Raw genomic sequence first — 57,671 nt, 5'->3', positions numbered from 1 at the left:
TGAAAAAACAATTGAACGTAAAAATGAAATTGAAACGTTACCTTTTGATCAAAACCTTGCACAATTATCTAAGTTGAATTTAAAAGGTGAAACAAAAACGAAATACGATGCAATGAAAAAGGACAACGTAGAGAGTACAAATAAGTATCTAGCTCCTGTGGAAGAAAAAATCCATAATGCCGAGGCTTTACTAGATAAATTTAGTTTCAATGCGTCCCAAACTGAAATTGACGATGCAAATGAATTGTTAGATAGCTATGAACAAAGTTATCAACAACAATTGGAAGATGTAAACGAAATTATTGCGTTATATAAAGATAATGATGAATTATATGATAAATGTAAAGTCGATTATCGAGAAATGAAACGTGATGTATTAGCGAATCGCCATCAATTTGGTGAGGCAGCAAGTTTACTTGAAACTGAAATTGAAAAGTTTGAGCCAAAGTTAGAGCAATTTGAAGTTCTTAAAGTTGATGGTAATTATGTACAAGCGCACAACCATATAGCTGCCTTGAATGAACAGATGAAACAGCTGAGATCATATATGGAAGAAATACCGGAATTAATTAGAGAAACACAAAAAGAATTACCTGGTCAATTCCAAGATTTAAAATATGGTTGTCGTGATCTTAAAGTAGAAGGATATGACCTTGATCACGTAAAAGTAGATAGTACGTTACAAAGTTTGAAAACTGAACTTAGCTTCGTTGAACCGCTTATCAGTCGTTTAGAATTGGAAGAAGCGAATGATAAATTAGCTCACATTAATGATAAGTTAGATGACATGTATGATTTAATTGAACATGAAGTTAAAGCTAAAAATGATGTTGAGGAAACAAAAGATATCATTACTGATAACTTATTTAAAGCTAAAGACATGAACTATACGTTACAAACTGAAATTGAATATGTACGTGAAAGCTACTATATTAATGAATCTGATGCACAAAGTGTTCGTCAATTTGAAAATGAAATTCAAAGTTTGATTTCTGTGTACGATGATATTTTAAAAGAAATGTCTAAATCAGCTGTACGATATAGTGAAGTTCAAGACAACTTACAATATCTTGAGGATCATGTCACAGTAATTAATGAAAAACAAGAAAAGCTTCAAAACCATCTTATTCAATTACGTGAGGATGAAGCAGAAGCAGAAGATAATTTATTACGTGTACAATCAAAGAAAGAAGAAGTATATCGCCGATTACTTGCTTCTAATTTAACAAGTGTGCCAGAAAGATTTATCATTATGAAAAATGAAATCGATCATGAAGTTCGTGACGTGAATGAACAATTTAGTGAGCGTCCAATACATGTTAAACAATTAAAAGATAAAGTATCTAAAATAGTTATACAAATGAATACATTTGAAGATGAAGCAAACGATGTACTCGTTAACGCTGTTTATGCTGAGAAACTAATTCAATATGGAAACAGATATCGTAAAGATTATAGCAATGTAGATAAAAGCTTGAATGAAGCTGAAAGATTGTTTAAAAATAATCGCTATAAACGTGCGATAGAAATTTCAGAACAAGCACTTGAAAGTGTGGAACCTGGCGTTACCAAACATATTGAAGAAGAAGTTATTAAACAATAGAAGATTATATAAATACGTATTAGTCAAATTATGAGAAGTTAAGTAACTATACTAGTTGCTTAACTTCTTTTTTTGAGTGTGCCTGTTTAGCATAGCCAACAAGGCAGATTTTATATTCTGTGTGATTGTTTACACCCACAGAATAAAATAGTTGAAAATTTCAATATTATCACTGCGACTTTTTAATTGAAGTGTAATTTAACACTAGGATAAATTCTACATGTCTATGCTTTCCAAATTATAAATAAAATCATTTAAGGGCTATTTTTATTGTAATTAAATAAGTAGAAATATGATTAATTTACCTGATAACCTTTATTTTTTGTGTGATAATAGTATAATGCTTGAGTAAAAACAATTTTAAACGATTGATGATTAATGAAAGAGAAGTGTTTATTTTGATATATCTAGATAATGCGGCAACCACGAAAGCATTTGAAGAAGTGTTAGATACTTATTTAAAAGTAAATCAATCAATGTATTTTAATCCTAGTAGTCCGCATAAAGCTGGTTTACAAGCAGATCAATTACTACAGCAAGCGAAAGTTCAAATTAATAATATGGTTAATGCCAATAAGAATTATGATGTTGTGTTCACAAGCGGAGCTACAGAGTCAAATAATATTGCACTGAAAGGCGTCGCTTATCGCAAATTTGATACAGCAAATGTAATTATTACATCGGTATTGGAACATCCATCTGTATTAGAAGTTGTAAGATATTTGGAGGAACGCGAAGGATTTAAAGTGAAATATGTTGATGTGACGAAAGACGGAAGTATTGATTTACAACACTTTAATGAATTAATGTCTGACAAAGTCGGTTTAGTTACTTGTATGTACGTAAATAATGTAACTGGTCAAATTCAACCAATTGCTGAAATGGCTGAAATTTTAAAACAATATCCAAAAGTACACTTTCATGTGGATGCTGTGCAGGCATTTGGAAAAATCCCGGTAGATTTTAAAAATGTGGATAGCCTCAGTTTAAGTGGTCATAAATTTAATGGCTTAAAAGGGCAAGGTGTATTGTTAGTTAACCATATACAAAATATCGAGCCAATTATTCAAGGCGGTGGCCAGGAGTATGGTGTAAGAAGCGGTACAATCAATTTACCTAGCGATATTGCTTTAGTTAAAGCAATGAAAATAGCAAATGATAATCGTGAATCTTTGCACACTTATGTAGCGTCTTTAAATAAAGATATTAGGGAATTCGTCGAATCTTTTAGAGGTGTATATATAAATTCAGCTATAAATGGTTCGCCATTTATTTTAAACATTAGTTTTCCTGGTGTGAAAGGCGAAGTGCTTGTAAATGCATTTTCAAAATATGACATTATGGTATCAACAACTAGTGCTTGCTCATCGAAGCGTAATAAATTAAATGAAGTACTGACTGCAATGGGGTTATCAGATAAAGCAATTGAAGGTAGTATTCGATTATCATTTGGTGCCACTACAACTAAAGAAGATATTGAAAAATTTAAAGAAACATTCATCATAATTTATGAGGAAATTAAGGAGTTGCTTAAATAATGAAGTATGACCATTTGCTTGTTAGGTATGGAGAACTAACATTAAAAGGTTCAAATAGAAAGAAATTTGTAAATCAATTAAGAAATAACGTTCATCAATCTTTAAAAGGTCTTGAAGGCTTTGTTGTAAAAGGTAAGCGAGACCGTATGTATATTGAATTAGAAGAACATGCTGATATACACGAAATCACGTATCGATTATCAAAAATTTTCGGTATTAAATCAATTAGTCCGGTTTTAAAAATTGAAAAAACTTTAGAAGCTATGAGTGAAGCAGCAATCAAATTTGCACAAACGTTCGATAATGGTAGTACGTTTAAAATTGATGTAAAGCGTGCCGATAAAAATTACCCAATGGATACGTATGAGTTGCAACGTGAATTGGGTGGTGCAGTTTTGAAGCAGATTGAAAATATCTCAGTTAATGTAAAGCGTCCAGATCACGAAATTAGAGTAGAAGTTAGATTAGATGCTATATACATGTATGAAGAAGTTGTACCAGGTGCAGGTGGCTTACCTGTAGGTACAGGTGGTAAAACTTTACTTATGTTATCAGGTGGAATTGATTCGCCAGTGGCTGGTATGGAAGTAATGAGACGCGGTGTAACGATTGAGGCCATTCATTTTCATAGCCCGCCATTTACAAGTGAACAAGCGAAAGAAAAAGTTATCGAACTTACACGTATTTTAGCCGAACGTGTTGGTCCAATTAAATTACACATTGTTCCATTTACAGAATTACAAAAACAAGTGAATAAAGTTGTTCATCCTAGATACACGATGACATCAACAAGACGTATGATGATGAGAGTTGCTGACAAATTAGTACATCAAATTGGTGCACTGGCTATTGTTAATGGTGAAAATTTAGGGCAAGTTGCAAGTCAAACACTTCATAGTATGTATGCAATTAATAATGTCACTTCTACACCTGTACTACGTCCTTTATTAACATATGATAAAGAAGAAATTATTGTGAAGTCTAAGGAAATTGGTACATTTGAAACATCAATCCAACCATTTGAAGATTGTTGTACGATTTTCACTCCAAAAAATCCAGTAACTGAACCAAACTTTGATAAAGTTGTTCAATACGAAAGCATTTTTGATTTTGAAGAAATGATTGATCGTGCAGTTGAAAATATTGAAACACTAGAAATTACTAGTGATTATAAAACTACAAAAGAACAACAAACAGACGAATTAATAAACGACTTTTTATAATTAAAATTAGAGACTAACAATAAACATAAGGGGATGTTTAACTGTGGATTTAAATTTAACGATGATTCTAATCATTATTGTCTTTGGTTTTATAGCAGCATTTATTGATTCAGTTGTAGGTGGTGGAGGTTTGATTTCAACGCCGGCGTTATTGGCAATAGGTTTGCCACCATCCATTGCATTAGGTACTAATAAATTAGCGAGTTCATTTGGTTCATTAACTAGTGCAATTAAGTTTTTAAGGTCAGGTAATGTAGATTTTAAGGTTGTAGTAAAGTTATTTGGTTTTGTATTTTTAGCATCTGCTAGTGGTGCTTTTATTGCAACAATGATACCATCGCAAGTATTAAAACCAATGATTATTGTTGCACTTTCATCAGTGTTTATTTTCACATTGTTAAAAAAAGATTGGGGTAATACTCGCACATTTACACATTTCACGTTCAAGAAAGCATTATTATTTGCTGGGTTATTTATTTTAATAGGCTTTTACGATGGTTTTGTTGGTGGCGGCACAGGGTCGTTTATGTTGTTTGTATTATTACTTTTTGGTTTTGATTTTTTGAGTGCTGCTGGGAATGCCAAAGTATTGAACTTTGCATCAAATATTGGTGCGCTTCTATTATTTATGATATTAGGTCAAGTAGACTATATTATAGGTTTAATTATGGCTTTAAGTATGATAGTTGGATCCTATGCTGGTGCTCATTTTGCGATTAAACAAGGTGTTAGTTATGTAAAAGTTTTATTCATTATTGTTACTGCGATTTTAATTTTAAAAAATGCTTTTGATTATATTCAACAATTTGTATCAAATTAAATTTTCTTTTGATTAATGCTTGGAAATTGTAATCTGACTTTTAATTGCGTATGATAAGATTAGAACTTTTAATTCGTAGGAGGTCAAAATTATGACTGAAATTACATTCAAAGGTGGTCCAATCCACTTACTAGGGCAACAAATTAATGAAGGTGACATTGCACCTGACTTCACAGTACTAGATAATGATTTAAATCAAGTAACTTTAGCAGATTATGCTGGTAAAAAGAAATTGATTAGTGTAGTACCATCAATTGATACAGGTGTTTGTGATCAACAAACACGTAAATTCAATTCTGAAGCTTCTAAAGAAGACGGTGTTGTATTAACAATTTCAGCTGATTTACCATTCGCACAAAAAAGATGGTGTGCTTCAGCTGGTTTGGACAATGTCATTACATTAAGTGATCACCGTGATTTATCTTTTGGTGAAAACTTTGGTGTTGTTATGCAAGAACTTCGCTTATTAGCTCGTGCAGTGTTTGTATTAGATGCAGACAATAAGGTCGTTTATAAAGAAATTGTAAGTGAAGGTACTGATTTCCCAGACTTTGATTCTGCTTTAGTTGCATACAAAAATATTTAAGCGTTTAAGATAATAATTTTTAAATCTATACTTAGTGTCCATCGATGTCAACAGCATTACAATAGGATTTTTTCTATGCTTGTTACAGACTAATGGGCACTTTTTATTGGAGAGGGACGACGATATGGCAGAAGAACAAACAATTATGGAACGCTTATTTCATACATTAGATGAAAAAGCTAAAGCTTTAAATAATGAAAATGGACAAAGTTTTATTGAAAATCTAGGATTGGCAATGGAACAAGTTTATACGAACGATAGAGAATTATTAGAACAAGCAACATTACAGGATAGACGTAAAGCATTTCAATTTGCATATTTAAGTTTAATGCAAGAAGAAAAGATACAGGCAAATCATCAAATTACACCTGATTCTATTGGGCTAATTTTAGGGTTTTTAGTTGAACGATTCATGAATAATCAACAAGAGTTGCACATCGTTGATATTGCAAGTGGTGCGGGACACCTAAGTGCAACTGTAAATGAAGTGTTACCTGAAATAGCTGTGATGCATCATTTAATTGAAGTTGATCCGGTATTGTCTCGTGTAAGTGTTCATTTAGCTAACTTTTTAGAAATACCTTTTGATGTTTATCCACAAGATGCAATTATGCCTTTACCAATAGAAGAGGCTGATGTTGTGATTGGAGATTTTCCAGTAGGATATTATCCACTTGATGAGCGAAGTAAAGCATTTAAGTTAGGATTTGAAGAAGGCCACAGTTACTCACATTACTTATTAATTGAGCAGGCTATTAATACATTAAAAGATGCTGGATATGCCTTTTTAGTAGTGCCAAGTAATATATTTACAGGTGAACATGTAAAACAGCTTGAAAAATATATTGCAACAGAGACGGAAATGCAAGCATTTTTAAATTTGCCACCAACTTTATTTAAAAATGAAAAAGCACGAAAATCCATATTAATTTTACAAAAGAAAAAGTCGGGTGAAACAAAGCCAGTTGAAGTATTATTAGCGAATATACCTGATTTCAAAAATCCTTCACAATTCCAAGGATTTATGACTGAGTTAAATCAATGGATGGACACAAATCGTCCTAAAAAATAATCTGTAATAGTATAGTCATAAAACTGTATGAATGATAAAATGAAAAATGAAATAGTATAAAAAGCAAACGATGGAGGATCATTACTTATGTCAAAATTAATCTTGGCTATCAACGCTGGTAGTTCATCATTAAAATTTCAATTAATTAGAATGCCCGAAGAGGAATTAGTAACAAAAGGATTAGTAGAAAGAATCGGACTGAAGGATTCAATTTTTACAATCGAAGTAAACGGGGAAAAAGTTAAAACAGTACAAGATATCAAAGACCACGTAGAAGCGGTTGATATCATGTTAGACGCATTTAAAGCACACAATATTATTAATGATATTAATGATATCGATGGAACTGGACACCGTGTTGTTCATGGTGGTGAGAAATTCCCTGAATCAGTAGCTATTACTGATGAAGTCGAAAAAGAAATTGAAGAATTAAGTGAATTAGCACCACTTCACAACCCAGCAAATTTAATGGGTATCCGTGCATTCCGTAAATTATTACCAAATATCCCTCATGTGGCAATTTTTGATACAGCATTCCATCAAACTATGCCTGAAAAAGCATATTTATATAGCTTGCCATATCATTATTATAAAGATTATGGTATTCGTAAGTATGGTTTCCATGGTACAAGTCATAAATTTGTATCACAAAGAGCAGCTGAATTGTTAGAAAAACCTATTGAAGATTTACGTATCATTTCTTGTCATATCGGTAATGGCGCATCTATTGCAGCAATTGACGGTGGTAAATCTATTGATACATCAATGGGCTTCACACCACTTGCAGGTGTAACAATGGGTACACGTTCTGGTAATATTGACCCAGCCTTAATTCCGTTCATTATGGAAAAAACAGGTAAAACAGCTGAACAAGTATTAGAAATTTTAAATAAAGAATCTGGTTTATTAGGTTTATCAGGTACTTCTAGTGATTTACGTGACTTATCTGAAGAGGCTGAATCTGGTAAAGCACGTTCACAAATGGCTTTAGATGTATTTGCTTCTAAAATTCACAAATACATTGGTTCATATGCAGCAAGAATGCACGGTGTAGATGTTATCGTATTTACTGCAGGGATTGGCGAAAACTCTGTAGAAATTCGTGCGAAAGTTCTTGAAGGCTTAGAATTCATGGGCGTATACTGGGATCCTAAGAAAAACGAAAACTTACAACGTGGTAAAGAAGGATTTATCAACTATCCTCATTCACCTGTTAAAGTTGTCGTTATTCCAACAGATGAAGAAAGTATGATTGCTCGTGATGTTATGACATTCGGTGGTTTGAAATAATTTTAAAATAAAAAATAAGCGCTTATCTCCTATAAAATGATATAGGTGATAAGCGTTTTTTTGGATGTCCGGAAACTAAAGATAGTCATAATTAAAATATTTTTAAATGTACTTGTTAAAATTAATATTTTAAGCACGTAAAAGTGGAGAATATTTTTGAAATGTTTCAACTTCGATAAAAAAGAACCAAGTGCTATGAAACTTGCACCTGGTTCAAGTTGATTAAATAGTTATTGTGTGGTTATGTTACATTGAATACACTATATAATCAGTTATATTTAGTTTTGATATTTTTCACGTAGTTGTGTTGTTGCAACTTGTGGTTCAAAGTCTGCAGGTAATTCTTCAGTACGTACAACTAAAACATCACAAGGTGCATGTCGTACGATTGATTCAGATACAGAACCAACAATAAATCTTTCAACAGCATTTAAACCTGATGTACCACTCATAATTAAGTCTGCATTAATTTCATGTGCAAGCTTTTTAGGAATGATAGATTTAGGAGAACCAAACTCTAGACGTGTTTCTACATCTTTAACACCAGCGTTAGTTGCTACTTCTTTATAACCATTTAATAATTCTTCTGCAAAATGCTTAGATTTCTCAGTAAATTGAGCATCATAAACTTCATATGAAGAATATGTTCTTGAATCAATTACATTGACAATTGTTAACTTCGCATCGTTACGTTTAGCAACACCAACTGCTCTGTTAAATGCCCATTCAGCTTCATGTGAACCGTCAACTGCGATTAAAATATTTTTGTAAGTAATCATAGTAAGTGCCTCCTTGTTCTTTCTTACTTTTATTTTACCACAATTTTCGGAAAAGTCAGTGTAATAACCTTTACAATTTTGTGGATTTTTGTTTGCGCTTTCAAAATGTTCGCGTTAAGATGATTATGGAGGTGGATGGTATGAAAATTGGTATACCAAGGGAGATTAAAAATAATGAAAATCGAGTAGGTTTGTCACCAAGTGGTGTGCATGCTTTAGTTGAAAGTGGGCATACAGTATTGGTTGAAACGAATGCCGGTGCAGGATCATTCTTTGAAGATATAGATTACAAAGAAGCAGGTGCTGAAATCGTAGCAGAACAATCGAAAGTTTGGGATGTGGATATGGTTATTAAGGTGAAAGAACCACTAGAATCAGAGTATCCATATTTTAAAGAAGGGCTTGTGTTATTCACTTATCTTCATTTAGCTAATGAAGAGGCATTAACGCAGGCGCTAATTGATAAAAAGGTAATTAGTATTGCATATGAAACAGTACAATTGCCAGATCGCTCTTTACCATTATTATCGCCAATGAGTGAAGTTGCCGGTAGAATGTCAGCGCAAGTTGGTGCAGAATTTTTACAAAAACTTAATGGTGGCATGGGGATTTTACTTGGTGGTGTCCCAGGCGTTCCAAAAGGTAAAGTGACTATTATTGGCGGCGGTCAAGCTGGTACAAATGCAGCTAAAATTGCACTAGGACTAGGTGCAGATGTTACAATTTTAGATGTTAATCCAAAGCGATTACAACAATTAGATGATTTATTTGATGGTCGCGTACATACGATTATGTCTAATCCATTGAATATTGAATTATATGTAAAAGATAGTGATTTAGTAATAGGTGCGGTGTTAATTCCAGGTGCCAAAGCACCACGTCTTGTAACTGAAGATATGATTAAACAAATGAAAAATGGTTCAGTCGTCATCGATATTGCAATAGATCAAGGTGGCATTTTTGAAACGACTGATAAAATTACAACTCACGATGATCCAACATACATTAAACATGGTGTAGTTCATTATGCAGTTGCGAATATGCCTGGCGCTGTACCACGTACTTCAACATTAGCTTTAAACAATGCAACATTACCATATGCTTTAATGTTAGCTAATAAAGGTTTCAGAGAAGCATTTAAATCAAATCAACCTTTATCATTAGGCTTAAATACTTACAAAGGTTATGTAACAAATAAAGGTGTTGCAGAGGCTTTTGGTATAGCGTATAAAACTGTTGATGAAGCATTACGATTATAAATATGATTCAATGAAAAGGGAATGTGTCTCTAGTATTCAAAGAATGACGCCTGAATCTCCTTGGTAATTGAATAATGATAAATTAAAAGCTAGAAACAATCGGCAAATGAACTTAGGGTGCGTTTTTATATGTCATATAGACAGCATCATTGAATTCTTTACGTCAGTTTCTAGCTTTTTTCTTAAACTAATTAGAAGTAAATATAGAAGATTATTTATCGTATTTTGTTAATACTTCATAACCATTTTCAGTCACAAGAATATCGTCTTCGATACGGACACCTGCAACATTTGGGACATAAATACCAGGTTCAATTGTAATAACCATGCCTGCCTCTAATAAGTTGGTATTTGTACTTGATACATCTTGGTATTCATGTTCTTGTAAACCTAGACCATGACCTAGGCGATGTGGGAAATAGTCGCCATAACCATTTTTTGAAATGATATTTCTTGCAATGTGATCAATATCTTTTAAGGCGATACCTGGTTTAATAGCTTTTATGGCAGAGGTTTCTGCTTCTAAAACAATGTTATAAATATTTTGTGCTTCTTGACTTGGTTCGCCGAATTTAACCGTACGAGTCATATCGCTACAATAGTGTTCGTAAATTACTCCTAAATCAAATAATACATACTCATTTTGTTGCAATTTACGGTTTCCAGGTGTGCCATGAGGTGATGCTGCATGATCGCCAAATAGAACCATAGTATCGAAACTCATTTCATTTACACCATATTGCTTAATCGTTTGTTCAATATGGTTTACAACTTCGCGTTCAGTGACGCCTTCTTTCAAATAAGATACTCCAATTTCGATGCATTTATCTGCTAACTCAGCAGCTTTACGAATTTTTTCAATTTCATCCTCAGATTTAATATTTCTCAAATGTTTAATCGTTAAATCAATATCTCCGAATGAAGCAACATTAAAACCAGAGATTAATTGTTTTTGACGCGCAACTGTTAAATGTTCGCTTTCTATAAGCAATTTATTAATTGTTTGTGGATAAAGTGAAAAAGGATTTTCAGTGTCTAAATATCCGACAATTTCACCTTTAAATGGTGAAGCTTTTACTTCTTCGACTTCCATTTTAGGACAGAACAATACTTGTGTACCGTCTTTTTTAATCAATAATGCAAATAATCTTTCATGTGGTTCACTGCGATAACCTGTAAAATAAAATACATTCAGAGGCGTCGTAATCCATGCTGCATCAGCATGTTGATTGTTTAATTCGTCGATAATTTTTGATATATTTGTCATTTTATAAACACTCCTCAACATGATATTACTTTTATTCTATGCCAATTTTTTTCATATTTCAAAATCAAGGTGTATCAATTTAGATAATTTCAATTTTTAAAATTAAAGAATTTGTTATAATGAAGGAGCAAAAGGGTACTAAAATCATATACAAATTGATAGGAGGATACTCAAATGAAGTTATCATTTCATGGTCAATCAACGATTTATTTTGAAGGGAACGGCAAAAAAGTCATAGTTGATCCTTTTATTTCGAACAATCCGAAATGCGATTTAGACATTGAAACACTACAACTTGATTACATTTTATTAACACACGGGCACTTTGACCACTTTGGCGATGTTGTTGAATTGGCAAAGAAAACTGGAGCTACTGTAGTTGGAAGTGCAGAAATGGCAGATTACCTTTCTTCATATCATGGGGTTGAAAACGTACATGGTATGAACATTGGAGGTAAAGCAAATTTTGACTTTGGCAGTGTTAAGTTTGTTCAAGCATTTCATAGTTCAAGTTTTACGCATGAAAATGGTATTCCAGTTTATTTAGGTATGCCGATGGGAATTGTTTTAGAAGTAGAAGGAAAAACGATTTATCATACTGGTGATACTGGTCTGTTTAGTGATATGTCATTAATAGCAAAACGTCATCCTGTCGATGTATGTTTTGTACCAATTGGAGACAATTTTACGATGGGAATTGATGACGCGAGTTATGCAATTAATGAATTTATTAAGCCAAAAATTTCTGTGCCGATTCATTATGATACATTCCCGTTAATTGAACAAGATCCACAACAATTTAAAGATGCCGTTAATGTAGGGGACGTGCAAATTTTAAAACCAGGTGAAGCTGTTCAGTTTTAAAACGAAATTTAAAAAACGTTAAATTAAAACCAACACTTGTTAATGTATGTATACGATTTGGATACATGATATTAACAAGTGTTTTTATTTTTCTTATTTAATTCGATATCATTATTGTTTAGTGATTTTAGATAAATGAATTATAAGAAAGTAACAATTTTTGGAAAATAAAAATCCAGAATCATCATGCTTAACATTTACTAAAGCGATTCGAATTTTTGAGGCAATAGTTTAACGTTAAGTTGTAAATGATTCTGGATTAAATGATTATTTAACAATTAATACAGGGATAGTCGCACGTTTTGCTACTTTATGGCTGACACTTCCAAGCACAAATTTTTTCTTGTCTTCTGCTTTACGGTTACTTAAAACAACAATTTCATATTTACCGCTATTCGCATGTTTTAAAAGTTCTTCCTTAGCATTTCCACGAACAATAATTTGGTCATAATCAATGCCATAATCTTCTAAAGCTTTACGTGTTTTTTCTAATCTTTTGCTTCGGTCTTCAGTTAGTTTGTTTAAATGTACACCAGCTTTGATTGATGCTTGTGCATCTTGTTCGCTAATTGCATTTAAAATTGTGACTACTGTACCTTCGCCGGCTAATTTAGACACTTCTTTTAGTGCTTTTTCATTTTTAAGTTGAGTGTCTACACCAAGTAATATATTTTTATACATTAGTACATCCCTCCTCACTTACATTCTAATAAATAATAATGGATTTTTCCATTTAAAATTAAAGATTTTACTATCTTTGTCTAAGTTATTTAATTTAAAAAAATAAAATAGCTTAAACATTGATTTATTCATTTCACTTCAATGCTTTTTATTGAAAATAAAGTTATAATGTAGTTAATACTGTTCCAAAAGAAGAGGTTAAGAATGACAAAACATGAACAAATTTTAGATTATATTGAATCGTTATCTATAGGTTCTAAAATTTCGGTACGCAAAATTGCCAAATTTTTGAATGTATCTGAAGGAACGGCTTATCGAGCAATTAAAGATGCAGATAAAATGGGAATGGTTGCAACGATAGATCGTGTTGGTACAGTTCGTATAGAAAAGCGAAATCGAAATGAAATTGAACACTTAACATTTAATGAAATTGTAAATATTATTGATGGCCAAATTTTAGGTGGCAATAAAGGTATCACAAAAATGGTATCAAAATTTGCAATTGGCGCAATGGAACTAAAAGATATTTTAAAATATATTGGGCCGAAAACATTATTGATAGTAGGGAATCGTGAAGATGTACAAATTGAAGCTTTAAAAAGAGGCACTGCTATATTAATAACTGGTGGATTTAAACCTTCTAGTAAAGTTATTAATTTTGCAAATGAACATGATTTGCCTGTTTTATCTTCAAGTTATGATACTTTTTTAGTTGCAAATATCATTAATAAAGCACTGTATAATCAAAAAATACGAAAAGATATCTTAATTGTACAAGATATCATGACACCTTTGGATGAATTGTCCGTATTATTTGATACGATGAAAATAGCAGATTATAAGAAGATGGCAAACCGTACAGGACATACAAGATTTCCTGTTGTTAATGAATCATACAAATTAGTTGGTATTGTGACTAGTCGAGAAATGATAAATACCAAAGATGACGATGATATAGATAAAGTGATGACGCGTAATCCGATTTATGTAAATGCATTAAGCACAGTTGCTAGTTGTGCGCATATGATGATTTGGGAAGGTATCGAATTAATTCCTGTAGTTTCAAGTAATAAAAAGACAGTTGGTGTAATCAACAGACAAGATGTGTTAAAGTCTATGCAACTACTAGGAAGACAACCACAAATGGGCGAAACAATTAATGACCAAATTGCTAAGTATATAACAATGAATCAAGAAGGAATTACTGTTGAAGTTTCACCACTTTTAATAAACCATTATGGAACAGTAAGTAAAGCTGCATTTGTAAGTATTATCGAAGAAACAATACAATATGAAATGCGTAAATATAAAAAAGGTAATGTAATGATTGAAAACCTAAATATTGTATATATAAAAACAGTACCAATAGAATCACATATCACCGTAGATTTCGGAATACTAGACGTAGGAAGAAACTTCGCCAAAATAGAAGTAACTATGCATAGCCACAACGACAAAGTAGCTAGCGCCCTAGTTATTTGCCAAATGTTCGAGGAAATGTAGGGCGGGGCTCAACAAAGAAAAATTATCGAAAGTAAAATTTTGTGAAAACGTACCGGTTGGCGGAGCATATCCATAGATTCATTATTGAAAGATAATTTTCACACAAATGTGTAGGTTGATGGAGCATCACCATAGAATTATGCGTATGTAAGAAGTAATATGGAAAGTTATTGAGAATAAATTTACAACAATAAAAAATAAATGAAACGTATATTGAAAGTAAGTAACATGAAATATAAATCGGGCAGCGGTTTATGATTTTTTATAAAAATAAATGATTCGTATTCCGCATCCTGCGAATTAACTTTTCTAAAAAAGGGAGAATGAAAATGATTAATACAATGAATGAAATTATGAAATGTGTCGAAGAAAAAGACACGATTATTATACACAGACATGTTAGGCCTGATCCTGATGCATACGGATCACAATTGGGCTTGAAATACTATTTACAACAAAAATTTCCAGAAAAACATGTTTATGCTGTAGGTGAGCCAGAACCATCATTAAGTTTTATCGGTCAATTAGATATAGTTGATGATTCAACATATCAAGAAGCATTAGTTATTGTTTGTGATACTGCTAACGCACCACGCATAGACGATAATCGTTATGAATTAGGCAGTAAATTGATAAAAATTGACCACCACCCAGCCGTAGACCAATATGGTGATATTAACTATGTTAATACAGATGCTTCATCAACGAGTGAAATTATTTGTGATATAATTTCGCATTTTAATGACGATGCTATCATTAATAAAGATATTGCCAGTGTATTATATCTTGGAATTGTTGGAGATACAGGACGTTTCTTATTTAATAATACTTCAGAACATACAATGGAAATTGCAGGTAAATTAATTAGTCATAACATTGATCATAATGCTTTATTAAATAAAATGATGGAAAAAGATCCGAAAATGTTGCCATTCCAAGGTTATGTTTTACAACATTTTGAATTAATGTCAGATGGTTTTTGTCAAGTTAAAATTACGCAAGAAGTATTAGAAGAATTTGGGATTCAGCCAAATGAGGCATCTCAGTTTGTTAATACAATAGCTGATATTAAAGGTTTGAAAATTTGGGTATTTGCAGTCGATGAAGGCACTGAAATTAGATGTCGATTACGTTCAAAAGGTCAGTTAGTTATCAATGATATAGCTCAAGATTTTGGTGGTGGGGGGCATCCAAATGCTTCCGGTGTTTCAGTAAATAATTGGGACGAGTTTGAGCAATTAGCCAAAGCTTTACGTGCAAAAATTAATTAACAGAAAGGAGCCATTCAATCATGGTGGCATATTTAAATATTCATACGGCGTATGATTTATTAAATTCAAGTTTAAAAATAGAAGATGCCGTTCGACTTGCTGTGTCTGAAAATGTTGATGCACTCGCCATAACTGACACCAATGTATTGTATGGTTTTCCTAAATTTTATGATGCATGCATTGCAAATAATATCAAACCTATTTTTGGTATGACATTGTATGTGACGAACGGCTTAAATACTGTAGAAACAGTTGTTTTAGCTAAAAACAATAGCGGTTTAAAAGATTTATATCAACTTTCATCAGAAATTAAAATAAATACAATTGATAATGTACCTTTTGAATTGCTACAACGATTTTCAGATAATATGGTAATTATTTTTAAAAATGTTAATGAAGAACATCGTGATATCATTGAAGTTTTTGAGTCACACGATGATACTTATTTAGATCATAAAAGTTTACCGTTGAATAATAAAAAGCATGTGTGGATACAAGATATTTGTTATCAAGCTCCACAAGATGCAGATACAATTTCTGCATTAGCAGCTATTAGAGATAACACAAAGTTAGATTTAATTCATGACCAAGAAGATTTTGGCATGCATTTTATAACTGAAAATGAAATTCAACAACAAAATATTAATCAAAAATACTTAATTCAAGCTGATAGCATCGCGCAAAAATGTGAAGCTGAATTAAATTATCATCAATCTTTACTTCCGCAATATCAAACGCCGAATAACGAGCCAGCTAAAAATTATTTGTGGCGGATTTTAGTCGAGAGATTAAATAAACTAGAGCTTAACAATGCAAAGTATCAAGAAAGACTGAAATACGAGTATAAAGTCATTACGAATATGGGATTCGAAGATTATTTCTTAATCGTTAGTGATTTAATCCATTTTGCAAAGACGAATGATGTAATGGTTGGACCTGGTCGTGGTTCATCAGCCGGTTCACTTGTAAGTTATTTATTAGGTATCACTACAATCGATCCAATAAAGTTCAACCTTTTATTTGAACGTTTTTTAAATCCCGAACGTGTAACAATGCCTGATATTGATATCGATTTTGAAGACACCCGTCGTGAAAAAGTGATTCAATATGTGCAACAAAAATATGGTGAACTACATGTATCTGGAATAGTGACATTCGGGCACTTGTTAGCTAGAGCAGTTGCAAGAGATGTTGGTAGAATTATGGGGTTTGATGAAATCACACTAAATGAAATTTCAAGCTTGATTCCTCATAAATTGGGAATCACACTAAATGAAGCTTATCAAATTGAAGATTTCAAAAAGTTTGTACATCGTAATCATCGACATGAAAAATGGTTTGATATTTGTAAAAAATTAGAAGGGCTCCCAAGGCATACTTCAACGCATGCAGCCGGTATTATTATTAATGATCATCCATTATATGATTATGCGCCTCTAACAAAAGGAGATACAGGGTTACTAACGCAATGGACGATGACTGAAGCTGAGCGAATTGGACTTTTGAAGATTGATTTTTTAGGTTTGCGTAACTTATCTATTATTCATCAAATTATGTCACAAGTTAAAAAAGATTTAGGCATTCAAATTGATATCGAAAAAATTCCTTTTGATGATAAAAAAGTATTTGAATTATTATCGCAAGGTGATACGACTGGTATATTCCAATTAGAATCTGATGGCGTAAGAAGTGTATTAAAAAAATTAAACCCAGAACATTTTGAAGATATTGTGGCTGTAACATCGTTATATAGACCTGGTCCTATGGAAGAAATTCCAACGTATATCACTCGAAGACATGATCCAAATAAAGTTCAATATTTACATCCGGATTTAGAACCAATTTTAAAAAATACTTATGGTGTTATCATATATCAAGAACAAATTATGCAAATTGCGAGTACGTTTGCGAATTTTAGCTATGGTGAAGCGGATATTTTGAGACGAGCGATGAGTAAGAAAAATAGAGCAGTACTTGAAAGTGAACGTCAGCATTTTATCGAAGGTGCGAAAGAAAATGGTTATCAAGAAAATATTAGCAAACAAATTTTCGATTTAATTTTAAAATTTGCTGACTATGGTTTTCCAAGAGCACATGCTGTTAGCTATTCTAAAATTGCTTATATTATGAGTTATCTGAAAGTGCATTTTCCTAATTATTTTTATGCCAATATTTTAAGTAATGTAATTGGAAGTGAAAAGAAAACGGCACAAATGATTGATGAAGCTAAAAAACAAGGTATATCGATATTGCCACCGAACATAAATGAAAGTCATTGGTTTTATAAACCATCGAAAGACGGGATTTATTTATCAATAGGCACAATTAAAGGTGTCGGTTATCAAAGCGTAAAAGTCATTGTAGATGAACGATATCAAAATGGTAAATTTAAAGATTTCTTTGATTTTGCTAGAAGAATACCAAAGCGTGTAAAGACTAGAAAGTTACTTGAAGCGCTCATACTAGTCGGTGCATTTGATGTGTTTGGTAAAACTCGTGCAACTTTATTACAAAGTATTGATCAAGTACTCGATAGTGATTTAAATCTTGATCAAGATGGATTTCTATTCGATATGTTAACGCCTAAACAAACATATGAAGAAAAGGAAGAGCTATCTGATACACTTATTAGTCAATATGAGAAAGAATACTTAGGATTTTATGTATCACAGCATCCAGTTGACAAAAAGTTTGAAGCAAAACAGTACCTTTCTATTTACAAATTGACGAATGCACAAAATAACAAACCAATCTTAGTTCAATTTGACAAAATTAAGCAAATACGGACTAAAAACGGGCAAAATATGGCATTTGTCACTTTAAATGATGGTATCTCTACTTTAGATGGCGTCATGTTTCCTGATCAATATAAAAAATTTGAACATATACTGTCACAAAATGAAATGTTTATAGTTAGTGGCAAATTCGATATAAGAAGGCAACAAAGACAATTAATTATAAATAATTTACAAACATTGATGGCTTTTGAAGAACAAAAAATAGCTAATGCAAATCAAATTATTATTCGAAATAAAGAGAACATACAAAAATTTGATGAAATGATTATGCAATCGAAAAAAGATCCAGATGAAATTGCGCTATATTTTTATGATGAAACAACAAAACAAATGACTGCAATTGGATATATAAATCAAAAAAGTGATATGCTTAATAATTTCATACAATCCTTTAACCCTGCGGATATTAGGCTTATTTAACTTTTATCAACTAATAAATTATGATATAGTAAACTGATGGTTAGATATTTATTAACCATCAGTTTACGTTTATATTTGTTTTTTATGCTTATTATTTTTATGTGTTTTCTTTATCGATAAAGACGTATTCATAAGAATAATTAGCACAAAAAGCAGTATACATAACTTAAGTAAAGTATTTTGTCGATATATCGTACGAAAAAAATTGATTTTCAAGTATTTTGAAATTTATTATCTATTATAATAAATAAAGGTATTTCTTAATTAGTGAGGATTTCTTTGCCTTTAATAATATTTTATGAGAATCACTTATTTTTAATTGTGCTAAAAATTTAAGACATAAATTCTTTCTTAAACGGATTTACCCAATTTTTTACTTTTATGATGTAATGCGTTTTAACCAAATTGTTTTTACAAATAAATATTGAAATAGGGGCTGATTTCATGTCATTAAGAGATGAAGCATTGGAAATGCACAAACGTAATCAAGGTAAATTAGAAGTTAAACCAAATGTTAAGGTTACAAATAAAGAGGAATTAAGTTTAGCATACTCACCTGGTGTTGCTGAACCATGTAAAGATATTTATGAAGATAAAAGAAAAGTTTATGATTACACGATAAAAGGCAACACTGTTGCTGTAATCACTGACGGAACTGCTGTATTAGGCTTGGGTAATATTGGACCTGAAGCTAGTATTCCTGTTATGGAAGGAAAAGCTGTATTATTTAAAAGTTTTGCTGGTATTAATGGTGTACCTATTGCATTAGCAACAACTGATACTGAGGAAATTATTAAAACAGTTAAACTTTTAGAACCAAATTATGGTGGAATTAACCTAGAAGATATTTCTGCACCACGTTGCTTTGAAATCGAAGAACGACTTAAAAAAGAAACTAACATTCCAGTTTTTCATGATGATCAACACGGAACGGCTATTGTAACAATGGCTGGTTTAGTAAATGCTTTAAGAGTTGTAAATAAAGATTTAGCTAAAATAAAAGTCGTACTTAATGGTGCAGGGGCAGCAGGTATTGCTATCGTTAAATTATTATATGCATATGGTGTTAGAAATATGGTTATGTGTGATTCAAGAGGGGCAATTTTCGAAGGGCGCTCATACGGTATGAATCCTACAAAAGATGTTGTAGCAAAATGGACTAATAAAGATAAAATTGAAGGTTCTTTAGAAGAAGTAGTAAAGGATGCTGATGTATTTATTGGAGTATCTGTTGCTAATGCATTGTCACAAGATATGGTTAAAACCATGGCAGATAATCCGATTATTTTTGCAATGGCTAATCCAAATCCTGAAATTACACCTGACGATGCAAAAGCTGCTGGTGCTTGTGTTGTTGGAACAGGACGTTCAGATTATCCAAACCAAATTAATAATGTACTAGCATTTCCTGGTATTTTTAGAGGGGCTTTAGAAGTTGAAGCAACTCACATTAATGAAGAAATGAAAAAAGCAGCAGTAGAAGCAATCGCTGATTTAATAAATAGTGATGAATTAAATGCAGATTATTGTATTCCAGGACCATTTGATAAACGTGTTGCACCATCTGTTGCACGTAATGTTGCGAAAGCAGCAATGGAGTCTGGTGTAGCTAGAATTGAAGTTGATCCACAAGATGTGTATGATAAAACAATGAAACTGACAGATTTACAATAAAATTTTAAAAGTTTAATTGTATGTGATTGCATAAAAATGAGCAATAAAGAGTCATTAAAGTGATGAAAATGAAAGTTTATGATAAACATTCAATAATTAATCGAATATAAATCAAATAAATTTCAACCCGTTTTTAACTGGTCAAGTTCAGTTTAAGGCTCTAAATGGTTAGAACAGAGGTTATTTGGAGGTTTTCCTATGTTTAAAGATTTTTTTAATCGAACAAAGAAAAAGAAATATCTTACAGTGCAAGACTCTAAAAATAATGATGTACCTGCAGGCATTATGACTAAGTGTCCGAAATGTAAGAAGATTATGTACACAAAAGAATTAGCTGAAAATTTAAATGTGTGCTTTAATTGTGATCATCATATTGCTCTAACAGCATATAAACGTATTGAAGCAATTTCTGATGAAGGATCATTTACAGAATTCGATAAGGGAATGACCTCTGCGAATCCATTAGATTTTCCAAGTTATTTAGAAAAAATTGAAAAAGACCAACAAAAGACAGGTCTTAAAGAAGCTGTAGTTACTGGGACAGCAGAATTAGAAGGTATGAAATATGGCGTTGCTGTCATGGATTCTCGTTTTAGAATGGGAAGTATGGGATCAGTAATTGGCGAAAAAATTTGTCGAATTATTGATTACTGTACGGAGCATCGTTTGCCGTTTATACTATTTTCTGCAAGTGGTGGTGCGCGTATGCAAGAAGGGATTATTTCGTTAATGCAAATGGGTAAAACGAGTGTTTCTTTAAAACGTCATTCAGATGCCGGCTTACTTTATATTTCATATTTAACGCATCCAACAACTGGTGGTGTATCAGCAAGCTTTGCATCAGTTGGTGATATTAACTTAAGTGAGCCTAAGGCATTAATTGGTTTCGCAGGTCGTCGTGTTATTGAACAAACAATTAATGAAAAATTACCTGATGATTTCCAAACGGCAGAATTTTTATTAGAGCATGGACAATTAGATAAAGTTGTACATCGTAAAGAAATGCGTCAAACATTATCTGAAATTCTAAAAATCCATCAAGAGGTGACTAAATAATGTTAGATTTTGAAAAACCACTTTTTGAAATTCGAAATAAAATTGAATCATTAAAAGAATCTCAAGATAAAAATGATGTGGATTTACAAGAAGAAATTGACATGCTTGAAGCGTCATTAGAAAGAGAGACGAAAAAAGTTTATACAAACTTAAAACCTTGGGATCGTGTGCAAATTGCACGCCTACAAGAAAGACCGACGTCTTTAGATTATATTCCTTATATTTTTGATTCGTTTATGGAGCTTCATGGTGATCGTAACTTTAGAGATGATCCAGCTATGATTGGTGGTATCGGCTTTTTAAATGGTCGTGCCGTTACAGTGATTGGGCAACAACGTGGTAAAGATACTAAAGATAATATTTATCGCAACTTTGGTATGGCTCATCCTGAAGGTTATCGAAAAGCATTACGTTTAATGAAACAAGCCGAGAAGTTCAATCGACCAATTTTTACATTTATAGATACCAAAGGTGCATACCCTGGTAAAGCTGCTGAAGAGCGTGGACAAAGTGAGTCTATTGCAACAAATTTAATTGAAATGGCTTCTCTAAAAGTGCCAGTTATTGCTGTTGTCATTGGTGAAGGTGGTAGTGGAGGCGCACTAGGCATCGGAATTGCTAATAAAGTATTGATGCTTGAAAATAGTACATACTCTGTAATTTCTCCAGAAGGCGCAGCTGCGTTATTATGGAAAGATAGCAATTTAGCCAAAATTGCAGCTGAAACGATGAAAATCACTGCACATGATATTAAGCAACTTGGTATCATTGATGATGTTATTTCTGAGCCATTAGGCGGTGCACATAAAGATATTGAAAAACAAGCATTAGCAATTAAAACTGCATTTGTAGAACAATTAGATTCGCTTGAAAAATTGACTCGTGATGAAATTGCTAATGATCGGTTTGAAAAATTCCGAAATATTGGTTCTTATATTGAATAATAAGGAGCACATATTTGGCATTATTATTTATTATAGTGCTAATTAAATTGAATTATTGAGTATCAAAATGAAGTTTTGGTAATATACATTATAATAAACCTATACTTTATTTTCATTAAGATTAGTAGTCAAAATTGTGGCTATTAATCTTTTTTTAATTAAGTTAAAATAAAATTCATTATTTAAAACGTTTACATCAATTCAATACATTAGTTTTGATGGAATGACATATGAATTTGTGGTAATTTAGAGTTAAAGATAAATCAGTTATAGAAAGGTATGTCGTCATGAAGAAAATTGCAGTTTTAACAAGTGGTGGAGATTCACCTGGAATGAATGCTGCCGTAAGAGCAGTTGTTCGTACAGCAATTTACAACGAAATTGAAGTTTATGGTGTGTATCATGGTTATCAAGGATTGTTAAATGATGATATCCATAAGCTTGAATTAGGTTCAGTTGGGGATACGATTCAACGTGGAGGTACATTCTTGTATTCAGCAAGGTGTCCAGAGTTTAAAGAACAAGAAGTACGTAAAGTTGCTATTGAAAACTTACGTAAAAGAGGCATTGAAGGACTTGTAGTTATTGGTGGAGACGGTAGTTATCGAGGAGCGCAACGCATTAGTGAAGAATGCAAAGAAATTCAAACTATCGGTATTCCTGGTACGATTGACAATGATATCAATGGTACTGATTTTACAATTGGATTCGACACAGCATTAAACACAATTATTGGTTTAGTAGATAAAATTAGAGACACTGCATCAAGTCATGCTCGAACGTTTATCATTGAAGCTATGGGACGTGATTGTGGAGACTTAGCATTGTGGGCTGGATTATCAGTAGGTGCTGAAACAATTGTAGTACCAGAAGTGAAAACAGATATTAAAGAAATAGCTGATAAAATTGAACAAGGTATTAAACGCGGTAAAAAACACTCAATCGTTCTTGTAGCTGAAGGATGTATGACAGCGCAAGAGTGCCAAAAAGAATTATCAGAATACATTAATGTCGATAATAGAGTTTCTGTTTTAGGTCACGTTCAACGTGGTGGTAGTCCGACAGGTGCGGATAGAGTATTAGCATCACGTTTAGGTGGTTTTGCTGTAGACTTATTAATGGAAGGTGAAACAGCTAAAGGTGTCGGTATTAAAAATAATAAAATAGTAGCGACATCATTTGATGAAATTTTCGATGGTAAAGACCATAAATTTGATTATAGCCTATACGAACTTGCTAACAAGTTATCTATATAAGATTTCAGGAGGAATTATAAAATGAGAAAAACTAAAATTGTATGTACAATTGGACCAGCTTCAGAATCAGAAGAAATGATTGAAAAATTAATCAATGCTGGTATGAACGTAGCACGATTAAACTTTTCACATGGTAGTCATGAAGAACACAAAGGTAGAATTGATACAATTCGTAAAGTAGCTAAACGCTTAGATAAAATTGTAGCAATTTTATTAGATACGAAAGGTCCAGAAATTCGTACGCATAATATGAAAGACGGTATCATTGAACTTGAGCGTGGTAACGAAGTTATCGTTAGCATGAATGAAGTTGAAGGAACACCTGAAAAGTTCTCAGTAACATATGAAAACTTAATTAACGATGTTCAAGTAGGTTCATACATTTTACTTGATGATGGTTTAATTGAATTACAAGTTAAAGATATTGATCATGACAAAAAAGAAGTAAAATGTGACATTTTAAACTCAGGTGAACTTAAAAACAAAAAAGGTGTTAACTTACCTGGAGTAAGAGTTAGCTTACCTGGTATTACTGAAAAAGATGCTGAAGATATTCGTTTCGGTATTAAAGAAAATGTAGACTTTATCGCAGCAAGTTTTGTACGTCGTCCTAGTGATGTTTTAGAAATTCGTGAAATCTTAGAAGAACAAAATGCTAATATTTCAGTATTCCCTAAAATTGAAAACCAAGAAGGTATTGATAATATTGCAGAAATTCTTGAAGTATCTGATGGTTTGATGGTTGCTCGTGGAGACATGGGTGTTGAAATCCCACCTGAAAAAGTGCCAATGGTTCAAAAAGACTTAATCAGACAATGTAACAAATTAGGTAAACCAGTAATTACTGCAACTCAAATGTTAGATTCTATGCAACGTAATCCTCGTGCTACACGTGCCGAAGCAAGTGACGTTGCCAATGCTATCTATGATGGTACAGATGCAGTTATGTTATCTGGTGAAACTGCAGCTGGTTTATACCCAGAAGAAGCTGTTAAAACAATGAGAAATATTGCTGTATCAGCTGAAGCTGCTCAAGACTACAAAAAATTATTATCAGATCGTACAAAATTAGTTGAAACTTCATTAGTGAATGCAATTGGTATTTCAGTTGCGCACACAGCTTTAAACTTAAATGTTAAAGCTATCGTGGCAGCTACTGAAAGTGGTTCAACAGCACGTACAATTTCTAAATACCGTCCACATTCAGATATCATTGCAGTAACGCCAAGTGAAGAAACTGCACGTCAATGTTCAATCGTATGGGGTGTGCAACCTGTAGTTAAAAAAGGACGTAAAAGTACGGATGCATTATTAAATAATGCAGTAGCTACAGCAGTTGAAACAGGCAGAGTATCAAATGGTGATTTAATCATTATTACTGCTGGTGTACCAACTGGTGAAACTGGAACAACTAATATGATGAAAATTCATTTAGTTGGCGATGAAATTGCTAGTGGACAAGGTATTGGACGTGGCTCTGTAGTAGGTACTACATTAGTTGCTGAAACAGTAAAAGACTTAGAAGGTAAAGATTTATCTGATAAAGTCATCGTTACAAACTCAATTGATGAAACATTTGTACCATATGTAGAAAAAGCTTTAGGCTTAATTACAGAAGAAAATGGCATCACTTCACCAAGTGCAATTGTTGGATTAGAAAAAGGAATTCCAACAGTTGTTGGCGTAGAAAAAGCTGTTAAAAACATAAATAATAACGTATTAGTTACGATTGATGCTGCTCAAGGTAAAATCTTTGAAGGTTATGCAAACGTACTATAATTCATAATTTAAAAAGTCTCTCCATTCATTTCAAATGGAGAGGCTTTTTTAGGTGTTTAAAAGTTAGGTGTTACATTTTTATTAAAATAATAGTAAGAAAATATTCTTCTGTCATATCATAAACCAATAGTGGTTTCTTAATTAATGATGGTATGTTTAGGGTATAATCATTTTTAAATTGTTTAATAAATTAGGCTAAAATAATAGGTTTATTGACAATGAAAAACAGGCAATTTCTATTAGAATTATTCGATAGTAAGTGTTTTTTGTATGATATATTAGATTTAATTTTACTAGTCAGCCCGCATTAAGTTTTATGTTAAGAGACTTTAATGAAAGTATTAGCCTGCATTAAGCGTTATATTTGTAGTTAATTCATAGTCGAATGATATAAATGTGCATAATAAAACCTCGTTGAATCAAAATCAACGAGGTTTTAATTTGGTATTAGTTATTCGTTTTAGCAGCGATACGTTTATATCTTAGGTACATAAACGCTAATAATATAAACCAAATAGGTATAAAGTATATCGCGCGTCGTGTTTCAACATTAATAAATAGTAATCCAAACACAAATATAAAGAAGATTAAAATTAAATAGCCCATGTATTTTCCGCCAAATAATTTATATGTTGCTTTTTTATGAAGGTCTGGATTTTTACGACTATAGTTGATATATGCAATGATAATCAATCCCCATACAACTAAGAATAATACAGTTGAGATTGTAGTTACATAAGTAAATACTTTTGTTGCGTCAGGGAAAATATAGTTTAATAATGCTGCTACTAGCAATAATGCAGATGATGCAAAAATTGCAATGTGTGGGACCCCATACTTATTTGTTTTAGAAAAGTTAGGTGGTGCCTGTTGTTGACTTGATAATCCATAAAGCATACGGCTATTTGAGAAAATACCACTGTTACATGATGAAGCAGCAGCAGTTAACACTACAAAATTGATTAGACCTGCAGCGAATGGAATACCAATTAACGCGAATAATTTAACGAAAGGACTGTTATCAGGGTCAACTTGTTGCCATGGAATAATTGACATGATAACTGCTAATGCACCAACATAGAATATTAAAATTCTAATAGGAACACTATTAATCGCTTTAGGAATCGTTTTAACTGGATCTTTTGTTTCACCTGCAGTAACACCAATCATTTCAATACCAACAAATGAGAACAATGCCATTTGGAATGACATAAAGAATCCAGATGCACCTTTAGGAAATACGCCATGTTCGTATAAGTTTGTAATACTAGCATGCCCAAATTGTGTTTTGAATGCGAATAAAATCATAAAGAAGCCAACAACGATTAAACCAATAATTGTCGCTATTTTAATGATAGAAAACCAAAATTCTAACTCTCCAAAAAGTTTCGCACTTAGTAAGTTAAATGACATTAACACTAATACACAAAATAGTGCACTTAACCAGTTTGGAATTTCTGGGAACCAAAAGCTCACATATTTAGCTACAGCTGTTACTTCAGCCATACCTGTGATAATCCAACAGAACCAATATGTCCAGCCTGTAACGAATCCTGCAAAAGGCCCGATGTATGTATTTGTTACATCTGCGAATGATTTAAATTCAGTGTTTTGAATTATAATTTCACCTAAACCTCGCATAAACATAAATAACATAAATCCAATAATGATATATGTTAGTAATATAGAAGGACCAGTCAATGCAATCGTTTGACCAGCACCTAGGAATAGGCCAGTACCAATCGCGCCACCGATAGCAATTAGTTGTATGTGGCGATTGCTAAGTTCCCTTTGTAATTTTTCAGCCATAAGACATCTCCCTTAAATATAGATATGTTTATTATGCACCTATATTAAGATATATACAATTATTTTTGGTAAAAATGTGTAAAATTCCATGTTAATATACTTTGGATTTTATAATCATATATAATAACCAATTGAAATTTTTATTTAATTAGAAAAAATGTTGATAAAGTGCAACCTGAAAAAGCTTATATGGTGCTATTTGTGGCTATTATGTGACATTTGCATAGATTTACAAAATAGTTGCTGCATATATAATGCCAGTTTTTATATTTCACAAACGAATAACGTTTAGCTATAATATTAGTTGAAAGCCATTTCATAAAGAAACAGTAAAGGGGAAATTTATCATGGCAGAATTACAAAGAGGTTTAGAAGGGGTTATCGCAGCGGAGACTAAAATAAGTTCAATTATTGATAGTCAATTAACTTATGCTGGCTATGATATTGATGATCTAGCTGAAAATGCGCAATTTGAAGAAGTAATTTTTCTTTTATGGAATTACAGATTGCCAAATAAAGAAGAGCTAGCTCATTTAAAGGGGAAATTAAATCAATACATGACATTAAATCCTCGTGTATATACACATTTTGAGGAGTATGTAACTGATCATGTGCATCCGATGACAGCATTACGTACGTCGCTATCATATATTGCTCATTTTGATCCGGATGCAGAGAACGAATCAGATGAAAATCGTTATGAAAGAGCAATGCGAATTCAAGCTAAAGTTGCTTCATTAGTTACAGCTTTTGCTAGAGTGAGACAAGACAAAGAGCCGCTTAAGCCAAATCCAGACTTAAGTTATGCAGCAAACTTCTTATATATGTTACGTGGGGAAATACCAACAGATATTGAAGTTGAGGCATTCAATAAAGCACTTATTTTACATGCTGATCATGAGTTGAACGCATCAGCATTTACAGCACGTTGTGCGGTATCATCATTATCAGATATGTATTCAGGAATTGTAGCTGCTGTAGGCTCACTAAAAGGTCCATTACATGGTGGCGCGAATGAACAAGTTATGACAATGTTGTCTGAAATTGGGTCAATCGATAATGTTGATAAATATTTAGATGAAAGATTTGCTAATAAAGAAAAAGTTATGGGATTTGGACATCGCGTATATAAAGATGGCGATCCTAGAGCAAAATACTTAAGAGAAATGAGCCGTCAAATTACGAAAGATGCTGGTCGTGAAGAATTATTTGAAATGTCAGTGAAAATGGAAAAGAGAATGGCTGAAGAAAAAGGCTTAATTCCTAATGTTGACTTTTATAGTGCAAGTGTTTATCACTGTATGGAAATACCACATGATTTATTCACACCAATCTTTGCAGTGAGTCGTTCTGCAGGATGGATTGCTCACATTTTAGAACAATACAAAGACAACAGAATTATGCGTCCTAGAGCAAAATATATTGGCGAAACTAATCGTAAATATATCCCGCTTGAAGAAAGAAATTAATCGAAACAAAATAAAAATGAAGATGTAAATTTTGGAGGTAAAATAACTATGACTGCAGAAAAAATTACTCAAGGAACTGAAGGATTAAACGTACCAAATGAACCAATTATTCCATTTATTATTGGTGATGGTATTGGACCAGATATTTGGGAGGCAGCAAGTCGTGTTATAGATGCCGCAGTTGACAAGGCATATAACGGTGAAAAACGTATTGAATGGAAAGAAGTATTAGCAGGTCAAAAAGCATTTGATAAAACTGGCGAATGGTTACCACAAGAAACACTTGACACAATTAAAGAATATTTAATAGCAGTTAAAGGGCCATTAACAACGCCAATCGGTGGGGGAATTAGATCATTAAATGTAGCATTACGCCAAGAGTTAGATTTATTTACTTGTTTAAGACCTGTACGTTGGTTTAAAGGGGTGCCTTCACCGGTTAAACGTCCTCAAGATGTTGATATGGTTATTTTCCGTGAAAATACTGAAGATATCTATGCTGGTATTGAATTTAAAGAAGGGACACCTGAGGTTAAAAAAGTAATTGACTTCTTGCAAAACGAAATGGGAGCTACGAATATTAGATTCCCAGAAACTTCAGGAATTGGTATTAAACCAGTTTCTAAAGAAGGAACAGAGCGTTTAGTTAGAGCAGCAATCCAATATGCGATTGATAATAATCGTAAATCAGTAACTTTAGTTCATAAAGGTAATATTATGAAATTTACTGAAGGTTCATTTAAACAATGGGGTTACGATTTAGCGCTAAACGAGTTTGGAGATAAAGTTTTCACATGGCAACAATATGATGAAATTGCTGAAAAAGAAGGTAAAGATGCTGCAAATGCTGCACAAGAAAAAGCTGAAAAAGAAGGCAAAATCATCATTAAAGACTCAATTGCTGATATCTTCTTACAACAAATTTTAACTCGCCCAGCTGAGCATGATGTTGTAGCGACAATGAATTTGAATGGTGATTATATTTCAGATGCATTAGCAGCACAAGTTGGTGGTATAGGTATTGCTCCAGGTGCAAATATTAATTATGAAACAGGTCATGCAATCTTTGAAGCAACTCATGGTACTGCACCAAAATATGCTGGCTTAAATAAAGTGAATCCATCTTCTGTTATTTTAAGTTCTGTACTAATGTTAGAACATTTAGGATGGCAAGAAGCGGCAGATAAGATTACAGATTCTATTGAAGATACTATTGCTTCAAAAGTTGTAACTTATGATTTTGCTCGATTAATGGATGGTGCTGAAGAAGTTTCAACTTCAGCTTTTGCAGATGAATTAATTAAAAATTTAAAATAAGACGATAAATGTAGGTGAGCCTGGCAAAATGAAATGCTAGGTTCACCTTTTTAATTACACATGGACAATATATAATGTCATACTTGGAAATGAATTTATATTAGAATTGTTAAGGAAGTAAGAAGTGAATGTTTGATTATATGTAAATCAATGTAAAAAATGTGTAAAGATAATGTGTAGGATGTTATTTTTATAAAAAGTTCGGTTATAATGTAAATATAATTATAAGTTAGGGAGGCATACTATGTCGCAAAAAGTGTTGGTAGTAGATGACGAACATTCAATCGTAACATTACTTAAATATAACTTAGAAACTGCTGGTTATGAAGTTGTTGTCGCATTCGATGGTGATGAAGCTTTAGAAAAGGTAGAAAATGAACAGCCGGATTTAATTATTTTAGATGTTATGTTACCTAAGAAAGATGGCATTGAAGTATGTAAGACAGTTAGAACGAATAAAAATTTAGTCCCTATATTAATGTTAACGGCAAAAAATGATGAATTTGACCGGGTCTTAGGATTAGAATTAGGTGCGGATGACTATATGACTAAACCTTTTTCACCTAGAGAAGTTGTTGCACGTGTGAAAGCTATTTTAAGACGTTCACAATTTGTAAAAGAAGTAGAAGAAATTGAAGATGATATTACTATCGGATCAATACGAATTAGACCAGATTATTTCGAAGTATATAAGCACAACGAGTTGTTGGAGCTAACTCCGAAAGAATTTGAATTATTACTTTATTTAATAGAAAGACAAGGTAGAGTTATTACGAGAGAGCACATGTTAAATACAGTATGGAATTATGAATTTGCTGGAGATTCAAGAATCGTTGATGTCCACATTAGTCATCTAAGAGATAAATTAGAAGATAATCCTAAGAAGCCACAACTTATTAAAACAGTACGTGGTTTAGGTTATAAATTAGAAAGACCAAAAGAATAATGATGAAGTTTCACCATCGCCTAATGTTGTTGATAAGCACAATTTTGATTATCAGCTTTGTCACATTAGGCATTATTATTCATGCTTCCATCACTTACGTTTTATCTGAAAAACATGAACAAGCTCTAACTACAGATGCAAGATCCTATATATATTTATTGCAAGATAATGAAATTAATAAACTTAAAAAGATTGTTAAGCAACAGAATGTTGATTTATTGATTACTAAAAATGATAAAATCGTTTTTAAAAGTGGTCATTTGAAAGCATCAAAGACAAAAGATAGTTATATTCAGAATAAAGATGTTTTTACATTTAATAAGAACGTTAACGATTATCATGTTTGGATTAAAGGATACAATAATGATATTTCTGATATGCATTGGACATTATGGAAATACCTAATTCTAACATGCTTAATAGTCCTTATTTGTCTATATTTTGCGAGTCGAAGTTTTAAACGAACATTAATCCGCCCGATTCAAGAGGTAACATATGCAACACAATTATTAGCAAATGGTTATTATCACATTCGTGTACCAGAAAGTAATGTTGTTGAGACTAAAGCGCTTTTTGTATCAACTAATGATTTAGCCAGACGCCTTCAAAAGTTAAATAATGAGCAAAAAATTCAATCCAATCGATTAAAAACGACAATTGAAAATATTCCAAGCGCAATTTTAATGATAGATCGAAATGGAAAAATTGTAGTAGCGAATAAAGCATATTATGAACAATTTAATATTTCGCATAATATTGAACAAATCAGCTACCATGGTTATGTAAATACAGAAATAGAACAGTTAATTTTAGAAAGTTTTAAAATTGAAAAACCTATATACGAACAATTAGAAGTATCAATTAATACAGTACATACCAAGTATTTTGATATTTCATGTGTGCCGATTTTAACAAGATCACAAAAAAGTTTACAGGGTATTCTTGTTGTTATGCATGATATTACAAATTTAAAACAACTTGAAAATTTAAGACGGGAATTTGTTGCAAATGTTTCTCATGAATTAAAGACGCCAATTACTTCAATTAAAGGTTTTGCAGAAACGCTAATTGATGGCGCTAAAAATGATTCGGAATCATTAGATATGTTTTTAAACATTATTTTAAAAGAATCAAACAGAATTGAATCTCTTGTAACAGATCTTTTAGACTTATCACATATCGAACAACATGCTGAGCTAGATACAGAATATATGAATTTATCAGATTTAACAAAGCGTATTATAAATAATATGATGACGCAAGCAAATCAAAAAAATATTAAAATTCATACAGACATACAAACAGATGTTATTGTAAAAGCTCAAGAAAGTAAAATCGCGCAAGTCATTACGAACTTGTTAACGAATGCGATTAACTATTCATTTGAAAATGGTGAAATAGACGTTCGAGTATATCGTGATGATTTCAACGTTGTTTTTGAAGTGCAAGATTTTGGTATTGGCATTAAGTCAGAGGATCAACAACGAATTTTTGAAAGGTTTTATAGAGTGGATAAGGCACGAAGTCGTGACTCAGGTGGAACAGGTCTGGGATTATCAATTACCAAGCATATCGTTGAAGCTTACCAAGGAAACATTGAAGTTAATAGTCAAGTTGGACAAGGTTCAACTTTTAAAGTTACTTTAAAAGATTATAAAGCATAGGCAATATAAAGGTAACAGCACGTGTTTTTGCACGTTGTTGTTACCTTTTTTCATTTTGTAATGTACTGAATAAATGAAAATAATCAAAAGTAGTAATGATGTATGAAGTCACTTTCAAGTGATTTTTCAGAGTATCTTTTAATTTTAATTATGAACCTTGAATGAATATTGAACACATTACGACACAATAGATTGTTGTGAATTAAGCAATTTTATAATATATTTATTATAATAAAGAAATTTTAGAAGCGGTCTAAAAATAGATGCTTATGTGAAAAAATGATAAGTTTTAATTGAACGAAAATAAAACTAAATTTTAATGTTTTAAAAATTAGGTATATAAATTCGCATATGTATTAAGACGAGGGGCGAATATTATATAGTGAAGATAAGTGAACTTAAATACCTCGTTTATCTAATTTGATTGAGAAAACATGAATAGGTGAAAATGATAACTAACTTTAAACAGTGATTTAATTTTTCAACCTACAAGTTGAGGAAAATTTAACTAGATTTGAGGATTAATAAAGTGAAAACAATTCAATTACACAAAACAACTATGATATTAATTGCGATATTATTGTTTTATACTTTTATGGGTATTTTATTACCACTCATGCACGATGATTTGCAATGGTTTAGCAATTACAATACTGATATTTTAAAAGTGGGATTTGCATCACTAAATGGCCGTTACATTGGAAATATTTTTGAAATAATAGCGGTCCATGTCAGCTGGTTGCGTTGGCTGTCATTTGGTCTAATAAGCACAGGTATCATTTGGATGATTATGCTTATTACACAATGTAAAGACTGGGCGAGTTATTATTTATTAGCATTTTCACTTATGTTAATTATACCAAGTACAATTTATGCTGATACGTATGGGTGGTTTGCTGGATTTTACAATTATGCAACGTCAACCCTAATATCTCTATATATAATTTATTATTGCATCAATGCAATTATATATAAGAAGAAACAACCTGTCGCTATTACCGTTTTATTTTATGTATTATGCTTTTTTGGACAGTTATTCATGGAAAATGTAACGCTATTTCATTGCTTAATTTTAATATTAGCATTTTTATATGATTTCACGGCGAATCGCATGCTTAACTATAAGTTATTGTTTTCATTTATGATTGCCACTATTGGTACAATTATTATGTTTTCGAATCCTAATTACCGTAAAATTTTATTCGAAGGTTCAGAATATCAACAAGTTTCTAATAATCAAGGCATATTTTCTAAATTTGCGGAAATGATATCCACATCACTCCCTTATGGTGTGATTTTTAGTCAGGTCATTATTTTATGCATTATTTCTGCAATGATTATATATCTTTTATTAAGAAGTGAGCGTTACTTACATTTAACTTTATTAAAACGCAGAATTATCATGATTGGTTTTATCACTTTACCTATATATTATTTACTGTTTTACAATCAATTTTTATTGAATGGCAGTGTGTCAATAGAAAAATGAGAATTTCTTAAATTTTTTTAATAAATATTACTAAAAGAGTACAGAAGAAGAAAAAGAAGCATTTTACTAGTAATATCTATCAAAAACCACAGATTTAAATAGTATGCTTCTTTTTAGATTATGCATTTTATATACAAAATTTATTCGTCCTGTCCTTCCGCGCTCATTGTAAACCATTCGCTTAGATTAACCTATATTAATTGACGGGTTCGTGCCTCACACAGTCATTTAATATAGGTTCACAATTTTGTGTGCTTACATGGTACTTTAGCATTTCCTCACTCGATTTATAGTCAAATATCATTCGAGGCCGTGCATTAATTTGTTTAACAGCTTCATCTAATGACTTTTGTGTTATATTTGCAAAATCCGTACCTTTAGGATAATACTGTCTTAAAAGTCCATTTGCATTTTCAATAGAACCACGTTGATATGGACAACCCAAATCACTAAAATAAATACTACAATTCAATTCATCTTCTATTTGTTCAAATAGAGCAAACTCCTTACCTCTATCCATAGTTATACTTTTGGGTAATAATGGTTTCATAATATTTATAATCTCATTACAAACTACATTGGATTTACGTGTATTTAATCTACTAGCATATAAATATCTTGTCTTTCTTTCAATAATAGTTAACAAGCAATATGTTGATGGTCTAACACTCCAAACAGTATCAATTTCATAATGTCCAAATTCTTCACGATTATTAATACTTTTTGAGCCGATACTTTATAACACGAGACCCTACGTCTAATTTGCCACGCTTTTCAGAAGACTTATTATATTTCTTGCCTGCTTGTCTCATATCACGTTTAACATCAACTTTTACCAATCCATTGCGAATATATCTATATATAGTAGGATAACTTATATAATACCCTGTATCTTTTTCAATTTGACTTGCTATCTGTCTAGGAGACCATTTTAATGAAAGTTTTTCTTCAATATATGCTTTTGTTTCATCATTCAAACGTCTACGTTTAGCAACCTGTTCATCTGAAATACTACGCGATTTTATAGCATCTTCCTCAGCTAATAAAGGATTATAAACACCATCAACAGAACGCTTATTTACTTCTCTATAAAGAACTGCATCATCACGACCTAAAATCTTAGAAATCTGAATGATGTTTAAACCATCATTTAAATACTTTGCGATAGCTAGACGTGTTTTATAGTCTAATTCTTTACGTTTTTTTCTTTTTTTCATGTATATCCTCCTTTACTTTTAAAAAGGTTATTTATAAAATAAGTTATAAGAGGATATATGTTCATCAACTCCCGATACCACCGCTAAAGCGTATAGGGAGTTGATTCTTTATTTTTTCATATTATTTTCTTCATAAACTGGTTTATGATTACTTTGATATTCTTTTTCGTTCATATCTTCAACTTTTACATATTTATCTGTTGTCTCATTTTTTTTATATAAACTTGTCCACACTGTACCATCTTTATCATAAACAAAAGAAATAGTTATAAATTTACCATCTTCATATACTTTAAAATCACTATTACTTTTTTCAGGCTTCTTAAAAGAAGACTCACTCATACTTTTTCTTTCAGAATTTAAAACTGCATCAATCTCTTTATCATATTTCTGACCACATGCAGATAATAATATAACTAATCCTAAAATTAATACAAACCATCGCCTCATGATAAATTCACTCCTTTTTACGTAAATTATATCATTGCTATCGTCTTGAAACAAACTAACGTCCTAGAGGTTTTAAATTGAAACGTTTTAAATTATCAATACGCCAACCTTCAGCTGTACGAACTAAATCCAATTGTGCAGATGTTTGACGATGTTCAATTTTATCATCTCCATCTGTTTCAATACGTTCGTCGAACTGAACAAAAACTTTATAACTATCTTTTTTAGGGTCATACGTATCAAAATAAACATGAATATCATTAACGGTTATATCATCATATAAATCATATTTATCTTTAGAATCCTTAAATAATGTATCGTAATAATCCTTTGTAACTAAAGGCTTTATTTGTGGTGCTTTTGATTTAAAAGAAGAATCTTTTTTCATTTCAAACATCTGTTTAACAAAATTTGAAGAAACTTCACGTATTTGCTTTTCTTCATCAGAAATAACTGTTTTTGATTGTCTCTTTACTAGTTTATTTAACTCTCCATTTTTATCTCTTAATATACGTTGTTCTTCCTGTAAATCTTCAATTTGATTTTGTTTCATTTTAACTTGTTGTTTAGGAATCTGATAACCAATTAAAACAGCACAAAATAATATTACTGTTACAAGAGTAAACATAATAATTTTTTGCTTCATTTATTTTCACTCCTTATCATGAATAAAACTATATCCATCAGTCATTTTCAATGTACGTTCATTAACTTTAAAAGCACCTTCCCAATTCATTTCTGTTATTCTAAATGTTTTACCACCATCACTTACACCAATAACAACAGCCACATGACCATAATGCCCATCATGACCGCCTGCACCTTGTTCAGCAATAAATAATGCACCAGGTTCCGGATTTTTATCAACTTTATAACCCTCAGCCTTAGCCCTATCATTCCATTTATGTGCATCATGCCAATAAGTTGATACAGGTTTACCCATTTTTTGACGCATACCGTATGCATACCAAGTACATTGACCAGCAGTGTATAAATTACCTTTTCCAGGGTCATCATTTGACCAATGTGGCAATTTACCATTAAACTTTATAGACTTTCCTTTACCATTACTACATGACGTTTTAGCTTCTGAACCGCCTAAATCTTTCATAATTTTTTCAACTGTTGGTATCCAACGGGCATTCATATTATTAGGGTCATTTGACGCACCAACAGGCGCATATTTGGGACCTATTTTTTTAGGAGTATCTAAACCTTTAGAAATATAAACATCATACAAATTTTTAGCTCCCGCATTAAGACCGTCTTCAATAGTTGGATATGTTGAATCATGAATCGATTTTGAACCCATAACAGACAAAGGATTATTTTGTCTTGTCGCATTTTCTCCTTTACCCCATTGTGATTCACTCGCAATAATAGCCATAAAAATATTCACAGGTACTTTATTTTTTTCTGCAATTTTCTGTATTTCTTTTCCTTTACCCTCTAATTTTCCACCTTTAGCATTTTCATTAAACTTATCAATACCATTTGCCGAAACATTACCGCCACTAACAGTACAACCAGCATCATCTTTATCTTTATTTGAATCAGGCGCTAACAAAAACATTACAATTACTGGAAATGTAAAAAAAGCCACCACACACAAAATGATGATGACTTTCGCTAATTTCAATTTAACACCTATTGGCGTTTTACCTATTACTTTTTTAGCAATATCTTTTTTATTTACCATACTTATTGATATCCTTTTGCTCTTTTAGACGGTCTTTTGACTGAGAATTACGTGTAATAGGTTGATTACGATTTCCAGATTGTCTACTTTGTTGATTCTGTGTCGCATTTTGTATTTGTCGTTTTTGAACATCAGTATCATAAGCAGTTTGAACTGACTTCTGTTCTTTACGATTTATTGAATGATTCTCATTATTTAATGGCTGATTAACCACTTGTGACGACCTTTGTATATCTTTTCGCTGTCTTGTTTCTCGTACTTGATGTTCTTGCTGTGATGCTTTTTGTGGTTGTTTAGAATAATTATTTGCATTTGATTCAACAGAAGCAGATTTTACATCGTTACCATTCATTGACTCTTGTTGTTCTCTTCGCTTATTACCATTTTTTTGATTATCTTTATTTATAAATAAAGGCATTGGTTTATCCTGCTGTCTTCTTCTTAAATCATTATCATTTTGAAGTGGTGGGGCGGGTTCATCTCTTTGATTTTCTCGTTTAGCTTTCTTATTTTGCGCTTGTTCATGACGAATCTTATTAAAACGTTCTTGTGTTCGATTCATCACACCAGCACCAATTGCACTAGGAGAAAAACTAATATTACCACGACTTACAAAATTGATAATTTGAGCCCGTTTTTTATACATTACAAACAATATTACAATTATAAATATTGAATTTAAAAAATAAGCATTTTGACTATCCGGTTCAATAAAACTATTTGCAAGCTTGATACACAAACCAACTATCACAAATAAGAATGTCATACAAGCACTTAAAATAATATAGCCTAACGTTTTTGCAAACGCAGAGAAAACAGATAATTCAAATCCTGGTATAAAACTCACTATCCAACTGAATACTAAAAATAAGAATAAAAATAAAGCAAATGTAGAAAAAATCAACTTCGCAAAACTAATTGATAAAAATACAATTGACATAAAAACAGTAATAATAAAGCCAATCACTGAAATAGCCAACTTTTGAAATACATAACCTTGCGTCATATATTTATTATCTTTTTTCTCAACCTCATTTTTTACAATTTTATCAATCTCATCTTGTCCTTTTTTTGAAAAATCTTGTTTTAAAATGTTATCAATACGGTCTTTACCTTTTGCTTTTATCTCTTTTTCGTCTACAGTTCCATAATTCATTACTAAATATGTTCTATATATCGTCATATCAAATAATTGATTACGTATATGATTCATACCTGAATTCTCATGAATATAATCAATATTCCCATCAATAGAAGATGTACTATTCATAATTATATTATTCAAATCCTTACCAATATTGTTTGTACCACGTATAATATTACCTGCATTCGCAAGTATACCAACACCAAAACCAATCAAACACATAATTAAAAACGCTCGCTTTAATGCTTCTCTTGCATTACCTTGTACACTAAAAATAATAAATGCGTTAAAGCAAACAATAATAAATAATGTTAATGCTAAATTACTCAATAACTTTTGATATATATCGCCAACAAAATCGCCGATTTTATCCGCAAAATCATTAATAACATCTAGTTGAAATAAATTTTCAATCGCATAATCTGTAACACCTGCTAAAATCTTAGTCATAGAAAAGAAAAAATCTGACACATTATTAATTTGTCGTGAAATTTCTTCTTGACCAAACGGATTCCAGTCGCCTTTTTCACTATATATTGAACGATAATGTGATAAATCATACTTTTCAATTTTTGGCTTAACTGCATGTGAGGGCTCTCCAACTGGATTAGAAACAGCGTAAGCACTCACAGATGTTAAAAGCAGAATAGGCAAAATTAAAAAGCATAAAAGATACACACTTTTATGCTTCATCAAATCACTCCTTATTTAATATTTGTTTCACATCTTCTACAAAATCATACTGTTCCATTAAAGGTGCATCAAATAAAATTGGTTCATTATATTGTCCAAGTATAGAAATATAACCTCGGCCGATATCACTATCATGAATCGTTTGAAATTCTTTATCAGTTTGACCAAAGGTCATACGATAACCATCATTTGACAAATTACCTAAAGACACACGTAACCCTAATTGGTCACGCACATTACCTTTAATCACATCTGCATCTGGTCTTTGTGCTGTTAAAAACATAAATACACCAGCTTGACGACCTTTCATAATAATATTAATTAAATAATCATTCATTTCTTGTAATTCTTTTTTATCTAAAGTTGAAGTAAAAGCCGTTACCTCATCAAAAATAATGAAATAGGGGCGCATATCAAAATTACGGAAATCATTCCCGATTTTATAATCCGAACTATCATTCATTAATCTAAAACGCTCTTCCATTTCATTATTAGCTTCTCTCAATTGTTTTAATATTTGGCCTTTAGTATCTGCAACTTTATCATCACCAATAACGCGCTTCATAAAGCTCAAATCTGAAACTTTTGGGTCTAATAAACGTACTTCTGAATGTCTACGGAATAACTCACGAATCACATAAAATAAAAAATATGTTTTACCACCTCCGGTTATACCTGTAACCAATCCATGAGGTGCTTTCACAAAATCCCAAGTAATTTGATGCGTAATAGCAATTTTTGTATCATAAAAAATTGTATTTGATTCTTGTTCGCCATTCATAACAATACGCTTTTTATATTTAAGTGGCATAAATTCATATCTCAAATAACGACCAATATGCTTTTTTTCTACTAATTCAGAATTAAACATTGGTTCAATAATCGTCTCTAACTCTAAATAATTATCTTGAAACCTCGAACCGTCTTTCTTAATATGAATAACAAAAGATTTTTTACCACGCTTATAAAACATTGTTGGATAATAATCATATTCAGTTTGTTTATAATCAATAGGGATATACTCAGTTGTTTTCTTGATTACTGTACGATTATGAAACCCTTGTGTTTCAATCATTTCAGCCAAATCTTTTGTTTTAAAACGTATTAAAAACTGAGCAATAAGCTTACATATCACAAATATAATTGCTGTACCAATCAATAAATACAATAAATGCGGTTTAAAATATGCAAACAACGTCAATATATCCAATTTTTTATTAACTGATTTATAATCAATAAACAAAATGTATATACGATATACCAAAAAAATAAATGCTAATGCACCTGCAAACATAAAATCAATATACTTCTGATAAGGCTGTATACGTATACCTTTAAATAAAGCAATTTCATTCATTGCCATTATATGCACTCCTTTAAAAATAAAAAGCATACACAAATAATGTGCATGCTTAAAACAAAATATTAATTTTCCAATTGTTCTTCCATATTTTTATTATAATCAGTAATACTTTTCTCAAAACATCGATGTGCAAAAAATAAAAGAATTATTGATACAATAAATAAAAACATCATAATAAAAAGCTTTCTCTTCCAAGATTTCCATTGATAATACTCAATATAATCATTTTTATAAAAATAATTTAAAACAAAAACACATACTATACATAAACTAATAACAATAAAGCCTACAAAAATAAAATTCATTGTTAAATTACTTAAAACTTCCAATATTAAATCGCTCCTTTTACAATATGTGTCAAGTACTTAACAAGTATTATACCTTATTGTATAATCATTTTAAATTATTTTATGTTTTTAAATATATTTGTTTTTATTTTATTAATTTCAACTTTATGTCTATTTTCTTCTTTATCTAGTAAATACTTAATCCGTTTAATCGATAAAAACAAAATAAATAACGAAGCAATACAATTCAAAACAAACATTTGAAAGGATGACCTCCTTATGAACAAATTTAAATTAAGTTGGTTAAATATTGGTACAGCTTTATTTATATTAACGTATATTAATATAGCTATATTTATCACTTATATATTTCAACCTAAAATACTAGTTGGCATCAAAGATATGTTAAATGCAATTACAAATAACCATATCTCTAAAATTTTTAGTAATATTAATTCTGATATGATTTATAATTTATATCTGTTCTATTTTTATCTAATTGGTGTTTGTGCTTGTTTACTTTATTTATCTATACTGCTTTGTGTCTTCAAGATAATAATTCCATCTCGAATAGGTGAAATACTTGGATGGTTAATCAGTTTACTAACACAACAATTTAATATTTTTTTAATCGCAAAAATGACTAATGATAAAATAGCCACCGACACTTGCATTATTTGTATTTCAGGATTCTTATTCTTTACTTATCTTTATTTAAACAGTCACGATTTTTCAAATAAACATCGTGACGCATAATTGATTCCTTTTCCATATTTTTATGTTTTAACGTTAAATACATACCATAGGGAATAATCCAATAAAAAATTACCCATGCAAATAATATAAATATAAATGATTTAAATATTTCAATCATTTATAACACCTCGTTTAAAAGATACACTTCAATAAAGTGTATCTTTTTAATTTTTTACATCGCAAATTTTTCTTCTGCTTTAGAACTTGCAGAATCTTCTTGTGTTCTAAATGCTTCAGTCATTTCCTCAAATGGACAATGTACAACCATTTTTCCAACACGTCCATAAAAATCACTGAATATACATTGACCTTTCTTTAAATCTTTCAACATCTCCATATTTTCAGGAGATTCTTTTGAATATTCTAAGCCTAAAGATTTTAAAATATCCTCACGTTCATCTTTTTCATCAAATGCAAAATGACAACCAAAGTTACCACCATCATCATCTGCTTTATCTTTTACCGATTGTGTAATAAATACAAGTGAATTATTCTCAGAACGTCCCGTTCTTTTTATACGCTTACCAACTTTTTTACCTTGTCTTGAAGCACTAAAAGCCCAACCCTCATCAATAAATATAGTCGTTTGAACATCTCTACGAGAACCGAATTTCTCTAAAAACTTACCAATTAATAACATTAATGTAATCCCATTTTTCTCACTTGTTGAATAACTTGATGTATCATCATCTGCTTTAGGCATATCTAAACCTTTAACCTGTAAAATAGTTGCTTTTTCTTGAATATTTAAAGCTGGATTCGTACCATCACTAAAAACAAGTTTTAAAATATTGTTTTGCGTTTTTTCAAATAATAAATCGCCTGCATTTTTTACATGCTCATCTTCATTATTCTGTAATTTTTCAATTACATTTAATGAACCAACTTTTTTGCCATTTTCGCGTTCTTCAACCGTATCAGAAATAGCTTGATAAATTGCCGTTTCAATATGATGATAATTTTCAAAAGATTTAATTTCATCAAACACCGATTTCAACATTTCATTGGCTTCAATACCATCTAAAAATACAATAGGGTCTAAACAACCATAATTGGTTGAATCTTCATAATTCAATGTTACATATTTAAATGTTTTTAAATGATTAATAAATAGGGGATACTTTTGTTGCATTTCTTCACTTTCTGTTACTCTATCAAACCATTCTGCAAACTCAGATTTTGGATCCCAGTACAACATTTGACCTTTAAAGAATGATGTATAAATCCACAATAGTTTTGCTAAAAATGATTTACCTTTACCAGTTTGACCAGTAATTAAAACATGCGGACTATCACTGACAGCCCCCTTAATACCTTTTGCTGCCAACAATAAACTAAATAAAATTATATCCCTTGAACTTGCAACAGCTTCCTCACGTGAAACAGAACGTATAAATTTATCAATACGCCCTATATAAAAACCCGTTTTTGTTCCCAAACTTTGAGACACACCAAATAAATTCTCTGCTATACCTGTTGCCGTTGTTCTTTGTAACCAATACTTATTAATAAATAAATCATTACCATGTAAACATTGATAAAACAATTGTAACTGGTCAGCTAATGGATTAACTGCATATATTTGAGTTTCCTTTAATCGTTTCATCAAACGCTTTGCTTTACGTTTACAATCTCTATAATCATCACTTTTAATTACAAACATAAATACCCACTCAATAAATACACCTGAGCCAGTCACTTCTCGTTCCATTTGATTCAATACAAACAAATTATCTTGAACATCTTCCGAAGCACTGTCGCCAGTATCTTGCTTTTCTTTTGCTTGTTGTTTATGATTTATTTTCGCACGGTCAAATTTTTTCTTAACTTTCTCATTATTAATGATTTTTGCTTTTACATGGCATTCAACCGGAAAAGGCATATTTTGAGCTTTCTCAAATAAATGTGTATATTCCATATCTAACGGAAAATCATCAACAACAACTGTTGTTGTATAAAATTTCTCGTTATCATTTTCAACTTCTAAAACACTCAAGCGAGTAGGGTCAATTACTGCATTATAAATATCTGTAATAGCTCTTCTTGAAGATTCTTCCTGTACGTCATGTGTTGCATTTGAAATAAAAGGCTTTCTAATAATATAAGCCAATTCATTCTCAGTTAAACGCTCGCCTCCAATACCTAGAAAACTATCAGCCAAATCTCGTTCAAATGTTTTATACTTATCTAAAATTTTATCGTCTAAATTCACATCAAAACCAAAATTCGAAACAATACGCTCAGCCGTATCTGATAATGTACTTTTTAAAATCTCTTTAAGTGTAACTGCATCGTCAGCTAATTCACGTATTTTAACACCCATAACAAAAGAATTATGCGTAATCATTTGTAATTCTTGTTCTAATACGTCAATAGTTTCTTTTGAATAATATTCAGCTACATTAAAAGCTTCATCATCAAAATCTTTACTAATTTCTTTAAATTTATTTCGCAAATCTAAATCGTGGTCATACATTTCAAAATGAAAATCTTGATAACCTTTAATCGACTCTAAAAAATAACGCATACGCTTTTTTGATTCTTCTTTTGCATCATAATTTGCTGTTGATATAGACTCAGAACGAACACGATAATACGCCCAAACTTCGCCAGTTTTCGTTAATAACAAATTATCTCTTAAACCTGCATACGGTGCTTTTAAATTCATGTCATCCCTCCAATAAAAATAACCCCAATAGGGGCTATTTAAATGTTATTTTTTTATCATGATATTCTACTTCTTCATCATAACTTAATTTAACTTTTCTTAATTGCACATTAAAAACAAATATTACAAAATCCCATAAGAAGAAAAATAATTTCTTTCCATCTTGTTTTAACTTAACAATATATTTCGTTATATAATAAGGTGCAACCGTAAAGTAAATAAACATAAGTCCACCAATCGACATAATTACAGGCTGTAATAAATACCAAAATAACAAAAATAATATAAACCACACAATCAAAAATGTAGCCCAAAAATCTAAACGAAAACCCTTATTAATACGAAACTTATCTGTAAATTCATACATAACTATCGGTTGTTCAAAAGTTCGCTTTAAATTATAAGCTTTTTTATCCAAATGGAATCACCTCAACCGCCAAAAATCATTTTCCAAACACCTGCAATCGCATTAAATACCTGTTCAGGACCTTTAGAAACTAAGAATAAAAAGCCACCAACAACAAATAATATAACCATATGCCCATATTTACCACTAGCCCATTTTACAATACCAACAACCAATACTACTAAACCAATACCCGTACCTACTTCATTACTTATCCAGTCACCAACTCCACCAAGTGATGGACGGTCAGCACCTAAAACAAAAAAATTAAATAAACCACTCATAACATTAACCTCCAATAGAATTAGTCATATTTTTAACGTAATATTTACCATCTTTTTTTGTTATATCTAATGTGTAATGCTCCAAATTCTCCAAAGGAGAATCTTTATCTTTCATCAAAATTTCAACTTTAGCAACATAATCATCGCCTTTTGGATATAACCTAATTTCTCTTATCTGAGAAACTTCTCTAGTTCCTTCTAAGCCCTCAGGGTTATCCATTAAATAGGCCATATCATCAGACTTACTAGAAGCATATTTATTAAAGAAATCTTCAATAAAAGCTTTTGCTTTCGGATTGTCTTCCCGTTTATTGTCTTTCAAATTATCCTCAACCATTTTAGCTTTATTCAATTGACTATCAGGGATTGGCGTAAAATAAGGATATTCAACAACAACATACTTATTATTTTCACTCTTAATAGGTATATTTATTAAAATGTTTTGATTTACTTTACGTTGCTTTTCTTCTGTTTTTGTTTCATACTCATCTTTATCTTTTTCACTTTTCTTTTTCTTCTTAACTTTAACTTCTTTCTTTTCAGTAATATTCACATCATAATTAACAATATACTGTATAATTGTTTGTTTATCTTTACGTTTAATATTATAAAATTCTTTACTATTCAATTTTCGTTCTGTATCTGAAATTTTTTCATCAGGTTTTTTATAATCTGATGGAAAATATTTCAACAATTCTTTTTCTCTAGATTCCAATTCTTTTGAATCTTTCGAGATATTCATATACGTATCAATAAACTTATCAGCATATAACTTTAATTTAGGACTATACTGAACTGTATTCGCATTATCTTCATACTTTTTTTGAATCATATTCGTTTTATTAACTGCTTCTTTACTGTCATTATTTGCTCTTGTAGCTTTAATAAAAGAAGCTAATAAAAGAATTAACAAAATAGCTAATAATGAGTAAAAACAAATTACAATCATCTTACGACGATTTTTAAATTTTGGAATTACTCGGCGTTGTTCTTTAGGAATATCAAAATGCTTTCCGTTTTTAGAAAATCGTGTTAAAATGTACTTGCTTATTATTTTCATAAACGATTTTCTAAAATCCTTTACGAAATTTTTAATAAAAATCACATCCCAGTTATTTTTTTAACACTTATCTTTTGATAAGTGCTTTTTTTGTTTTAAAGCCTCCAAATAATGATTAATTCTATTCGTATGCTCATCATTAAATTGTGAATGCGCTAAAATTTTATCTAAAAAATCAGTATCTGTAAGCAACCCCTCAGATTGCGCCATACTTTCGGCAGTTAACACTGTATCTAAAGTAGTAGCAACTTGTTTACATAACCAATCAAGATTATCCTCAATGGACTTTAATGTTGGTCTAGTAGTTAAATTCAATTTTTCAGTATCTTTAATAAATAACGCCCAAGGTCTATATAATGGCCACCGCTTACGATTTTTATCATTTCCATCTTTAGGAGGAGAGATAAAACGCAAATTATTATGCAATATAGACTTTACAATTTCGCTTATATTATCTGTTCTACTCAAAACTTTCGCACAATTAACTGCATATGCCTTTCGCATTTGTATTTCATAACGATTCCATAACCCAATGTCTTCGACATCACAATGACGTTTAAACGCTTGTTCATAATTCTTTTCATAAAAACGACAATATAAATTGCTTTGTTTAGAACCAATATAAAAAGTAGCGCCTTTACTTCTTCCGTCTGACAAATTAAAACCGTTTATTGCGCTTCCAGCTCTAAAACGTGAAACACACTCAGCTTTTTCAGCCTTTTTAATTAATAAAGGCACTTTTAAATATGTTTTATAATCATCAATTGCAATATCAATTCTTGTAAAATTTGCATTAACTGATAAACATTTATCAAAAAAATCTTGCCAAGTTTTATTCAACTGTTGTAAATGATGTTCAAACTCTCTACAACCTGTACCAGTTAACTGTAAGTGAATGCCCATTGATTCATCATCACTTGAATAATACAATTTAATGTTTGAAAATTCATAACCACGATTATAAAAGTAAATGCCACTATTTCGTTTTTTGAACAACGTTATAGGCAAACCGATAACGTCCTCAATCACTGCTGAAATAGGGGCTATATGGAAAGTGACCTGAACCCAGTCAACAACTGCCTCCACGGCACTTTTATTTGTACGCTCTACCCCCCTATTAGTAAGGGGGGTACACTGGCTTTTTAAAGTCATATTTATTTATGCCTCCTATCAAATCGCAAGCGATTTGATACATGACCGTTCTTGCTTTCTTAACGCGTATTTGTCGCAGGCTCCGCCCAAATGCTTAACGCACTCCGTGCTTGCATTTCTGCGCCTGCATACGCTAAAAGCTACACGGTCATGTTAAATCACTAATACTATATGTTAAACATCAATATCGCCAATATAAATACAATCTTCCAAATTCACTTGTAGCATTCTGCCATGTCCTGCTTCACTCAAGCTCATACACAATAGACAAAGGTCAGCGTAAATTTTAGGCCGACCTTTTACCGTATTTTCTTTAACGTAACTATCATTAAATTTAGACTGTATTTCTTTAGCTAAAGTCATTAATGAAACTTTATCGCCCCAATTTATACGACTAGCAACATAGTTTAAAATAGGTTCACTCAAATTTGAACTATTTGTGTAGCGATATAATCTATCTGCTGTATAATAATCCATTTACATCACCTAATTATTTTTGTTTAAGTGCACTATTAGAACCAACTACTTTAATATCTTCTGCATTCCAGCTATATGCGATAGTTCCAAAATCGCCTGACATTTGAACATACATTTTAACGTCTGGTTCAACTAATTCGCATTCTTGTAAATAGTTTAATTCTACTTTATTAGGCGTTTTAACAGTGATTTGTTCGCCTTGCTCTTGACTCGCTAATTTATATGCATAAACAGTTTTATCAGTACGCTCTCCATTTTCATATTTATATTTTTCATCTACACCTAAAAAGTTTAATTGTCCTAAAGTTTTTTTAATATCCAATACTGGTTTCATAATATATCCATCCTTTACAAAATTTTTAATAAAATTAAACGACTTCTAAAGGGTCGCACGAATAGGAATAACTCCCGCAAATCCGTACCACTGCATTTTTGATAATGGAGTGTCTATGCTTCTCCTGACCTATCATATTTTTAATCAAACCTATCGGTTCATCACCTCAAAAAATTCTAAGTCTTCAATTGAAATATGATACATCTTACAAATAAATGTATTAGACACACCATATTGTTTTAAAAATTTATAATCCTTATAAGTAAATCGATAATCATTCTTTTTTGCCATTTCACAAACTTCTAATATACGAAAATATGCAAAATTATACATTTTACAAATTTTTCTTTTAGAAATACCATGAAATCTTAAAATTACAAATTTAAGATAATTTAATTGATTTGAACCATCAAAAAAAGGTGTAAACTCAGTCATAATTATCAATTCCTTTCATAAGAATTAACTGTTAACTAGAGTTTACACCACCAATAAAAACACTGACATTGGCTTGGTTAGTTTTGTGAATATTATTGTGTGTGGTTATTTTGCATTATCATTGTTTGTCGGAATATATCTATGTATAACTGACCAAAAAACGCAAATCACACTATATATATTACTTATTTCAATTTTAATGGCAGCAATGACACTAGTCATTGTAACGCCCATTGAACCAGGCAACTTTTTAGTCGTATATACTTTACATGTCATAATTTTAATCATTTTAATAAAAGAATTTCGAAAATATAAAACGATTGATATTAAGTATATTAAAGGTACCGCTATAGTATTAGCAATGGTGTATTTAAGTGCATTCAGTTATGTACACTTTGAACATGAACAAAGAATTCAGTTATTAAAACAACAAATTAAAGATCATCCACGGCGGGAAGTTTATACTGTTGAATCGTTGCCATTTGAGCATTATATGCACCATCCGTCACCAATAAATAAGAACTATCAAGAGTGGTTTAACAATTATGAAGAATTACCAAAAATGACTAAAGTCAAATATATACCTTTTGGTTCAGACGAATCATAAGTGATACTAGATTACAAACTTAAATTATGAGGCATAAGCATGCACGTATTATCATGCTTATGCTTTTTTTGTGTAAATAAAAAAAATCTATTCTTTAATAGATAGTATTCATTTGTTACAATAATTTATTTTTATTTATCGAAAATTATAGGGCTGACAGTTGATGAATTACAAATAATACAGGCAATAGTTTCTTTAATTACGACATGGCTGACGAATATGCTAAAATATAAATAAATTAGTTCTGGAGGTTAAAATTGTGAATAAATTAGTATTAATTGATGGTAATAGCTTAAGTTTTAGAGCTTTTTATGCGTTACCTTTGTTATCAAACAAAGCTGGCATTCATACTAATGCTGTATATGGTTTTGCTATGTTATTAGAGAAAATTTTAAAAGAAGAAAAACCAGATCATTTTTTAGTTGCGTTTGATGCAGGTAAAACAACTTTCAGACACGAAAAGTACAGTGAGTATAAAGGTGGGCGTCAAAAGACACCACCAGAATTAAGTGAACAGTTTCCGTATATACGTCAACTATTAGATGCTTATCATATTAAACGTTATGAATTAGATAATTATGAGGCAGACGACATTATTGGCACATTAAGTAAAGAAGCAGATAAGGCTGGATTTCAAACAATTATCATTACTGGGGATCGAGATTTAACACAGCTAGCTACTGACAATGTAACGATTTATTACACTAAAAAAGGTGTTACTGATGTAGATCATTATACGCCTGAATTTATTTCAGAAAAATATAATGGATTAACACCTAGTCAAATCATTGATATGAAAGGTTTAATGGGAGATTCATCTGATAACATACCAGGAGTTGCGGGTGTTGGTGAAAAAACGGCTATTAAATTATTAAATCAATTTAATACAGTAGAAGGCGTTTATGAGCATCTAGAAGAAGTTTCAGGTAAAAAGTTAAAAGAGAAACTTGAAAATAGTAAAGAAGATGCATTAATGAGTAAAGAATTAGCAACGATTAATGTGGATAGCCCAATAGAAGTTAGTTTAGAAGATACATTAATGACTAATCAAAATGACCAGCAAGAAAAAATTGAATTATTTAAGAAGTTAGAATTCAAACAATTACTAGGTGATTTAGATCAAACAGTAGGTAAAGCGGAGTCAGAAGAGAAGACTTTTGATATAGAGACAACATTTGACAAAGTAGATTTTGATTCATTAAAAGAAGCTGCTATCCATTTAGAATTAGACGGAGGCAATTATTTAAAAGACAATATTTTAAAATTCTCTTTATTTACAGGTGATAAACATGTAGTTATTAATGCTGAAGACATTAAGAAACATAAAGAATTAGTTAAATGGTTGGAGAACCCAAATACGAAAAAGGTTGTTTATGATGCCAAAAAAACATATGTTGCATCTCATCGCTTAAACATAAATATTCAAAATATTACTTTCGATATCATGTTAGCTAGTTATATTATTGACCCATCTCGCACAATTAGCGACGTTCAATCAGTTGTTTCTTTATATGGTCAAAGTTTTGTAAAAGATGACGTTAGTATTTATGGTAAGGGTAAAAAGTTTAAAGTACCTGAAGATAATGTCTTAAACCCATATGTAGCGTCTATTACTGATGCAATTTATTTTTCAAAACCAAATATGGATAAGCAATTAGAAGAATATAATCAAGTTGAACTATTAGCTGATTTAGAACTCCCTCTTGCTCAAATTTTAAGTAAAATGGAAGAAACAGGTATATATACTGACATTAATGATTTAAAGGAAATGGAGATAGAAATCCAACAAAAATTAGATGTCTTAATAAAAAATATTCATGAGGCTGCTGGTGAAGCATTTAATATCAATTCACCAAAACAATTAGGCGTTGTGTTATTTGAAACATTGAAATTACCAGTTATTAAAAAGACGAAGACAGGCTATTCAACAGCAGTTGATGTTTTAGAACAATTGCAAGGTGAACATCCAATAATTGAGTATATTTTAGAATATCGTCAATTATCAAAATTGCAATCGACATACGTTGAAGGATTACAAAAAGTGGTAAGTGACGATCAACGTATCCATACACGTTTTAATCAAACACTAGCACAAACAGGTCGCTTATCAAGCGTGGATCCAAATTTACAAAATATTCCAGTTAGACTTGAAGAAGGACGCAAAATTAGAAAAGCATTTAAACCAACGTCTAAAGATAGTGTTATATTATCAGCTGACTACTCTCAAATCGAATTACGAGTGCTAGCGCATATTACACAAGATGAAAGTATGAAAGAAGCATTTATTAATGGCGATGATATTCATACAGCAACTGCCATGAAAGTGTTTGGTGTTGAAGCGGACCAAGTTGATAGTTTAATGCGTCGACAAGCAAAAGCTGTTAACTTTGGTATAGTTTATGGAATAAGTGACTATGGTTTAAGTCAAAGTTTAGGTATCACTAGGAAAAAAGCGAAAGCGTTTATTGATGACTATTTGGCAAGTTTCCCAGGTGTAAAACAATATATGTCTGATATTGTTAAGGATGCAAAAGCCTTAGGTTATGTTGAAACGTTATTACATCGACGTCGATATATACCTGATATTACGAGTCGTAATTTTAACTTGCGTGGATTTGCAGAACGTACAGCAATGAATACGCCAATACAAGGTAGTGCAGCAGACATCATTAAATTAGCAATGGTTAAATTTGCAGAAAAAATGAAAGACACAACATACCAAGCTAAACTTTTATTGCAAGTACATGATGAATTAATCTTTGAAGTACCTAAATCAGAAGTTGAATCATTTAGTGAATTTGTAGAAGATATTATGGAAAATGCATTACAATTAGATGTTCCATTAAAAGTAGATTCAAGTTATGGTGCAACTTGGTATGATGCGAAATAAAGAGAGGAAAACGGTATGCCAGAATTACCAGAAGTTGAACATGTAAAAAGAGGAATTGAACCTTTCATTATAAATGAATCAATTAATAAAGTTATATTTTCGAATAAAGTTATCGAAGGAAAAGAACAAGGCAAAGAAACAATTGTAAAGGGTATGGAGCTAGATACATTTAAGTCTTTGTCAGAGGGTTATACTATTACTAATGTAGAACGAAGAAGTAAATATATTGTTTTTCAATTAAATAATCAACATGATCAACGTACATTGATTAGCCATTTAGGCATGGCAGGTGGCTTTTTTATTGTAGATAATCTTGATGATATTGAAATACCAAATTATCGTAAACATTGGCATGTCATATTTGAGCTTTCAAATGGTAAAAAGTTAATTTATTCTGATATACGTCGATTTGGTGAAATTAGAAATGTTGCATCTATAGCGTCATATCCTTCATTTTTAGAAATAGCACCGGAACCCTTTACAAAAGAAGCAATGCCATATTATTTAAATCGAATTAACCACAAGTCGAATATAAATAAGTCGATTAAACAAGTTATTCTAGATCATAAAGTTATTGCTGGTTGCGGAAATATATATGCTTGTGAAGCATTATTCCGTGCAGGTGTGCTACCTGATAAAAAAGTAAAAGATTTATCACATCAGCAACAAGAAATGGTATTTTATTACGTTCGAGAAGTTTTAGAAGAAGGTATAAAATATGGTGGAACAAGTATTTCAGATTACCGTCATGCCGATGGAAAAACAGGTGAAATGCAATTACATCTAAATGTTTATAAACAAGCAACTTGTAAAGTTTGTAATAGTCCAATAGAAACAAAAATCATTGCGACAAGAAATAGTCATTTTTGTCCAGTATGTCAAAAATAAAGAAAGAGTGAGATTATGCCGAAAGTTATTGGTCTTACGGGCGGGATTGCCTCAGGGAAATCAACAGTATCAGAACTATTAACGGTCTTTGGATTTAAAGTAGTGGATGCTGATAAAGCAGCGAGAAAAGCTGTTGAAAAAGGAAGTAAAGGTTTAGCTCAAGTACGTGAAACCTTTGGTGAAGAAGCAATTGATGAAAATGGTGAAATGGATAGACATTATATGGGAGATTTAGTATTTAATCAACCAGAAAAACGTTTAGAATTAAATGCTATTGTTCATCCGATTGTTCGTGAAATTATGGAAGCTGAAAAGAATGAATATTTAAATCAAGGTTTTAATGTCATTATGGATATTCCGTTGTTATATGAAAATGAATTAGAAAACACAGTAGATGAAGTGTGGGTTGTTTATACGTCTGAAAGTATTCAAATGGATAGATTGATGCAACGTAACGATTTATCGTTAGAAGATGCAAAAGCGCGTGTGTATAGTCAAATTTCTATTGATAAGAAAAGTAGAATGGCTGATCATGTTATTGATAATCTAGGAGATAAGTTAGAGTTAAAACAAAACCTCGAAAGATTGTTAGAAGAAGAAGGATATATTGAAAAGCCAAACTATGGAGAAGAATAATATTTATAGAAGTCATGAGGCTGGGACATAAATCCCTAAAAAACAGCAGTAAGATAATTTTCAACTAGAAAATATCTTACTGCTGTTCTCTATTTATACAATACTTCGTATTGAATGGCTTCGCTATGCCCGTCTGGCACATTATTGTAAAATTCTATAAATAGAATTTTTTATGACGGGTCCCTTCCTAGGGTGCCGTCTCAGCCACCCCAACTGGCACATTGTTGTAAGCTGACTTTATGTCAGCTTCTGTGTTGGGGCCCCTGTCTTCGACTGGCACTGCTCCCTCAGGAGTCTTGCCATTAATACTACGTATTAACATGTAATTTTACTTTGAAATACTTTTAAAAAATAAGACACTTTCGTATAAAACTATTAATCGTTTTAGAGTGAATCCAAATACTGATGCGTTAATTGAATCTTTATTTATTCAGTTCCATAGTCAATGTTTAAAGCAAAATCTTATCGATGATAATTCAATTTTTATTGATGGTACAAAAGTAGAAGCTAGTGCCAATAGGTATACATTTGTGTGGAAGAAAAGTATTCAAAATCACGAATCGAAATTGAACGAAAATTCAAAAGCATTATATCGTGACTTAGTTGGAGAAAAAAATTATAGACAATAAAGAAGATGGAGATAGCGATTTAACAATAGAAGAAATTGATTTAATTGATAGTCATTTAGATAAAGAAATCGAAGATTTAAATCATTCTATTAAGAACGAAGATTGTGCTCAAATTAGAAAACAGACCCGTAAAAAAAGAACTGAGATTAAGAAGTTCAAAAATAAATTTGATGATTATTCTGAAAGAAAACGTTAATATGAAGAACAAAAATCGATTCTTAAAGATAGAAATAGCTTTTCTAAAACTGATCATGATGCAACTTTTATGAGAATGAAGGAAGACCATATGAAAAATGGCCAACTTAAGCCAGGATACAATTTACAAATAGCGACAAATTCTAAATTTGTTTTATCCTATGACCTATTTCAAAACCCAACAGATACTAGAACTTTAATTCCATTTTTAACAATGATTCAAAATACCTTCGGTTTTTTACCAGAGTATATTGTAGCTGATGCAGGTTATGGTAGTGAGTAAAACTATATGGCTATTATAGATGACTTTAATAATACGCCACTTATTACGTATGGCATGTTTATTAAAGATAAAACTAGAAAGTTTAAAGGTGACATTTTCAATACTCAAAATTGGAAATATGACGAACTTAATGATGAATTTATATGTCCTAATAACAAAAGAATAGGTTTTAAAAGATATGCATACCGTAATGATAGATATGGTTTTAAACGTGACTTCAAACTATATGAATGTGATGACTGTTCAGCATGTTCTATGAGAAATCAATGCATGAAGCCAAATTCGAAATCCAATAAGAAAATTATGAAGAATTATAATTGGGAATACTTTAAAGCCCAAATTAATCAAAAGCTTTCTGAACCAGAAACGAAAAAAATCTATAGTCAAAGAAAAATTGGTGTAGAGCCTGTTTTTGGATTTATGAAGGCTATTTGGGGTTTCACTCGAATGTCAGTTCGAGGAAAAGTAAAGTTAAACGAGAGCTAGGTTTTGTATTAATGGCACTTAATATAAGGAAAATAGCAGCTCGACGAGCTATATATTATCAAATACATTTGAAAAAGCTGAATTCTATTAATTATTTGATAGAATTCAGCTTTTTACATTGACTAAGAATTTAATGTCCCAGCCTAATGGCTCTTTTTTATAAAAAGATAAACGATTTTTTAGAAAACGCTTTCAAATTTCATATAATATGCTATACTAATTCCATAAAGTATAACACATAAAAATCAAGGGGTGCTTTTAATGTCAACGAATATTGCAATTAATGGTATGGGTAGAATTGGAAGAATGGTATTACGTATTGCATTACAAAATAAAAATCTTAATGTAGTAGCAATTAATGCTAGTTATCCACCCGAAACAATTGCACATTTAATCAATTTTGATACAACACATGGTAAGTATGATTTAAAAGTCGAACCAATCGAAAATGGTTTACAAGTTGGTGAACATCAAATTAAATTGGTAGCTGATAGAAATCCTGAAAACTTGCCTTGGAAAGAATTGGATATTGATATTGCAATAGATGCTACTGGTAAATTTAACCATGGAGATAAAGCTATTGCGCATATTAAAGCTGGTGCTAAAAAAGTATTATTAACCGGTCCATCAAAAGGTGGTCATGTTCAAATGGTTGTTAAAGGCGTAAATGATCATCAATTAGATGTTGAGGAATATGATATTTTTAGTAACGCATCATGCACTACGAACTGTATTGGACCTGTAGCTAAAGTTTTAAATGATCAATTTGGAATTATTAATGGATTAATGACTACGGTTCATGCGATAACAAATGATCAAAAAAATATTGATAATCCACATAAAGATTTAAGACGCGCGCGTTCATGTAATGAAAGTATTATACCTACATCAACAGGTGCAGCGAAAGCGTTAAAAGAAGTGTTGCCAGAATTAGAAGGTAAATTACATGGTATGGCACTTCGTGTTCCAACAAAAAATGTATCATTAGTTGATTTAGTCGTTGATTTAGAAAAAGAAGTCACTGCTGATGAAGTAAATCAAGCTTTTGAAAATGCAGGGTTAGAAGGCATCATCGAAGTCGAACACCAACCGCTTGTGTCAGTAGATTTTAATACAAACCCACATTCAGCTATTATTGATGCGCAATCAACAATGGTTATGGATGGTAATAAAGTTAAAGTCATCGCTTGGTATGACAACGAGTGGGGATATTCCAATAGAGTTGTAGATGTTGCTGAACAACTTGGTGAACTTTTAAAATCAAAGACAACAGTAAGTGCAAGTTAAAATAAATTTTAAAACTTAACCTAGCTCTGATATCGGAGTTAGGTTTTTTGTATTGTTGAAAGTAAATGTTAATCACTTTGGTTTTCTAAAAAATAGAACACATTTTCTTTTTAGTTCATTTTTTAAATCAAAATAATAAATTGAGGGATTCTTTTTTCATCTATGGATTTATAGTATAATGAGGCATAATCAAAATAAAGAGGGTGATGTAATGAAATGCCCGAAATGTAATTCTACACAATCCAAAGTCGTAGATTCAAGGCATGCCGATGAATTAAATGCCATTCGTAGACGAAGAGAATGTGAAAATTGTGGAACACGTTTCACTACATTTGAACATATCGAAGTCAGTCAGCTTATTGTTGTGAAAAAAGATGGCACAAGAGAGCAATTTTCAAGAGAGAAAATACTTAATGGACTTGTGCGTTCATGTGAAAAGCGTCCAGTTAGATATCAGCAACTTGAAGATATTACTAATAAAGTTGAATGGCAATTGAGAGATGAAGGTCATACAGAAGTATCTTCACGAGATATAGGTGAGCATGTGATGAATTTATTAATGCATGTTGATCAAGTCTCTTATGTGAGATTTGCATCTGTTTATAAAGAGTTTAAAGATGTTGACCAATTATTGGCATCAATGCAAGGAATTTTAAGTGAAAATAAACGGAGTGATGCATAAATGGGACGACAAGCCTTTGAATTTGGCTTAAGACCAAAGGATCAATTTCAAGTTATGCAACACTTTGATTTAAATACAAATCATTTAGAAGTTTTAAATCGATTATATACACCTTTAATCGGTACGCAAGCAGTAGGTTTATATCACTTTATGACTCAGTTTGTTGAAAAAAATCGTAATACAACTTCGATATTATCGCACTATATATTTATGAATGAACTTAAAATTAATTTACTAGAGTTTAGACAACAAATGGATTTGCTAGAAGCGATTGGATTAATCAAGA

48 protein-coding genes and 3 pseudogenes (2 of these 51 cut by a window edge) are annotated in these 57,671 nt (G+C 31.3%); 31 read left to right on the top strand and 20 right to left on the bottom strand.

The window, feature by feature from the left end; translation table 11 throughout:
* The 7 genes from ezrA to SAMSHR1132_RS08150 all read left to right on the top strand — a co-directional run.
* On the top strand, positions 1-1,603 hold the 3' portion of the coding sequence (ezrA, locus tag SAMSHR1132_RS08180) for a septation ring formation regulator EzrA (protein WP_000244874.1). The gene continues 92 nt to the left of window position 1, outside the view; the window shows 1,603 of its 1,695 coding nt (coding positions 93-1,695); its start codon lies off the left edge, out of view; it ends in the stop codon at positions 1,601-1,603.
* A 389-nt stretch (positions 1,604-1,992) separates the two neighbouring features.
* Positions 1,993-3,141: a cysteine desulfurase family protein gene (locus tag SAMSHR1132_RS08175; protein WP_096001344.1), complete on the top strand. Its 1,149-nt coding sequence runs from the start codon at positions 1,993-1,995 to the stop codon at positions 3,139-3,141.
* A complete protein-coding gene (gene thiI, locus SAMSHR1132_RS08170) occupies positions 3,141-4,364 on the top strand; it encodes a tRNA uracil 4-sulfurtransferase ThiI (protein WP_000872641.1) in 1,224 nt (407 codons plus the stop codon). The genes SAMSHR1132_RS08175 and thiI overlap by 1 nt, the downstream gene beginning before the upstream one ends.
* Before the next feature lie 43 nt (positions 4,365-4,407).
* Positions 4,408-5,184 (top strand): sulfite exporter TauE/SafE family protein, encoded by a 777-nt coding sequence (locus SAMSHR1132_RS08165; RefSeq protein ID WP_000365331.1) that lies wholly within the window; start codon positions 4,408-4,410, stop codon positions 5,182-5,184.
* Between the two features lie 91 nt (positions 5,185-5,275).
* Positions 5,276-5,770: a thiol peroxidase gene (gene tpx, locus SAMSHR1132_RS08160; RefSeq protein WP_000136263.1), complete on the top strand. Its 495-nt coding sequence runs from the start codon at positions 5,276-5,278 to the stop codon at positions 5,768-5,770.
* A 124-nt stretch (positions 5,771-5,894) separates the two neighbouring features.
* Positions 5,895-6,842 (top strand): class I SAM-dependent methyltransferase, encoded by a 948-nt coding sequence (locus tag SAMSHR1132_RS08155; RefSeq protein ID WP_000797042.1) that lies wholly within the window; start codon positions 5,895-5,897, stop codon positions 6,840-6,842.
* A gap of 87 nt (positions 6,843-6,929) precedes the next feature.
* Positions 6,930-8,132 carry an acetate kinase gene (locus SAMSHR1132_RS08150; RefSeq protein WP_000040068.1) on the top strand — a complete coding sequence of 401 codons (1,203 nt, stop codon included), beginning with the start codon at positions 6,930-6,932 and terminating at the stop codon, positions 8,130-8,132.
* Between the two features lie 278 nt (positions 8,133-8,410).
* On the opposite strand, the gene SAMSHR1132_RS08145 is transcribed toward SAMSHR1132_RS08150, so the two are convergent.
* Positions 8,411-8,911, bottom strand: coding sequence for a universal stress protein (locus SAMSHR1132_RS08145; protein WP_000634172.1), 501 nt, complete (start codon positions 8,909-8,911; stop codon positions 8,411-8,413).
* Between the two features lie 140 nt (positions 8,912-9,051).
* Here SAMSHR1132_RS08145 and ald point away from each other — a divergent pair, with 140 nt between their 5' ends.
* A complete protein-coding gene (gene ald, locus SAMSHR1132_RS08140) occupies positions 9,052-10,170 on the top strand; it encodes an alanine dehydrogenase (RefSeq protein ID WP_000689991.1) in 1,119 nt (372 codons plus the stop codon).
* Positions 10,171-10,381: 211 nt separating this feature from the next.
* Here ald and SAMSHR1132_RS08135 read toward each other — a convergent pair whose 3' ends face one another.
* Positions 10,382-11,437, bottom strand: coding sequence for a M24 family metallopeptidase (locus SAMSHR1132_RS08135; protein WP_000182003.1), 1,056 nt, complete (start codon positions 11,435-11,437; stop codon positions 10,382-10,384).
* 174 nt (positions 11,438-11,611) lie between these two features.
* On the opposite strand from SAMSHR1132_RS08135, the gene SAMSHR1132_RS08130 reads away from it, so the two are divergent.
* Positions 11,612-12,301 carry a metal-dependent hydrolase gene (locus tag SAMSHR1132_RS08130; RefSeq protein ID WP_000777182.1) on the top strand — a complete coding sequence of 230 codons (690 nt, stop codon included), beginning with the start codon at positions 11,612-11,614 and terminating at the stop codon, positions 12,299-12,301.
* Positions 12,302-12,568: 267 nt separating this feature from the next.
* Here SAMSHR1132_RS08130 and SAMSHR1132_RS08125 read toward each other — a convergent pair whose 3' ends face one another.
* A complete protein-coding gene (locus SAMSHR1132_RS08125; protein ID WP_000277600.1) occupies positions 12,569-12,982 on the bottom strand; it encodes a universal stress protein in 414 nt (137 codons plus the stop codon).
* Between the two features lie 204 nt (positions 12,983-13,186).
* Here SAMSHR1132_RS08125 and SAMSHR1132_RS08120 point away from each other — a divergent pair, with 204 nt between their 5' ends.
* From SAMSHR1132_RS08120 to pyk, 8 genes are all read left to right on the top strand, one after another.
* A complete protein-coding gene (locus SAMSHR1132_RS08120) occupies positions 13,187-14,485 on the top strand; it encodes a CBS domain-containing protein (protein WP_000160427.1) in 1,299 nt (432 codons plus the stop codon).
* Positions 14,486-14,814: 329 nt separating this feature from the next.
* Complete coding sequence (locus SAMSHR1132_RS08115; RefSeq protein ID WP_000611141.1) at positions 14,815-15,756, top strand: DHH family phosphoesterase; 942 nt, start codon at positions 14,815-14,817, stop codon at positions 15,754-15,756.
* 20 nt (positions 15,757-15,776) lie between these two features.
* Entirely contained in the window at positions 15,777-18,974 is a 3,198-nt protein-coding gene (locus tag SAMSHR1132_RS08110; protein ID WP_000226925.1) for a DNA polymerase III subunit alpha, read from the top strand.
* Positions 18,975-19,418: 444 nt separating this feature from the next.
* Positions 19,419-20,648, top strand: coding sequence for an NAD(P)-dependent malic enzyme (locus SAMSHR1132_RS08105; protein ID WP_000058378.1), 1,230 nt, complete (start codon positions 19,419-19,421; stop codon positions 20,646-20,648).
* Positions 20,649-20,846: 198 nt separating this feature from the next.
* Positions 20,847-21,704 carry an acetyl-CoA carboxylase, carboxyltransferase subunit beta gene (gene accD / locus SAMSHR1132_RS08100; RefSeq protein WP_000471568.1) on the top strand — a complete coding sequence of 286 codons (858 nt, stop codon included), beginning with the start codon at positions 20,847-20,849 and terminating at the stop codon, positions 21,702-21,704.
* Positions 21,704-22,648 carry an acetyl-CoA carboxylase carboxyltransferase subunit alpha gene (locus SAMSHR1132_RS08095; protein ID WP_000883654.1) on the top strand — a complete coding sequence of 315 codons (945 nt, stop codon included), beginning with the start codon at positions 21,704-21,706 and terminating at the stop codon, positions 22,646-22,648. Before accD ends, SAMSHR1132_RS08095 begins: the two co-directional genes overlap by 1 nt.
* Positions 22,649-22,935: 287 nt before the next feature.
* Positions 22,936-23,904, top strand: coding sequence for a 6-phosphofructokinase (gene pfkA, locus SAMSHR1132_RS08090; RefSeq protein WP_000717563.1), 969 nt, complete (start codon positions 22,936-22,938; stop codon positions 23,902-23,904).
* 21 nt (positions 23,905-23,925) lie between these two features.
* The gene (pyk, locus tag SAMSHR1132_RS08085; RefSeq protein ID WP_001232659.1) at positions 23,926-25,683 is read left to right on the top strand and encodes a pyruvate kinase; all 1,758 of its coding nucleotides are present in this window, start codon (positions 23,926-23,928) and stop codon (positions 25,681-25,683) included.
* Between the two features lie 447 nt (positions 25,684-26,130).
* Here pyk and SAMSHR1132_RS08080 read toward each other — a convergent pair whose 3' ends face one another.
* Positions 26,131-27,492, bottom strand: a complete 1,362-nt coding sequence (locus SAMSHR1132_RS08080) for an amino acid permease (RefSeq protein ID WP_000818536.1) — start codon at positions 27,490-27,492, stop codon at positions 26,131-26,133.
* A 347-nt stretch (positions 27,493-27,839) separates the two neighbouring features.
* Here SAMSHR1132_RS08080 and SAMSHR1132_RS08075 point away from each other — a divergent pair, with 347 nt between their 5' ends.
* The 5 genes and pseudogenes from SAMSHR1132_RS08075 to SAMSHR1132_RS08055 form a co-directional block, all read left to right on the top strand.
* Entirely contained in the window at positions 27,840-28,961 is a 1,122-nt protein-coding gene (locus SAMSHR1132_RS08075) for a citrate synthase (protein ID WP_000829163.1), read from the top strand.
* 48 nt (positions 28,962-29,009) lie between these two features.
* Positions 29,010-30,278: an NADP-dependent isocitrate dehydrogenase gene (gene icd / locus SAMSHR1132_RS08070; RefSeq protein WP_000123159.1), complete on the top strand. Its 1,269-nt coding sequence runs from the start codon at positions 29,010-29,012 to the stop codon at positions 30,276-30,278.
* A gap of 244 nt (positions 30,279-30,522) precedes the next feature.
* Complete coding sequence (locus SAMSHR1132_RS08065) at positions 30,523-31,224, top strand: response regulator transcription factor (RefSeq protein ID WP_000080027.1); 702 nt, start codon at positions 30,523-30,525, stop codon at positions 31,222-31,224.
* Between the two features lie 2 nt (positions 31,225-31,226).
* A complete protein-coding gene (gene pnpS / locus SAMSHR1132_RS08060; RefSeq protein WP_096001343.1) occupies positions 31,227-32,888 on the top strand; it encodes a two-component system histidine kinase PnpS in 1,662 nt (553 codons plus the stop codon).
* Positions 32,889-33,417: 529 nt separating this feature from the next.
* Positions 33,418-34,368 (top strand): annotated as a pseudogene (locus SAMSHR1132_RS08055) (hypothetical protein); the annotation flags it as partial.
* A gap of 205 nt (positions 34,369-34,573) precedes the next feature.
* Here SAMSHR1132_RS08055 and SAMSHR1132_RS08050 read toward each other — a convergent pair.
* From SAMSHR1132_RS08050 to SAMSHR1132_RS08015, 8 genes are all read right to left on the bottom strand, one after another.
* Positions 34,574-35,062, bottom strand: coding sequence for an IS30 family transposase (locus tag SAMSHR1132_RS08050; RefSeq protein ID WP_164022204.1), 489 nt, complete (start codon positions 35,060-35,062; stop codon positions 34,574-34,576).
* 28 nt (positions 35,063-35,090) lie between these two features.
* Entirely contained in the window at positions 35,091-35,594 is a 504-nt protein-coding gene (locus SAMSHR1132_RS08045; protein ID WP_000746375.1) for a transposase, read from the bottom strand.
* A gap of 108 nt (positions 35,595-35,702) precedes the next feature.
* Positions 35,703-36,044 carry a cystatin-like fold lipoprotein gene (locus SAMSHR1132_RS08040; protein ID WP_001255377.1) on the bottom strand — a complete coding sequence of 114 codons (342 nt, stop codon included), beginning with the start codon at positions 36,042-36,044 and terminating at the stop codon, positions 35,703-35,705.
* A 55-nt stretch (positions 36,045-36,099) separates the two neighbouring features.
* Positions 36,100-36,690 (bottom strand): hypothetical protein, encoded by a 591-nt coding sequence (locus tag SAMSHR1132_RS08035; protein WP_000810443.1) that lies wholly within the window; start codon positions 36,688-36,690, stop codon positions 36,100-36,102.
* Positions 36,691-36,696: 6 nt separating this feature from the next.
* The gene (locus SAMSHR1132_RS08030; RefSeq protein ID WP_000247474.1) at positions 36,697-37,743 is read right to left on the bottom strand and encodes a CHAP domain-containing protein; all 1,047 of its coding nucleotides are present in this window, start codon (positions 37,741-37,743) and stop codon (positions 36,697-36,699) included.
* On the bottom strand, positions 37,733-39,580 hold the full coding sequence (locus tag SAMSHR1132_RS08025; RefSeq protein ID WP_000681159.1) for a CD3337/EF1877 family mobilome membrane protein: 1,848 nt from the start codon (positions 39,578-39,580) through the stop codon (positions 37,733-37,735). Before SAMSHR1132_RS08025 ends, SAMSHR1132_RS08030 begins: the two co-directional genes overlap by 11 nt.
* A 4-nt stretch (positions 39,581-39,584) precedes the next feature.
* Positions 39,585-40,943: an FtsK/SpoIIIE domain-containing protein gene (locus SAMSHR1132_RS08020; protein WP_001251192.1), complete on the bottom strand. Its 1,359-nt coding sequence runs from the start codon at positions 40,941-40,943 to the stop codon at positions 39,585-39,587.
* Between the two features lie 62 nt (positions 40,944-41,005).
* Positions 41,006-41,272, bottom strand: a complete 267-nt coding sequence (locus SAMSHR1132_RS08015; RefSeq protein WP_000453449.1) for a hypothetical protein — start codon at positions 41,270-41,272, stop codon at positions 41,006-41,008.
* A 237-nt stretch (positions 41,273-41,509) separates the two neighbouring features.
* Between SAMSHR1132_RS08015 and SAMSHR1132_RS08010 the strand changes: the two genes are divergently transcribed.
* Positions 41,510-41,986, top strand: coding sequence for a hypothetical protein (locus tag SAMSHR1132_RS08010; protein ID WP_001031902.1), 477 nt, complete (start codon positions 41,510-41,512; stop codon positions 41,984-41,986).
* Positions 41,987-42,158: 172 nt separating this feature from the next.
* On the opposite strand, the gene SAMSHR1132_RS08005 is transcribed toward SAMSHR1132_RS08010, so the two are convergent.
* The 8 genes from SAMSHR1132_RS08005 to SAMSHR1132_RS07970 form a co-directional block, all read right to left on the bottom strand.
* Positions 42,159-44,654, bottom strand: coding sequence for an ATP-binding protein (locus SAMSHR1132_RS08005; RefSeq protein ID WP_001049261.1), 2,496 nt, complete (start codon positions 44,652-44,654; stop codon positions 42,159-42,161).
* 34 nt (positions 44,655-44,688) lie between these two features.
* Complete coding sequence (locus SAMSHR1132_RS08000) at positions 44,689-45,072, bottom strand: TcpE family conjugal transfer membrane protein (protein WP_000358144.1); 384 nt, start codon at positions 45,070-45,072, stop codon at positions 44,689-44,691.
* An 11-nt stretch (positions 45,073-45,083) separates the two neighbouring features.
* Positions 45,084-45,344, bottom strand: coding sequence for a TcpD family membrane protein (locus SAMSHR1132_RS07995; protein ID WP_000015639.1), 261 nt, complete (start codon positions 45,342-45,344; stop codon positions 45,084-45,086).
* A 4-nt stretch (positions 45,345-45,348) separates the two neighbouring features.
* Positions 45,349-46,404, bottom strand: coding sequence for a conjugal transfer protein (locus SAMSHR1132_RS07990; RefSeq protein WP_000692002.1), 1,056 nt, complete (start codon positions 46,402-46,404; stop codon positions 45,349-45,351).
* Between the two features lie 60 nt (positions 46,405-46,464).
* On the bottom strand, positions 46,465-47,556 hold the full coding sequence (locus SAMSHR1132_RS07985; RefSeq protein ID WP_000173102.1) for a replication initiation factor domain-containing protein: 1,092 nt from the start codon (positions 47,554-47,556) through the stop codon (positions 46,465-46,467).
* 174 nt (positions 47,557-47,730) lie between these two features.
* Entirely contained in the window at positions 47,731-48,033 is a 303-nt protein-coding gene (locus SAMSHR1132_RS07980; protein WP_000386891.1) for a hypothetical protein, read from the bottom strand.
* Positions 48,034-48,046: 13 nt separating this feature from the next.
* Positions 48,047-48,367 carry a DUF961 family protein gene (locus SAMSHR1132_RS07975; protein ID WP_000805734.1) on the bottom strand — a complete coding sequence of 107 codons (321 nt, stop codon included), beginning with the start codon at positions 48,365-48,367 and terminating at the stop codon, positions 48,047-48,049.
* Positions 48,368-48,517: 150 nt separating this feature from the next.
* Positions 48,518-48,802 carry a hypothetical protein gene (locus SAMSHR1132_RS07970; RefSeq protein ID WP_000134542.1) on the bottom strand — a complete coding sequence of 95 codons (285 nt, stop codon included), beginning with the start codon at positions 48,800-48,802 and terminating at the stop codon, positions 48,518-48,520.
* Between the two features lie 43 nt (positions 48,803-48,845).
* On the opposite strand from SAMSHR1132_RS07970, the pseudogene SAMSHR1132_RS07965 reads away from it, so the two are divergent.
* From SAMSHR1132_RS07965 to SAMSHR1132_RS07915, 8 genes and pseudogenes are all read left to right on the top strand, one after another.
* Positions 48,846-49,409: pseudogene (locus SAMSHR1132_RS07965) on the top strand (hypothetical protein); the annotation flags it as partial.
* Positions 49,410-49,668: 259 nt separating this feature from the next.
* Entirely contained in the window at positions 49,669-52,299 is a 2,631-nt protein-coding gene (gene polA, locus SAMSHR1132_RS07960) for a DNA polymerase I (protein ID WP_001038287.1), read from the top strand.
* A gap of 15 nt (positions 52,300-52,314) precedes the next feature.
* Positions 52,315-53,187 (top strand): bifunctional DNA-formamidopyrimidine glycosylase/DNA-(apurinic or apyrimidinic site) lyase, encoded by an 873-nt coding sequence (mutM, locus tag SAMSHR1132_RS07955; protein ID WP_001114448.1) that lies wholly within the window; start codon positions 52,315-52,317, stop codon positions 53,185-53,187.
* 15 nt (positions 53,188-53,202) lie between these two features.
* Positions 53,203-53,823: a dephospho-CoA kinase gene (coaE, locus tag SAMSHR1132_RS07950; protein WP_001127177.1), complete on the top strand. Its 621-nt coding sequence runs from the start codon at positions 53,203-53,205 to the stop codon at positions 53,821-53,823.
* 341 nt (positions 53,824-54,164) lie between these two features.
* Positions 54,165-55,538 (top strand): annotated as a pseudogene (locus SAMSHR1132_RS13815) (IS1182 family transposase); the annotation flags it as partial.
* A 139-nt stretch (positions 55,539-55,677) separates the two neighbouring features.
* On the top strand, positions 55,678-56,703 hold the full coding sequence (gap, locus tag SAMSHR1132_RS07925) for a type I glyceraldehyde-3-phosphate dehydrogenase (protein ID WP_000106129.1): 1,026 nt from the start codon (positions 55,678-55,680) through the stop codon (positions 56,701-56,703).
* Between the two features lie 211 nt (positions 56,704-56,914).
* Entirely contained in the window at positions 56,915-57,385 is a 471-nt protein-coding gene (gene nrdR, locus SAMSHR1132_RS07920; RefSeq protein ID WP_000650082.1) for a transcriptional regulator NrdR, read from the top strand.
* On the top strand, positions 57,386-57,671 hold the 5' portion of the coding sequence (locus SAMSHR1132_RS07915) for a replication initiation and membrane attachment family protein (protein WP_000533505.1). 1,121 nt of this gene lie beyond the right edge of the window; 286 of the gene's 1,407 nt are visible here — the first part of the coding sequence; its start codon is at positions 57,386-57,388; its stop codon lies off the right edge, out of view.

The sequence above is a fragment of the Staphylococcus argenteus genome (genome assembly GCF_000236925.1).
GTDB lineage: Bacteria > Bacillota > Bacilli > Staphylococcales > Staphylococcaceae > Staphylococcus > Staphylococcus argenteus.
This window is presented reverse-complemented; position numbering and strand designations above follow the sequence as displayed.

Bases quoted from the DNA above. Each gene is read 5' to 3' on its own strand.
- thiI (WP_000872641.1), top strand. From the start codon at position 3,141: ATGAAGTATGACCATTTGCTTGTTAGGTATGGAGAACTAACATTAAAA.
- tpx (WP_000136263.1), top strand. From the start codon at position 5,276: ATGACTGAAATTACATTCAAAGGTGGTCCAATCCACTTACTAGGGCAA.
- SAMSHR1132_RS08155 (WP_000797042.1), top strand. From the start codon at position 5,895: ATGGCAGAAGAACAAACAATTATGGAACGCTTATTTCATACATTAGAT.
- SAMSHR1132_RS08150 (WP_000040068.1), top strand. From the start codon at position 6,930: ATGTCAAAATTAATCTTGGCTATCAACGCTGGTAGTTCATCATTAAAA.
- SAMSHR1132_RS08145 (WP_000634172.1), bottom strand. From the start codon at position 8,911: ATGATTACTTACAAAAATATTTTAATCGCAGTTGACGGTTCACATGAA.
- ald (WP_000689991.1), top strand. From the start codon at position 9,052: ATGAAAATTGGTATACCAAGGGAGATTAAAAATAATGAAAATCGAGTA.
- SAMSHR1132_RS08135 (WP_000182003.1), bottom strand. From the start codon at position 11,437: ATGACAAATATATCAAAAATTATCGACGAATTAAACAATCAACATGCT.
- SAMSHR1132_RS08130 (WP_000777182.1), top strand. From the start codon at position 11,612: ATGAAGTTATCATTTCATGGTCAATCAACGATTTATTTTGAAGGGAAC.
- SAMSHR1132_RS08125 (WP_000277600.1), bottom strand. From the start codon at position 12,982: ATGTATAAAAATATATTACTTGGTGTAGACACTCAACTTAAAAATGAA.
- SAMSHR1132_RS08120 (WP_000160427.1), top strand. From the start codon at position 13,187: ATGACAAAACATGAACAAATTTTAGATTATATTGAATCGTTATCTATA.
- SAMSHR1132_RS08115 (WP_000611141.1), top strand. From the start codon at position 14,815: ATGATTAATACAATGAATGAAATTATGAAATGTGTCGAAGAAAAAGAC.
- SAMSHR1132_RS08110 (WP_000226925.1), top strand. From the start codon at position 15,777: ATGGTGGCATATTTAAATATTCATACGGCGTATGATTTATTAAATTCA.
- SAMSHR1132_RS08105 (WP_000058378.1), top strand. From the start codon at position 19,419: ATGTCATTAAGAGATGAAGCATTGGAAATGCACAAACGTAATCAAGGT.
- accD (WP_000471568.1), top strand. From the start codon at position 20,847: ATGTTTAAAGATTTTTTTAATCGAACAAAGAAAAAGAAATATCTTACA.
- SAMSHR1132_RS08095 (WP_000883654.1), top strand. From the start codon at position 21,704: ATGTTAGATTTTGAAAAACCACTTTTTGAAATTCGAAATAAAATTGAA.
- pfkA (WP_000717563.1), top strand. From the start codon at position 22,936: ATGAAGAAAATTGCAGTTTTAACAAGTGGTGGAGATTCACCTGGAATG.
- pyk (WP_001232659.1), top strand. From the start codon at position 23,926: ATGAGAAAAACTAAAATTGTATGTACAATTGGACCAGCTTCAGAATCA.
- SAMSHR1132_RS08080 (WP_000818536.1), bottom strand. From the start codon at position 27,492: ATGGCTGAAAAATTACAAAGGGAACTTAGCAATCGCCACATACAACTA.
- SAMSHR1132_RS08075 (WP_000829163.1), top strand. From the start codon at position 27,840: ATGGCAGAATTACAAAGAGGTTTAGAAGGGGTTATCGCAGCGGAGACT.
- icd (WP_000123159.1), top strand. From the start codon at position 29,010: ATGACTGCAGAAAAAATTACTCAAGGAACTGAAGGATTAAACGTACCA.
- SAMSHR1132_RS08065 (WP_000080027.1), top strand. From the start codon at position 30,523: ATGTCGCAAAAAGTGTTGGTAGTAGATGACGAACATTCAATCGTAACA.
- pnpS (WP_096001343.1), top strand. From the start codon at position 31,227: ATGAAGTTTCACCATCGCCTAATGTTGTTGATAAGCACAATTTTGATT.
- SAMSHR1132_RS08045 (WP_000746375.1), bottom strand. From the start codon at position 35,594: ATGAAAAAAAGAAAAAAACGTAAAGAATTAGACTATAAAACACGTCTA.
- SAMSHR1132_RS08040 (WP_001255377.1), bottom strand. From the start codon at position 36,044: ATGAGGCGATGGTTTGTATTAATTTTAGGATTAGTTATATTATTATCT.
- SAMSHR1132_RS08035 (WP_000810443.1), bottom strand. From the start codon at position 36,690: ATGAAGCAAAAAATTATTATGTTTACTCTTGTAACAGTAATATTATTT.
- SAMSHR1132_RS08030 (WP_000247474.1), bottom strand. From the start codon at position 37,743: ATGGTAAATAAAAAAGATATTGCTAAAAAAGTAATAGGTAAAACGCCA.
- SAMSHR1132_RS08025 (WP_000681159.1), bottom strand. From the start codon at position 39,580: ATGAAGCATAAAAGTGTGTATCTTTTATGCTTTTTAATTTTGCCTATT.
- SAMSHR1132_RS08020 (WP_001251192.1), bottom strand. From the start codon at position 40,943: ATGGCAATGAATGAAATTGCTTTATTTAAAGGTATACGTATACAGCCT.
- SAMSHR1132_RS08010 (WP_001031902.1), top strand. From the start codon at position 41,510: ATGAACAAATTTAAATTAAGTTGGTTAAATATTGGTACAGCTTTATTT.
- SAMSHR1132_RS08005 (WP_001049261.1), bottom strand. From the start codon at position 44,654: ATGAATTTAAAAGCACCGTATGCAGGTTTAAGAGATAATTTGTTATTA.
- SAMSHR1132_RS07995 (WP_000015639.1), bottom strand. From the start codon at position 45,344: ATGAGTGGTTTATTTAATTTTTTTGTTTTAGGTGCTGACCGTCCATCA.
- SAMSHR1132_RS07990 (WP_000692002.1), bottom strand. From the start codon at position 46,404: ATGAAAATAATAAGCAAGTACATTTTAACACGATTTTCTAAAAACGGA.
- SAMSHR1132_RS07985 (WP_000173102.1), bottom strand. From the start codon at position 47,556: ATGACTTTAAAAAGCCAGTGTACCCCCCTTACTAATAGGGGGGTAGAG.
- SAMSHR1132_RS07980 (WP_000386891.1), bottom strand. From the start codon at position 48,033: ATGGATTATTATACAGCAGATAGATTATATCGCTACACAAATAGTTCA.
- SAMSHR1132_RS07975 (WP_000805734.1), bottom strand. From the start codon at position 48,367: ATGAAACCAGTATTGGATATTAAAAAAACTTTAGGACAATTAAACTTT.
- SAMSHR1132_RS07970 (WP_000134542.1), bottom strand. From the start codon at position 48,802: ATGACTGAGTTTACACCTTTTTTTGATGGTTCAAATCAATTAAATTAT.
- mutM (WP_001114448.1), top strand. From the start codon at position 52,315: ATGCCAGAATTACCAGAAGTTGAACATGTAAAAAGAGGAATTGAACCT.
- coaE (WP_001127177.1), top strand. From the start codon at position 53,203: ATGCCGAAAGTTATTGGTCTTACGGGCGGGATTGCCTCAGGGAAATCA.
- gap (WP_000106129.1), top strand. From the start codon at position 55,678: ATGTCAACGAATATTGCAATTAATGGTATGGGTAGAATTGGAAGAATG.
- nrdR (WP_000650082.1), top strand. From the start codon at position 56,915: ATGAAATGCCCGAAATGTAATTCTACACAATCCAAAGTCGTAGATTCA.